Genomic DNA, 57,583 nt, shown 5'->3' on the forward strand with positions numbered 1-57,583 from the left:
GGGCATGAAACGACCACTTCGATGCTGACTTGGTTGTGCCTGGAGTTAGCCCGTCACCCAGAGGTTCTGCAACGCGCCAGGGAAGAACAGCAGCAGCTTGCGGCTAGGGGAGGAGTAAATTTAGAACAATTAGGGCAAATGCCTTATCTAGACCAAATTCTCTGCGAGACTGAACGACTGCATCAGCCCGTCGGGGGTGGTTTTCGCGGTGTCGTCAAACCATTTGAGTTTAATAGCTTTCAAGTTCCATCTGGGTGGCAGGCGGTGTATTCGATTATCGGGACTCATCGACTATCAACGGTTTACCCCGAACCAGAACGTTTCGATCCCGATCGCTTCAGCCCCCAACGGCAAGAACACAAGCAGCGTCCCTTTAGTTTAATTGGTTTCGGTGGTGGGCCACGAATTTGTATTGGGATAGCATTTGCGAAAATGGAGATGAAAATTGTAGCCGCCCACTTACTACGGGGTTATCAGTGGGAACTATTACCAAATCAACGCCTAGATTCAGTAGAGATTCCCACCAGCCACCCAAGAGATAGGCTGCGCGTTCGGTTTCAACCGTTGCAAGTGCTATGTGAAACATAGGTGTGACGCGATCGCACTTGTTCGGGAAAACGATAACATCACAATTGAGGAACCAAAGGCTCTATACGAACAAACGCAGCAAAAAGCGTTTACCTCTGGTGGTGTTATGTCTAATCCAATTCAAACAGCGATCGCTTCTTCTATCAATGAGTGGCTGCAAGCTCACCCCTCCGTCTTGCGGCTACTTCAGATATTCATCTGGGCGACGAATCACCCAATTGTCAGCTTAGTTATTTTATTGTTTGCGATAGCGATCGCAGGGAGCTTAATCAAAGCTGTCGGTCGCTTAATTGAAACAACTAGCTTATCAATATTGAAAGCTCCTTTTAAGCTAATTCAGCTCTTATTTGGAGTTAGTTTTCAATCAATCTCCAAGTTTGGAGGCTTAGCTTTCAAACAGTTAACGGGTGCTAAGAACGCTGAAATCCCAGCTTTACCGGATTCAAATTCTCCACCAACTCAGCAAGATAAACAGCAACGACTGGTAGAGATTGCTTCTAGGCTAGAAGCAATTCAAAAAGAACAAAACGAGCTTTTACAAGAAGTGGCAACTATCCTCGCTTCAGACAAAATTAATATAGAAGTTTGAAAAGTGAAGGGAGGTTAAGTAATTTATGAGCGATTTATAAACAAAATTACCGAATTAGTATGAGTACAACCCTAGTTGAGACCAGATTAATCCCATCTCTATAAATATGTTTTTGATGAAAATTCTCTGAGTCAGCTGAGCCATTATATTGCCAGTAAAGCTCTGAAATGGCAAGATGACTCTGACAACCCAGCAAATTTACCGCCCAAAGAATCTAAAAACAGATTTTAAACCATGCTATAGCGGTTATTACATGGTTGAGGTACGCAAAAATTCCTGATTATTAAGCTTTTCAGTTTTGAGAAGGTACGGTACATGACCGAGAACTGCTATATAAACCGTGTAGAGATGTAGATGTGATGATAAAAGAGAACGCACTTGTCTAAAAATACGAAATTACCAAGATTGATACATAACCATTTTTAACCATATTTTCAAATGAGTATATATGACAGTACCAGAGCGATTTGAGGTTAAACCTAATAGCCAGCAAAATGCTATTCTACTGGCTGTTAGCTGCACAGTATTCTCCATCATAGGCTTGTTTATGATGGGGTCAGGTCAACCTAAAGCTATTTTGGGGGGAGTTTTGGGTGTTGTTTTCTTTGGTGGAGGTGGTATAGTTACTGTTCCTAAACTACTTAAACGCCCAGTTAGTATTGTATTGACTCGTGAGGGGTTACAGCAGATTACCCTCTATGGAAAATCTATACTTTATTGGCGGGATATTGAGAGCGTAGGAATCGCTAGATTAGAGGGAACTAAGTTAGTTGGCTTACGCCTGAAAAACTATGATAACTACATTAATAATATGTCTCCTGAATTAGTAAATTATTGGATGAACAGTCTACCATACTTAAAATTATTAAGCTTTGGAACTTTAGTACTAGAGGTGCCACTGGATGTGCCTAGTTTTGTAAAAATTTGGTCGGTACTTAAAGGTCATCCAAATCCTGTTAATGCGCTTAAAAGTTTTGGGAAAGTTGGTAACTTGGTAGAAGCAATGCTCTGGAGTAGACAAACCTATGGATATGATATTTTGTTAAGTTGGGCTGACCTTGACCGCTCTGCCTCAGAGTTTATTGAATTATTAGAGCAATATCGTAAGGCCTTTACCACATAGAAGTAATCATAGTGTTTAAATACAAAATATTTGAAGAACTGGAGATTGATTAGTAAAGTTTTATGAAGATAGAAGTAGGTATCTTCAGTCTTTTAGGTGCTTTAGTTGGTGCTGGTGCTGCTATAGTTGCATCCTTAATCAACAACAAATTTCAATTGCGTAGAGAAAAAGAAAAGTGGCAGCGAGAGCAGCTACAGGAAATATATAGTAACTGCATTTATAACCTAATGAGGTATATACAAGGTTTTGAAGAAGGTGGTCAGAAAGGAGTTGACTTTGCTGAGTCTTCTAGGTGGCTTTCCCTGTTGTTAATCCACCATCCAAGTAAGGATACTGATAATGAAACTTTCAAAGCTTTTCGCTATAAAGTCATAGAACTTACGAGGAGAGGTGGTAGCCTCATGGGATGGGACAAAGTACAAGCTCTGCGAGACGAAATTATTGAAATGGCAGAAAAAGACTCTAGATTGAACTGAGTATCATTATCATAAAAACGAAGGGCAACTACTCTAAAATAGTTGCCCTTCAAAATTAGCAGGTTTGTAGGGTGGGCACGATTGATCGCGCACACCCTAACCCAACAGAGAATTAGTAGTCGAAGTCGCCGCCCATGCCAGCGCCAGCACCCGCAGGAGCGCCATCTTTCGGCTCAGGCTTGTCAACCACGATACACTCGGTTGTCAGCACCATGCCAGCGATAGAAGCGGCATTTTGCAGAGCGGAACGAGTCACCTTGGCAGGGTCAACGATACCGGCTTCAAACATATCGACGAACTCATTCGTCGCGGCGTTGTAGCCGACGTTGAAGTCCTTCTCTTTGACGCGCTCAGCAATGACAGCGCCATTCTGACCGGCGTTCTCAGCAATCCGCTTCAGAGGAGCAGCCAAAGCACGAGAAACAATCATCGCACCTGTCAACTCTTCATTCTTCAGGTTGGCAGTTGCCCACTCTTCCAACTGAGGAGTCAGGTGAGCTAGGGTTGTGCCACCGCCAGGAACGATCCCTTCTTCCACAGCAGCTTTAGTCGCGTTGATGGCATCTTCCAGACGCAGCTTCTTATCCTTCATTTCGGTTTCGGTCGCAGCGCCCACTTTGACGACAGCGACGCCACCAGCCAGCTTAGCTAGACGCTCTTGCAGCTTCTCGCGGTCATAGGAAGAATCGGTTTCGTCCATTTGACGGCGGATTTGCTCACAACGAGACTTCACAGCAGCTTCGTTGCCTTCGGCGACAATTGTGGTGTTGTCCTTGGTGATGTTGATACGGCGAGCTTTGCCCAGCATTTCTAACCGGGTGCTTTCCAGCTTCAGACCAGCATCTTCGGTGATCAGCTGACCACCAGTGAGAACGGCAATGTCTTCCAGCATTGCTTTGCGGCGATCGCCAAAACCAGGAGCCTTGACAGCAGCCACATTCAGCACACCCCGCAGGCGGTTAACTACCAGGGTTGCCAGAGCTTCTTTCTCGATGTCCTCAGCGATAATGATCAGAGGACGACCAGCACGAGCGACTTGCTCCAGAACGGGCACTAAGTCTTGGACAAGCGTGATTTTCTTGTCGGTCAGCAGGATGAAAGGCTCTTCCAGAACCGCTTCCATCCGCTCCATGTCGGTAGCGAAGTAGGGAGAGATGTAGCCTTTGTCAAAGCGCATCCCTTCGGTGATTTCCAGTTCGGTGGTCATGGACTTCCCTTCTTCCAGGGAGATGACGCCTTCCTTGCCCACCTTATCCATCGCTTCAGCGATCATCCGACCAACTTCTTCGTCGTTACCAGCAGAGATGGTACCAACTTGAGCGATCGCTTTGGAATCTTCTACTTGTTTGGCGTGTTCGGCAATTCTTTCCACCAGGAAGCCAGTGGCTTTGTCAATCCCGCGCTTCAGAGAAATTGCATTTGCACCCGCAGCAACGTTTCTCAAGCCCTCTTTTACAATTGCATGAGCGAGAACGGTTGCAGTCGTAGTGCCATCACCAGCAGCATCATTGGTCTTAGAAGCGGCTTGACGAATTAAGGAGACCCCCGTGTTTTCAACGTGATCTTCTAATTCAATTTCTTTGGCAATGGTGACACCATCATTCACGATTTGTGGTGCGCCGAACTTCTTCTCTAGTACCACGTTGCGGCCTTTAGGGCCGAGAGTGACAGCCACAGCTTCAGCTAGGATGTCCATCCCTTTTTCCAGGGCGCGACGAGCGTTTTCGTTGTAAATAATGCGCTTAGCCATAGTTCCTCAGTTGTTTTGAGTTTTGAGTTTTGAGTTTTGAAGGAGTGTTGAGCGTTGAGTTTTGAGTGTTGAGTTAAGCAGATGTTTTTAACTCGGAACTCTCAACTCAGAACTCATAACTTTATGAAACGACTGCTAAAATGTCCTTCTCTGAGAGCAGAACGTACTCTTCTGTGCCGAGTTTGATGTCTGTGCCAGCGTACTTGGAGTAGAGAACCTTGTCGCCCACAGAGACTTCCAACTCAACACGAGTGCCTTTGTCATCGCGCTTGCCAGGTCCCACAGCGACGACTTCCCCTACTTGAGGCTTTTCTTTGGCATTATCAGGAAGAAGAATTCCACCAGCGGTTTTCTCTTCAGCAGCGCTCACTTTCACAAAAACGCGATCGCCCAGCGGCTTAACAGTGGATACGCTTAGAGATACAGCTGCCATACAAACTTCGCTCCTATTACAGGTTTGACTCAAGACACACGATTCGTTCGTTGAGAATTAGCACTCTCAACCTCTGAGTGCTAATTTAGCCCAACCAGTGTGCGATCGCAACAAAATTCTTTGTACGGGTTCCCGAACTTATCCGGTTGTCGGAAGACTTTAGTAGAAATGCTTAAGACACAAAGATAGCTTTAGTCATTGGGATGGCATAGCGCGATCGCACTCAATCTGCTAAAAAAAATTGGAACCGCTAAAATCTCCTAAAAAACGGATATCTCGCTTCTTCCAAGGAAATCAAATAAATAATGACTGAAAACACAGTGGCTGAATCTAGCCCTGAAATTCCTGAAACTTGTCAATCATCAGACCCAAACGCTCTCGCCGCTTGTGTGCAGACCTTGGGACTGAATCAAATTCAGCGCCATGTCTTCATCTGTGCCGATCCAACCTTACCCCAGTGTTGCTCCAAGGAAACCAGTTTAGAATCTTGGAATTACTTGAAAAAGCGACTTAAAGAGCTAAAACTAGACAAGCCTTCCGACAAAAGCCCTCTTTGCATTTTCCGCACCAAAGCAAACTGTCTGCGAGTTTGCTCCCAAGGCCCAATTCTAGTCGTTTACCCAGATGGTGTTTGGTATCGTGGAGCGACTCCTGAAGTCATTGAGCGGATTATCCAAGAACATCTGATTGGCAACAAAATTGTGCAAGAATACGCTTTCTTAGTTCATCCACTACCAAAACCCTATACAGTAACATAGTAGCTACGTTATATTCTTCCGTGTACCTACTAGATTTTCGTCGTTGTGACCCATGTCAGTGACTATAATTTTCTAAAAAGAGATTATAGGAATTGCCTAGACTTAGTAGGAGTCGGTGCAGCAGGGTGCTGAAAAAAACGTAAACTATACGTACAAAACGGTTAAAATTTTCACAATTCCAGGCTTGGCGAGTGGCACAGCATGAAAGACACCAGTATAAGAGATAACAAACGACTGTTGCTGATTGATGACGACCCCAACCTGATTTTGCTGGTCAAGGACTACCTGGAATTTCGGGGGTACGAAGTCATCACCGCTGAAAATGGTCGGGAAGCACTGGAAGTTCTAGAGCATGATATTCCTGACATGATTATCTGTGATGTCATGATGCCAGAGATGGACGGAATTGCCCTTGTGCAACACGTCAGAGAAGATCCCCGCATCAGCTGGATTCCAGTTCTATTCCTCTCAGCGAAAGGTCAAAGTCAAGACCGAGTCAAGGGTCTCAATACTGGGGCAGATGTCTACATGGTCAAGCCCTTTGAGCCTGAAGAATTGGTGGCGCAAGTGGAATCTTCTCTTAAGCAGGCCACTCGCCTAATTCATCATCCAGCTAGAGGAACCGAAGGAGGGTCGAAACTCCAGGTACCTGACACTGTAGAATTAACCCCGACCGAGCTGAAAGTAGTTCAGTTTGTGGCAAGAGGTATGGCAAATCGAGAAATTGCTGAGCAGATGAACGTCTCTCAGCGCACGATTGAGAGCCACGTATCCAATATGTTAGGTAAAACGAATCTCCATAACCGCACGGAGTTAGCTCGTTGGGCGATTGAGAGTAATATGGCTTAACAAATAAAAAGGCAAAATTAATAATTGAAATTATTAATTTTGCCTTTTTAAATTTTCGTTACCACCCATCTTGTTCGCTGTCAGATTTGCCCCACAGTTCTAGATCCAGTTCATTCAAATAAGTTAAGGCGCTTTGAAGTTGGCGAGTCGATCCTGAGAGTTCTAGGTCAAACCAGCCATCATCTCTAGCGTTGGCTCCTAAAAGGGCAGCAGCAATATTAACTGTGACACCGTGGTGAGAGACTAGTCGTGAGATGATTGGATCTTCCTGATATTCCTTGGGAATGCGGATTCTGACACGCATTTTAGTAGGTCTGTTATCTTCGTGCCCAGTCGTAGATTGAGCTGGTTTAGAGGTATTTACAGGCAAGTCATTTGTACTGTACATAGTCTTCAATTCCTCCTATTCAACATCTTTAATACTGGTTTTACGCTCTAGAATTTCTTTCAAGACCAGGGTCACTAACGCGAGTGCGCCAAGCAGAACGGCGGCTGAGAAAGATGCTTGAGTCTGGTATTGCTTATAAGCTTCCTCCACAAACAACGGCAGGGTTTGAGTTTTGCCCGCAATATTGCCAGATACAACCGAGACGGCACCAAACTCGCCCATGACTCTGGCGTTGGTCAAAATGACGCCGTAGAGGAGACCCCAGCGAATATTCGGCAGAGTGACGCGCCAGAAGATTTGCCAGTCATTCGCACCCAACGTTTTAGCCGCTTCTTCTTGATCCGAACCAGCTTCTTCCAAAACGGGAATCACTTCACGGGCGACAAAAGGCATCGTAATAAATGCGCTCGCCAATATCATTGCAGGCGCGGCAAAAATAATTTTTATGTTTGCTGCCGCTAGCAGCGACCCAAACCAACCATTGCGTCCATAGAGCAGCACGATCATCAGTCCAGCGACGACCGGGGATACGGCAAAGGGGATGTCTAAAAGGCTGATGAGAAAGGTTCGACCCCGAAATCGATGTCGTGCGACCACCCAGGCTGCACAGAGTCCAAACACGACATTCATCGGTACGACAATTAGGGCGATCAAGATAGTCAGCTTTACAGCATGAAGAAAGTTGGGTTCCGTCAGATTGTGTATAAAGGGGCCAATCCCTCCCTTAAATGCTTGCACAAAGACGTTGATGGCTGGAATGAACAGAATTACAGCTAAGTAAGCGATCGCTACCCCAATCAAAACAAATTTTACCCAGCTTTTTTCCTTCTGGATTGAGGAGACTTGAGGCGTTTTTGAATCTGGATTAAAAGACTTCCCTGCTACATTAGAGTTCATACCGTCGTCCCCACGCTTGCAAAAGATTAATTACGATTAGAACTAACAGCGAAATTACTAATAAGACGGTGCCAATCACCGTTGCGCCTGAATAGTCATATTGTTCCAATCGCTGAATAATCAAAACAGAGGCGATTAAGTCCTTAAAAGGTATATTCGCCGCCACAATTACGATCGAGCCATATTCTCCAACAGCACGCGCAAACCCCAACGCTACGCCCGTTAAAATTGCTGGCATTAAAGGTGGCAAAACAACCCGCCAAAAGGTCTGAAATTTAGAGGCTCCCAAAGACCAAGCGGCTTCTTCAATTTCATGCTCCATTTCTTGCAATACAGGCTGCAAGGTTCGCACCACAAATGGCAAGGAGATAAACACCATCGCGATCCCCACTCCCAATCGCGTGAATGCCACCTTAATCCCCAAAGGTGCTAGCAGGGAACCAATCCAACCGTTCTCGCTGTAGACCGTTGCCAGTGTCAAACCCGCGACTGAAGTAGGCAGCGCAAAAGGCAAATCAATGGCTGCATCAATGAACCGTTTGAATGGAAACTCATAGCGAACCAAAACCCAAGCAATCAAAACGCCAAACACCCCATTCAGCAGTGCCGCAATCAAGGCTGTGATGAAGGTGACATCGTAGGTCGCAAGAGCGACGGGACTGGTAGCAATCCTCCAAAAATCAATCGGTTTCTCTGTACTTGCTTTCAACAGAAGGGCGGACACGGGCAGGATGAGCATGAAGGTGAGATACCCCAAAGTAATCCGCCAAGGCCAGGACATACTGGTTATCTGGTGAAATGGGTTTTTCGACACAGAAGTTTGTTGAGGAGGAGCCGATACAGCCATAGGAAAGTATCCAGGATTATAAGGATGATGAAATTTGGTACTTGTTCTTGGTTTTACTGGTGGCTAATTGCTAATGAATCTTAATCTTTTGTTGGTTGATCATGATGCAATTAGCAATTAGCTCCTAGTCAGTCTTTATCTGCCACCAGCTTGAATTTTGTCAAAAATTGTTCCGTCATCAAAAAACTTCTTCTGGATCTCGTCCCAGCCCCCTAAATCTTGAGCGGTGAAGAGAGTTTTAACTGGGGTATACTGCTTCGCGACTTCTTCCCCTACTGTCGGATCAACGGGTCGGAATCCCACCTTGGCAAATTCTCGTTGGGCTTCTGGGGTATACAGAAACTTGACAAACGCTTCTGCAATTTCTCTTGTACCGTGTTTGTCAACGTTTTTGTCCACAACGGCGACAGGGCTATCGATGGAGATATTCGTATCGGGCACGACATAAGGCAGTTTCTGACCGTTTTGTCCAGCCAATATTACTTCGTTTTCATAGTTGATTAAAACATCTCCCTGCCCTTGCTTGAAAAAGACATCGCTGGCTTCGCGGGCGTCTCTCGGTAGCACGGGGACATTCTTGTAAACTTTAGTGACCAATTCTTGGGCTTTAGCATCATCACCGCCCGTTCTGGTCACAGAACCCCATAAACCTAAGAAGTTCCAGCGAGCGCCACCAGAAGTTTTGGGGTTAGCTGTAATGACTTGCACGCCATCTTTGGCTAAGTCTGCCCAGGTTTTAATTCCTTTAGGATTGCCCTCGCGAGTAACCAGTGCTGCAACAGATCTGGTGACAATTGCACCATTCGGTGCTTCTTTCTCCCAACCAGTTTCAATCAACCCGGCTTTCTCAATCTTCTCGGTATCAAGAGCGAGAGCCAGGTTTACAACGTCCGCCTCTAAACCATCGATTACAGCACGGGTTTGGGAGCCAGATCCACCATAGCTTTGGTTGAAGGTAACGTTTTGGTTGCGTTCCTGCTTCCACTTAGCGGTGAACTGGGGAATAATTTTTTCGTACGCGGCGCGAGTCACTGCGTAGGAGACGAGGGTTACTTGTGCATCGCCGGTTTTTGCCGCGGGACTAGCACTACCTGTAGCAGTAGTTGTCGGGGAATTAGAGTTACTGGGGGCGCAAGATGCGATCGCTACGCTTAAACTCATCCCCAACAGGAACATAGACACAAAACCCTTCCGGGAAGTGACCTTCAGCCATCTGGCTGTCTGTTGTTTCCACGGTTGAAGTGCCTTAAGCCGAGTAATTTGCCACAAACGCATGAACGCTCTCCTTTAATCCCCGGTACATCGGTCGGGATACCGTAATTCTGGGTACGAACATAGATTTTACAGCAACTAAGAACGTTTGTGTCTAGTTCCGCGAAATTTCAACCAGAGGTTTGGTTAAGAGGAAGGGGAGGGCGATCGCTGCTCTAGCCCAAATCAGCCGAGTAATTTATGAGACTCGTTTTTCTAAAATCGAATTGGGTATTAATACTGAAAGGACTGGATATTTAATTCAAAAATTGCTATTGTATACATTGGTTGCTGGTGTAGCTCAGGGGTAGAGCAGCTGATTTGTAATCAGCCGGTCGCAAGTTCAAATCTTGTCACCAGCTTTTTTGTGACGTTTGTGCCTTCTAGCTTCCTTGTGACTTTACCCATAACTTTGCCGCAACGGCAGGCTTATGCTTCCATCTAACAGTGGCAATATTATGGTTCCAGCTTTCACTAAAATTACTTCATTGGTGTAGATAGAGCTTGCTTCTCAGTTAGCGATTGACCTGCCCTAAAGCTAGAATTTGGTGGAATAATCTATGGGCTGCCCAAGCTATATAAACGCCTAATGCACCATAAGCAATAACTTTCAAAAAGTAATTTATAGATAATCGCGCGATCGCTACAAGTACACCTATAACAGCGACTTGGGTTTTGGAATCAAGCGGAATCCATCATGCCTTGGCACTTTAGAAAGTCTACGAAAACGGCTGGATGACTCAGGAGATAGAGCAATTAGTTAAAGATAAGCAAGGTCGCCAGTACCAAATGAAAGGCGATTATGACGATGAATCTGGGCTTCTTGTCGTCAAGCTGCAATATCAAAATCAGGAAGTTGGCCGGCTTCAATGCCTCCTAGAATATCCGCCAGGAGAAATGAAAATAGGCGACTTGATTATCTCCGATGATGATGATGTCGTGGAGATTCCAAGGTGGCGGAAAGTATTTAAACTCAAGCCCAGAAACTACCGCAACAAAGGACTCGGCACTCACCTTCTAAAGTTTGCGCTTAATTTCGCTCGCCAGAAGGGGATGAGACGCATCTACGGTTGCTTAACTCATAAAGATATCGCCACCACTCCAGGTCTTATCAACTGGTACAAAAAGCACGGGTTTGAGCTAGAGTCGCCTGCGCCAAAAGACCCTTCTACGACAGCGCATAGAATATCTCAACAGCTTTGAGCGAGTGGGGCGATGGTTCCAGCAAAAGCGAACGGACTTCTTCGGCGCAACGCGATCGCTCTTTTGCATCGAAAATTTCACGGTTTGGCAGAGATCCCGTGCGCCAACAATCACTAGCAGGCCTTGTAGCCTAGCCTATAACCAACTTTTCCCCTTTGCACCGCCAAGCCACCTTGAATTTAAAGAAGGTTAACTTATATGGAAAGAAATAAAATACTAATTGCAACAAAGACTTATCCTTCAATAAGCACCAAATACAAAGAAACTGTTTGTACGGCTGGAATCTTATTGGATGACGACGAAAATCCTAAAAGTTGGATTCGCATTTATCCTATTCGTTTCCGCGAGCTAGAAGTCGATAAAAAATTTCCTAGATGGAGTATTATCAGCGCTCGAATAGAAAAAAATGATAAGGATGCTAGACCTGAAAGTTATAGGATAGATGATGATTCTATAAGTGTCCTTAGAAAAGTCGGGACGGAGAATAATTGGGGAAAAATAAAATCTTTCATTTTCCCTTTTCAGTTTGATTCCATCAATAGTATTAAAAAACAAAATAAAACTCTAGGTTTAATTAAGCCTAAAAATATAAGTAAATATTTTTGCAAGCCAGTAGAACGTGAATGGAGCGATAAGCAGCAAGCCGTGCAGGATCAGCTCGAGTTGCTCGATTTACTAGAACCAAGCAATCCATTGTCAACATTAGAGAAAATTCCTTATAAGTTTGGATATGAATTTACAGATAATGATGACGTTAAACACAAATATACAATCACCGACTGGGAAATCATGCAGTTGTACAGAAATTGTAGAGAACGCTCAAAATTAGCTGATTTATACTCTAAGGAGAATGAAGCATTGGAGAAAGTTAGGCAAAAACTCGAAAGCAGCTTTATGTATGATAAAGAGCTTTATTTTATTGTTGGGAATTTAAAAAGCCATCCCCAGAATTTTATGATTATTGGTTTAGTGTACCCACCTATAGTAAAATATGAACAGCTCAGTTTTTTCTGAATAAAAATGGCTATTATTGCTACAGAAGATGATTCTAAAACTATTTCTAATATGGATAGACTCATCCTGACTTTTGGTTATGGAAATAGAACAAACCACGAAGTTTTTTTAGATTACTTACATGAATTTAATGTCACTTGTGTAATAGACGTTAGATTAAGCCCTCGTGCTTGGAGTCGTCAATGGTACAAAGAGCAGATAGAAAAAATTTGTAGTTATAAAAAAATTAAGTATTTATCAAAAGAATCTCTAGGTAATACATCTGGTAAAAGTAACTGGATTCCTCCTGATTATGATAAAGCGCGTGAAACACTAATAGAAATTTCAAAGCTTGCTGAAGTCGGCACGATTTTACTATTGTGTGCTGAGATGGACTCATCTAAATGTCATAGAGTAGATGTTGCTTGCGAACTACAGAAGCTTGTTGATGTTCCAATTAAACATTTGAAGTAAACTAAAAAAGCACCGCCTCAATTAAAAACCTTCAAGCGTTACATCGAAAATTTCGTAGTGGAACACTCTCTAAAGCGTCAACTCTTACGGAATCAACAAAGAAGTGTTTTAACGCAAATCCTTGGCTCAAGTCTTGGCTCAAAAGTTGAATTCGCAAACAACTCGACCAGTTTGTTTGTCTACGCGATGCTATGGAGTATGTTCTATACTTAGCGTCCTAACCGCCCTGGCTGTTGCTATACTTCCACACTGCCTTGAAACACAAACTGAAAGTTTCTGCTTTCCGTAGTTTTACAATGCGTAGTTTAAACAAGCATTTCAGCAAAACTTCATCAAAACTTCATCTTTTGAGAGAAAAGAGGCTGCTAATTAAAGAATTTGTAAAGATAGACTCTGACCGAAAACCGTAGTGATAGTTCCTCCGTACAGTACACAGTCATTGTCAATCACCGTTAAAACTAAGCATATTTGCGTAGTTTTAGTTACTTGTTGAGCTTGGCTGACAAAACTAGAAAAAATTAGCAGTCGGAGAACTACCCATGAAACTAATTAAGCTTGGTACAGCGATCGCTGCATTAACTGTAGCTACGATGTTCGATCTGCTCGGCGTTGCCAAACCCGCAGAGGCAGCGACCATGAAGCTGATTGGTCTGAACGACGATAACAGCCTGGTTTTCTTTAACCGCAAACTTTCCAAGATTTCTAGCACCGTAAAGATTGCAGGGGTTGATGGGACTGTGCTAGGGATTGACTTTCGACCAGCCGATGGTCTCCTCTACGGTGTCACAGACAAAAACGGTATTTATACGATTGACACCACCACAGGTGCTGCGACTTTGGTAAGTAACCTCAGCGCTCCCTTCTCTGGAGGAGTCACGTCAGGATTTGACTTCAATCCAGTACCTGACCGCCTGCGGCTTGTTGGTAGCAATGACCAAAACCTTCGCATAAACGTGGACACTGGTGCAGTGATTACTGATGGAACCTTAAACTATGCATCTGGCGATCCCAACTTCGGAGCTAACCCCAATATTACCGCTGCGGCCTACACTAATTCGTTTGCTGGGACAACCACAACCGCGCTGTACGGAATTGACTTTGCTCTCGACACATTGGTTCAGCAGAACCCGCCCAATGCTGGCATTCTGAACACGATTGGCTCCCTAGGTGTTGATTTCGGCGAAACTGGAGGATTTGACATTGTAACGACCAAGAAGGGAGGTAGCATTGTCAATAATGCCTTCGCAGCTTCTGGCTCGAACATTTACAGCATCAACTTGGGCACAGGTGCTGCTACGACACTAGGCACTTTCAGTGGCGGCGGCAATATTGTTGGTCTTGCTGCCACTTCCGTCCCGGAGCCTGGTACTGTAGGTTCTTTGATCGGTTTCGGTGCGCTTGCCCTACTAAGTCGCAGCCGTCGTCGCGTCAAGTCGGCTAATTAATTATAGTTTTCAGATTTCATCTTGTGCCCTTGTGCTTTTTGGGCTTTCAGTAAGGTGGGTATTGCCCACCTTACTGAACTTAGAAATCTACAGTTAATGGCGCACGAGGGAAGGGGATCACATCCCGAATATTGCCCATTCCGGTCATAAATTGTACTAAGCGCTCAAACCCTAAACCGAAGCCAGCGTGAGGAACTGTGCCATAGCGCCGTAGATCGAGATACCACCAATAATCTGCTGGATTTAGCCCTTGAGCTTGTATTCTTCGCTCTAGCACGTCTAGGCGTTCTTCCCGCTGCGATCCCCCAATAATTTCGCCAATTTTAGGAGCCAATATATCCATTGCGCGGACGGTTTTTTCATCGTCGCTCAAGCGCATATAGAAGGCTTTGATTTCTGTTGGGTAGTCAGTAAGGATAACAGGTTTTTTGAAGACTTCTTCAGCCAGATAGCGTTCGTGTTCTGACTGCAAATCCAAGCCCCATTTGACGGGATACTCGAATTTTTTATCGGCTTTTTCCAAAAGCGCGATCGCATCCGTGTAAGTCAACCGTTCAAACTCGTTGTTAATGATATTGTCCGCTGTAGCGAGAACGGAGTTATCAATTCGCTGGTTAAAAAACTCCATGTCTTCAGGACACGTCTCCAGCACATACTTGAAAACGTGCTTCAGGAAGGCTTCTGCTAAGTCCATATTGCCTTCTAAATCGCAGAAAGCCATTTCTGGTTCTACCATCCAAAATTCTGCCAAGTGGCGAGAAGTATTGGAATTTTCTGCTCGGAAGGTGGGGCCAAAAGTATAAACATTGCTGAATGCCATCGCCATGACTTCAGCTTCCAGTTGTCCGCTGACGGTGAGATAGGCAGGGCGTCCAAAAAAGTCTTTGCTGTAATCAATCTCCTGGGCGTTTGTGCGGGGGATGTCCTTTAGATTGAGGTTGGTGACGGTAAACATCTCTCCCGCCCCTTCACAGTCGCTAGCGCTGATAATCGGGGTATGAACCCAGAGGAATCCTCGCTCTTGAAAGAACTGGTGGATCGCATAGGAACAGGCATTGCGGACGCGGAAGACGGCACCAAAGGAATTAGTGCGCGATCGCAAATGTCCAATTGTTCGCAAAAACTCAAATGAGTGACGTTTCTTTTGCAACGGATAGGTTTCGGGATCGGCTTCCCCGTACACTTTCACCGTTTCTGCCTTCAGCTCAATCCGCTGTCCTTTTGCCGGAGACTCTACCAGCACACCCGCAACTTCTACAGAAGCACCCGTGTTCAGCTGCTTGATGATGTTTCCATAATCTGACAAATCCGGATTGAGTACAACTTGGAGATTAGCCATTGATGAGCCATCGTTGACTTCAACAAAGGCACATTCTTTCAATTCTCGCTTCGTTCGTACCCAGCCTTTGATCGTCAGCGGCTCATCTGGCTGACCATTTCGCAATATGTCTGCAATCCGTCGAGTCACCATGTTGTTATCTGTTGTTATCTGCTAAGTGAAGGTTTCGATAGTTAAAGGGTTGAAAATTGAGGGTTGAAGCTTTAACTTTCAACTTGCCACCTTTTCAACCTGCTAACCCCTACCCAGCGCAGGACTTCAAGATCCAGCCTACAACAATGCCAAGTCCTGCAAAGCGGACAGCTTGCCAAAAAGGTTCTTTTAAACTGTCCCAAGAAAATAGACGACTTTCTAAGTTAAGTTCTATAGTATCCAGCTCTTCTTTGATGCGCCGCAGCTCGACTTGAAGTTGTCGCTGCTGTGAAAGCTTTTGTTCCTTTTTTATCTCGTCTAATCGTTCCTGTAGTTCTGCTTGCCGTTGCTTGTCTTGCTGCACTTGGGCGTAGCGTTCTTTGAGATCGGCAAGCGAAGTCTCAACTTCCAACAGCGATCGCTCAAATTGCTCTTGATCCCCAAGTGGGGAAGGTGATGGATCTGATCCTTTTGGACGGCGCGGCATACAGTAGAGTAGGGATAAATGCGAGTCTATCTTCAGTATGTCTCAACCGACCCAGCTTTCTAAAACCTCTGACTTGAACGAACTGAGTACCCTGGAACTCGCTCAAGCTCTGGCAGAACGCTTGAGTATTCAACCGAATGATTGGCATCGGCTCAAGTCTAACCGCAAAGTTCGTGCTGGCGAACAAGCCATCGCCGCATTGGTATTTCTCCTGAAAGATCAACCGGAAGAAGCGTTGGTGCGCTTTCAGCAGGCTTCTGGCTGGCTGGACAAGTCTATCTCAGCACCGCCTTGCCCAACTCATGGACACAACCGTTAGAAAAGCAGGGGTTGCCGGAAGCGATTTTTGACTTGCTTGCAGAGTCTGAGTTCCGTTCCCTGGTGGTTCCAGTGGACTTGATCGAAGATTTGGTGGAGGATACACATCCCTCTGCCGCTTTCTGCTTCGTCGTCAGGGAGATGTTGTTCGGGGTCAGAATGGCAATCACAGGGGGGAGAAAAGCCCGTTCCTTCGTCTGAAATTACCCACCAGTATTGTCCTTCTACCATCGAAAAGCGGACGGACACGGTCTTACTGGGATCGAGCTTATTGCCGTGTTTTGCTGCATTGACTAGCGCCTCTTGCAGCCCTAACCGAATTTCTGCTTGCCACCGAGATGGAATCTGAGCTAAGAGAAGATCCAGGACGGGACAAAGGTAGAGGGTAGAAGCGAAGCTTATCGTGCCCCAAGTTCGCCTTACCGGACGCTGTGAGATAGCAATCACTCAAAAAACCTCTAGACTTTCATTCAATAGAATTAACAGTCAGATGCCGAAGGGTATGCGCGTAGCGCTATACAGCTTTGATACGAGTAGTTTTGGACCCATCTTATGCGTACAACATCCTTTACGTACAACATCTCTTGCGTACAATCAGGGGAATCACGTAGATTCGAGATGATGTCCAGGCTTAAGTACACCTATCGCCAAGCATTAATCATTGCGTATTTGTCCGGTACTCTCTTTTTTTAATCGAGGATACCAACTACATTTTTCCGTTAGATTACTTGGCAAATTGCTAGCTTTCTGACGGATACGAATAACTTGCTAACTTCTGACCTCTAGAGGAGTGCTTTCTATCCTAAAAGTTGTAGGATAAACCACTTTCTCTATTGTAACAAAATCTTCTAAAAAAGCCACCCCGAACCTCAGTCAAGTACACTACAGAGGGCCGTCATTGCCGTACAAGAACGGCGGCACATTCAACGTGAGACGTTTGGGGAAAGAAGTCAGCAGGTTGTACGCGGGTTAGCTTATAGCCACCCGATTGACACAATAATTTGAGATCGCGAGCTAGGGTAGCGGGTTTACAACTAACGTAGACAATCCGACTCGGCTGAATTTCTAAAAGGGTTTCTAAGACATCGCGACCGTCCTTCGGACGCCCTAAGCTGACGCATCCCTGCCGCGGGGGATCGAGCAATACAATATCCGGCTTCACCTCCAGCGTGGGCAATAACGTCTCTACCGTTCCCGTATAAAACTTTACATTCGTGATGTTATTCAATTGGGCATTGAGAGTCGCTTGCTCGACTGCTTCTGGCTGCATCTCCAAGCCAATTGCCTGCTTTACCTTCTGCGCCAACGGCAAGGTTAACGTGCCAATGCCGCAGTAGGCATCTACTAGCACCTCATTGCCTTGCAGATCCAGTTCATCAGCGATCGCCTGTAACAGCGCTTCAGCTTGCTCTGTATAAACTTGAAAAAAGGTGTCGGGACGCACTTGGAACTGTAAACCCGCGAATTCCTCAAGCAAGTAAGGTTGTCCGGCGATACAGCGGGTTTCCCTGCCAAAAATTGCATTGGTGCGATCGGGATTGCAGTTCAGCGAGACGCCCACTAGCTGGGGGTACCGAGTTAACCACTCCTGAGCTTGAGCATCGATCCCGGCAAGATTCCAATCTTTGACGACCAAGGTTAGCAATATTTCGCCCGTGCGTCGCCCAATCCGCAGCCCCAAATGACGGATTTTCCCTCGGTGAAGTTTTTCGTCATAAATTCCCCAACCCCGCTCCTGGATGTCTTGCTTGACTTCTGCCAGCAAGGGATTCAGACGCGAGTCTTGAACCGGGCATTGATTCAAATTAATCAGGTGGTGGCTGCCTTTTTGGTAGTAACCTGCTTGTACTTGACCAGTGGATGACCGTTTTACTGGATAGGTGGCTTTGTTGCGATAGCCTAAAGGATCGGCAACTGCCAGGACGGGATCGACCGTTGGCTGGGCGATCCCGCCAATGCGTTCTAGGGCTTGGATCACCTGATTTCTCTTGGCTTCTAGCTGGTGTTGGTAGTCAATATGCTGCCACTGACAGCCCCCGCACTTATCTGCCACAATGCAGGATGGACGGATGCGATCGCTAGATGCTTCCAAAATCTCGTCTAATTTGCCGTGGGCATATTGAGGTTTGACTCGCACTAAGCGCACGCGAACGCGATCGCCCGGAACCGTATCCGGGACAAAAACTACCCGACCTCCCAAACGACCCACTCCGTCACCGCTGTCACTAAGATCGCTGATGATTATTTCCACCAGTTGACCTTGTTGCCAAAGGTCTTCACCCGCCTCGCTAGAACCTGTATTTAGTGATTTTGTTAGTGACATATTATCTCTGTCTCTTTATTTGTGTCCCACGGACTCGTTAAACTACGAATGATATTCTGAATCATCCCGATAATCATGAGTGTAGTTAGCCAAGTTATTCTCAAAGCAGACGACGAACTTCGTTACCCCAGTAGTGGCGAACTCAACAGCATCAAAGACTTTTTGCAAACTGGCGCACAGCGGGTGCGTATCGCCAACACGCTGGCTGAAAATGAGAAAAAAATTGTTCAAGAAGCCAGTAAGCAGCTCTGGCAAAAACGCCCGGACTTCATTGCGCCAGGGGGAAATGCCTACGGGGAGCGGCAACGGGCGCTGTGCCTGCGGGATTACGGCTGGTACTTGCGTCTAATTACCTACGGAGTTCTGTCCGGTGACAAGGAACCGATTGAAAAAATTGGTTTGATTGGCGTGCGGGAAATGTACAATTCCCTCGGCGTTCCTGTCCCAGGCATGGCTGAATCTATCCGTTGCTTGAAAAAAGCCTCCCTCGACTTACTTAGCGAGGACGATGCAATAGCCGCGGCTCCTTATTTCGACTACATTATTCAAGCCATGTCCTGATTCTATCGCTATCAAACAGAACATGCGAGCGCGGGTGAAGAAGAAAGATTCTTCTTCACTTCTTGTCTTTATGCTTGTAGCGACATGCTTGTAACGACAAAAAACCGACAGTCTCTCTATAGAATCTGTCGGCTGGTCGTGTGTTCCCTATTGATGACTCGGCTAGAGTTCAGTCGTCTCTTAGTATGACCACTCAGCCATACAGGGAGAACGATATCAATCATCTTCTTCTGTGATTGCGATCGCACAAGAAGATCGCTTACGAATGCGTAGGACAAAGTTGCAGGCGCAGTAGTATCTTGCGCGATCGCCCAAAAGACAAAAATCTCCCCAGCCTAAAAAAAGCCTAAAAAGGAGACCATAGTTTGCTAGCTCAGTGTAGACTCTTGGTACAAGATTGATACGCCAAAGGGAGCGCAACGAATGGAATGTCTTTCCTGAAAAGATTGCCTAGGGCAACCCTGGCGTTGCTTCTGGGTACTTATTGCGTATACGGCTGGTTGTTTTCCTTTACATATACCTGGGAGATTTTGCTGTTAGAGATAGGAGTAGCCTTGTTGATAGCTTTGGTTTTAACGGCTCCTATCAGGCTCTTAAGAATCTTTTTTGCCCGTTGGATGAATTCCGATACTAGAGCCTTCCTTTCAGTCATAACCGGAGCTTTGGCTGGGGTCTTCATCCTCACCTGGATTAATATTTTTGCCAATATTTTTGTTCTACTCTCAGCAGGTGCCCTAGCTAGACTAGACCTTCAAACTGCTAAATTCAATGCACTGCAAGCTTTTTGGATTCTCGTTGCCGTATCTTGGAGCGGGTTTGGTTTAGGCTTGATACTAAATCGTTTGTTGCTACATCCATCTTTTTAGCCAACGCCTCCATCAGCTTCTGTCTTGCGTTTAGTAGGCACAACACCATAGATTGCAGCCTATTGCGCCTTTAATTTCTCTCAATGGACACTGTAAATACCGTCACACAGGGCGAGTCAATGGGTGCTAGATTTCTGGAAACTAGAGTAAGCGTTTAACTGTCCTCTTGCTCTACAGCAGTCTTGCTGTGGGGCAGTTTTGTTTTTAGCTGCAAGCACAAGAAAAAGAGGCCCGATCGCGCCTCTTCTCGTAAAGTCTTCTTGCGTGGGGTCCCTTAATCTTGCTCCGGTAGCTGAACCTGCACTCCCCCTTCTGGCGTAATAATGACTTTACCACCCAGCACCTCAATGCGACTGATAGCAATCTTGCGCGTGCGATCGTCAACCGCATTTTGTAAAATCATTGTCCAAGCACCCACTTGAGCCGACTTACTATTAGGGTTGCGAGCTAAAAATTGTGCAGTCTGACGAGAAATAGCTGCTACATTCTTGCTTTCTGGATCTTCATAAACACTCGCCCACTCCGCTGCCTTTTCAAAGGATTTCCTAGCAGCTTGGGCATCTCCTAAAAACAATAATTCATCAGTCCCTTTATAACGCCAGACATAATAAGACCTTGGTAGAGCTTTAGGAGAAAGTGAATGTAATCCTTTCTGCATAAGAGCAACAGATTTTTCTGGCATCCCTGCATACATAGAGATGCTGGTAGAAAGAACCAGATATGCTTGTAAAAAACGCGGATCTCGATCCACAATTATTTCAAAGTATTCTGGACTGAGGTTATACCCTGTCTCTTCGCGTGCTGTATCATCACCAAAATAAGACAGAAAACCGAGCATTACCCAGTCCGCAAAAATATTATAAAAACCAAAAGAGGGAGTTTTTTGTAGCAGATTGAGACGTAATCTTTCGGTGTCTACTTCTCTATTGAGATTTTGCTGCGACGTAGTTTTGGCTCCGATACGCAGTCGGTTTAATTGGGATACCTGTAAAACTCCAATTGCTAAAACACACGCCAGAGTTACACAAAACGTAACTATCGAGCGACTTAAGTTTTGATGAAATTTGGAAAGCATTTGTATTCGCCGCCTCTCAAGCAAGATAAAGTCTATGAACGGTCAGCCTCTCAAACACTAGTTGTTTTTGACTCGTGGCTGGGTTACAGTTGATGATGTTGAAGTCGGTGATTGATCGCCTGATGGGTTTTTGCCTCACTCATGCCTTCTAGACTGAACGGTTTTACCCTTGACAATCCTCATTGTTTGTTAAATATTGTTAAGTCCACCTTAAAACACGTAGTTGCCAAGTGAGAAAGTTTGAGCAGAGGTGATTGTTACCATAAAATGATTTAGTAACTACTACATAGCTCCTTTTCTACTTCCAGTCAGTACCCTTCAAGAAGAAGCTGAGAAAGGCCCCTTTAATCTAGCTAGGGTTGAAAGAAGGCTACTTCCTAACAAATCCTGAATAAATCTTGAATTTAGCTTTATTTGAAATAACTTGTCCCTCTTTAGCACCACTAGATACACTAATCGCGAACATTAAAATTATAATTTTCAATTTGTAACCTTAATCCACCAAAACGTAAATTTTTATTATGTCATTTTTTCTTTCCAGCTTAAAAAGCAGCGGTCATTTAGAGCAAGTTCATATGACTGTAGGGATTGTTGGCTCTCGCAAAATAGTAAGGGAAGATGATTATGCAAGTCAAGGTTGGCATATATTTGCGCCTAATCTTACTATTTATGGATTTGATGCTGATGCAGAAAGTTGTGATGCAATGAACTCGGAGATTGAAGCTCGACAAGTCAGTTGGAATGAAAAACATATCCCACAAGTTCTTTGGAATTCAGTTGGGGAGGCTACCCTCTACGTAACTAATTTTACTGGTAGCAGCTCATTATATCCTCCAAACGAATCTTACCTAAAGCGCTTTGCTGGATATCTAGAGTGGCACCAATTAGTTACTACAGTGGAAGTTGACACAATAACTTTAGATGCTTTTTGCGAATCTGAACAAATTGAGGAAATGGATTTTTTACAGGTTGATGTTCAGGGAGCCGATCTCCAGGTTTTAGAAGGAGCCAGTAAAATTATAGAGCGCAGTATACTGGGTATTTTAACTGAGGTCGAATTTATTTCTTTGTATAGGAATCAGCCTCTTTTTAGTGATATAGATACTTATTTAAGAAACAAAGATTTTACACTTTTCGATCTGGCTATCAGCACTGGACGTGGAGTTCGGACGGATTCACCAATTGTATCAGAAACTCACCCCGGTTCTTTGATTTGGGCAGATGCTTTTTACTTTCGTGACTTAATTCGAGAAGACTTGAATACACACTTAAAGACACCTGAGCGAATTTTAAAACTAGCTTGTATTGCTGATATTATGAATTTTGCTGATTATGCTTTAGAACTATTGGAGTATTTGACACTGAATTACGGCGAAGACGGAAAATATAACTTTGCTGACAATATAATAGAGAGTCTAGCTCAAGTTCCAGAGTTAGTAGCACAAGGGCTAGATTCCCTACCTATTGTTGCTAGAATTAGCAAATATACTAGTGGTAAACATCCTTGAAAACATATAAGAAATAGAAACTGGTCTCGTTTTCTTAGCCGAAAAGTAATTTACTAATTTTATGAAGTGTAGAATCTGTGAATCAAACTCTATAAAAATCGCCAATGCTAAAATAATGCAAAAGTATGACATTGATTATTTTCAATGTTCAAATTGCAGTTTTGTTCAAACGGAGGAACCTTATTGGCTTGAAGAAGCATACTCTGAAGCTATAGCTAGTAGTGATGTTGGGCTATTATTCAGAAACATCAACTTGTCCAAAGTATCAAGTAATATAATTGTTAACCATTTTAACCATGAGGATAAATTTCTAGATTATGGAGGCGGATATGGTGTATTTGTTCGGTTAATGAGAGACTTAGGAATTGATTTTTATTGGTATGATAAATTTTGCCAGAATATATTTTCTCAAGGCTTTGAAGCTGAAAATCAAGAAAACAATTGCTATGAATTAGTCACAGCATTTGAAGTATTTGAGCATTTGGTAGAGCCAATTGCTGAAATAGAGCAGATATTGAAATTTTCTAGAAATATTTTATTTAGCACTGAATTGTTACCAGCAAGTAATCCTAAGCCTAACGAATGGTGGTACTATTCGCTTGACGAAGGTCAGCATATTTCCCTATACACGGGTAAAGCACTGTCTATAGTTGCTGAAAATTTCGGTTTAAATTTATATTCAGATGGCTCATCCTTGCATCTCCTAACAGAAAAAACCTTGAGCCAAAATTGGCTTACTAGCTTGTATGGTGATGAGCAACAGAATTTTCAAAAAAAATCACTACTTCAAAGAGATTATTTAAAAGCTATTGGTAAGCTGGATGATGATAATAATAATAAGGAGGTTAAAACTACTGAGGAAGATAATAATGCTGTTTTTGTAGCAGGGACAAAAGAAGTAAAAATTGCTATTGATGGGGTATTTTTCCAACTGTATAAAACTGGGATAGCTCGCGTCTGGAAATCGTTGCTTGAAGAATGGACAAAAAATGGTTTTGCCCAATATATTGTAGTTATTGACAGAGCTGGAACTGCTCCTAAAATTCCTGGTGTTCTATATCGCCCTGTACCAGCTTATGACTACAGCACAACGGATGCTGACCGGGCAATGTTGCAGCAAGTATGTGATGAGGAGGGTGCTGACTTATTTATTTCAACATACTACACAACCCCATTGTCAACACCCTCTGTCTTTATGGCGTATGACATGATTCCAGAAGTCATGGAATGGGATTTTAACAATCCTATGTGGCAAGAAAAGCATTATGCCATCCAACAGGCTTCTGCTTATATAGCTATTTCAGAAAATACAGCCCGTGACTTGGTAAAGTTTTTCCCGCATATTGCTAGGGAATCGGTAACTGTAGCTCATTGTGGAGTTACAATAAATTTTTCACCAGCAAGCATTCCAGAAGTTAATAATTTAAGAACAAAGTACGGCATCTCCAAACCATACTTTATTTTGGTCGGTATAGGCGGTTATAAAAATACAATTTTATTCTTAAAGGCTTTTGCTCAACTTCATAGTAGACAAGGCTTTGATATTGTTTGTACGGGTAGTGGAGCTTTACTGGGCGACCAGTTTAGAACCTATACTTCAGGTAGCGTTGTCCATATGCTACAACTGAGTGATGAAGAGTTGAGAGTAGCTTATTCCGGTGCTGTTGCACTGGTTTATCCGTCTAAATATGAAGGGTTCGGGCTACCTATTGTGGAAGCAATGGCTTGTGGTTGTCCAGTCATTACTTGTCCCAATGCGTCTATTCCTGAAGTTGCAGGGGAAGCGGCATTATACGTAAATGACGAGGATATTAATGGGCTAACAAATGCCCTTTGTGAAGTTCAAAAACCGGAAGTACGCCGCTCATTAATATCAGCGGGAATGGAACAAGCGAAAAAATTTTCTTGGGAAACAATGGCCAGAACAATTAGTTCTGGCTTAATTGAAGCTACTCTCTTGCTTTTAAAGCTGAAAGACATCAATTTAATTGTTTTTCCAGATTGGTCTCAACCAGAAGAATCTCTAAGCATAGACTTAGAAACAGTTATAAAGGCGATCGTAACTCACCCACAAAAAAGTCAGATGGCGTTACTTGTAGAAACTGCCAATATTTCTGAGGAGGAAGCCAATCTTATTTTATCCAGTGTAGCGATGAATCTTATTATGCAAGAAGATTTAGATGTGACTGAGGAACCAGAAATTTCCCTGACTGGGAAATTAGGAGAAATACACTGGAAAGCTCTGTTGCCTCGAATTTATGCTCGAATTGTTATGCAAAACGAAAATCAACAGGCGATCGCAGTAGTGAAAGCAGAAAACATTCCAACCTGCAATCTTAACAGCTTCAGCCAGAAGCGAATTGTTCAGCTCGAAACGGGCGGATGGAACCTTCAGTAGACACCGGTCTGCTTTGTTGGCTCTTCAGGCTATCCACCAGCTTCAACATATTTTTGCCACATCTGCTCATATGCCTTCTCCATCTCACGAGTAAACTGTTTGGCATTCCACAGGGGGGATGTCTGCCTTGATTGCCGCAGTTTCCAAGCGATTTGTTGCCGCAAAGCGGGGTCTTTACCCAAGCGAACACCCCACTCGACATATTCATCATCAGTCCACGCAATACCTTCTGTTACACCCACATTCGTCATCATTGTGTAGCTGTTGCGAGCCGCAAATTGCTGACCAACTCGCGTCACCAAGGGAATACCCATCCAGAGTGTTTCTAGGGTCGTGGTGGCTCCATTGTAGGGATAAGTATCCAGTACAACATCAGCAATCTCCAGATTAGCTCGGTGAGTTGCTTCTAATGCCACCTCTGGTAGAAATCGCAGGCGATCGCAATTCACCCCCTCTTCTTCTGCAATCTGGTTAAAAAAGTTTTTAATTGACTCTTGATCAGCCAGACCTTTAATCAAGAAGTAGCTATTGGGTACTTCCTTGAGAATCTTCATTTGCAGTTGTGCCGTATCGCGATGACGCTTGTATCCGCCTTGAGCCGTGAGATACACCACCGCATCGCTGGGAATATTAAGCATATCCCGACGCAAAGTCGGTACGCCCACTTCAAAACCATCTACTGCTATATATGTCTGTGGCAATCGCCAGATTTTCTCAGTGTAGTAATCCTGAGCCGAGTCTGGTAAAACGTAGGGATCAGCAATAAAGTAATCAATAGCTGGTAAACCTGAAGCATCCCAGCCCAGCCACGTGACTTGAACTGGTGCAGGCTTTAATGCCATGACTTCACAGCTGATATCTAACGTGATGCTATCAAGATCCACTAAGATATCTATTTCATCTTGATAAATTTGCTCAGCAATCTCTAGACCATCCATCTCTAATTTGTGAGCATGGGAAACCTGTTCAACGTACCATTCTTGTAAATAGTCGTTTATCTGTCTATAGTTAACAAAATAGGCATTAATTTCAAAGCGATCGCGATCGTGATGCTCAAAGGGCCATCTTGCCAGCCAACCAACCGAGTGCCTTCCTAAGCAATGAGATAAGTAGCCAATTTTGAGAGGTTTGGTAGTTGTACCGCTTCCCCCACTTGATAAGCGTTGTTGACGATATTGCTCTGCTTGCTCTTTTGCATAATGTTGAACATTGGACTGAAAAATATGAGAAACTTGATTTTGAATAAAACGATTATTTTTTAAGTCATCTCTGTAATACGGCAAAAAAAATGTGGGTGTAGATAGACGAAGGGTGGTGATTTGATCGAGCAACATCGGTGGTTCTTCTATCAGCGCCAACAACAACGATTCCTGCTGATGGAAGACAGAAAGAGCTTCTTGCCAATATCCTCCTGCACCCATCAGCCCTTGCAAAATCAGCTGAATGGCAAAAATTTTATCTGGCAACGTTTGCATTAATGAATAACATAACTTAGCTGTTTTTATACACTCCTCATATTGACCAGCCTTCTTATAAAATGCAGCCAGATGCCTTAAAACTTCTTGATCTTCGCCATCTAAACGTAAACATAATTCTGCCAATCGTGCTGCCAGTCCAGGTTGCTTTGTAGAGTAAGCGATTTTGATAGATGCAGGTAGTATTACACTCATGAAAGCTTGAGACTCATGAATATAAGGAAGACTAGCTTCCGCGAAGTTCAGTAGTGACGGTTCCAGTGGCGCGTAATCTAAGGTATTTTGCAATACTTGTAGCAATAAATCAGGGTTAACTTCTATTCCTTGACCTGACTTGAGTACATCAAGGAGTCCTAGGGAAGTTAAGTCTTCTCCAGTAAACCTCTTCATTTGAATAGAAAGTTGAATAATCTGCAATAGATTATTTACATCACCGGGACTTATTTCCTCTATATGGTGTCGGAGCGCCCAAGCCACTGAGTAGTCGGCAAGAGCCTCTCGCCGTTCTGCTTCTGATTGCAGAACTTGTATCAGTTCCTTTGTCCACAGTTCGACTTGTTCCGGCTCACCTTCTGCCATTGCTAGCATCCAGGTCATTTGGGCTTCTGCTTCCTGTTCCTGCAACAGTAACAGCATACCCAAATACCAGTAATGTAACTTGATGTCCGGTTCTATCTCAATTGCCTGTTCGTATAGGCTCGCGGCTTTAGTATATTTTCCTTGAATTAAATACTGACAGGCTTGCTGCTGCCAGTTAGCTAGATTAATCAAAGGGCCTTCAGTAGTCATAGGAAATAATCTTTTGTGTTATTCAAGGATTCAAATCATTCTTTCAAGCGTAGGTAGCTTACAAAACAAAGTGGGTAGAACGCTCTACCCACTTTAGCCAAATGTTTAACTTGGCTCTATTAAAACTACTACAACAAGAATTTCTTTTCTACTTAACCTAGAATTTACCTAAGTTGTCATAACCACCATTGGCAGCGGGACAGGTTGGTTGAGCGCCAGCAGCGACAGGACCGACGATATCACCAGGAGCAGCAGTAGGGCCACCTTGGATAGCAGCCTTTTTGCCTTCACACAATATTGCCAGTGTGGTTGCCTCACCTGTACCTTGTGTGGTTCCTACAACTACGCCACCTACATACGCTTTGATTGGGGCACCCGCTCCCGCTACCTGGGAGCCTTGGTTGGTCACCGCTTTGGCTCCAAGACCACCACCTTTGATTCGGTATACATAATTTGTGGTCTGAGTAGCGATGCCAAGACCTAAGTTAGCAAAATCTGTTGGCTGTTCACCAACAAAGGCATTTTTCTCCAGGTAGTAGGCTTGCTGAGACCGATTCATAGAACCAACATAGCTCTTAGCTTCTGACTGCTTAGCTTTGTTAGCTTGGTTTAGGAAGGAAGGGAGAGCAATGGCAGCCAAAATGCCGATGATGATAATAACAACGAGTAGTTCAATCAGCGTGAAACCTTCGTCCTGTCTTTTTTGGTTCAGGTGTTGCAGGAACTTAGCTTTTAGTTCAGTCTTCATGAGGGGTCTCTCCTTGGGGTGCGGGATGCTTAACTTCTATCTGTTGGATTTAACTTACCCACTTCCGTTCGCTTTCATATCACCCTCGCCAAAAAAATTTTAGGGATACATCCGAGTGTCCTCAAAACCGGCACTCCAACAGCACGTAACCAAGGCTCTCTAGCCGAGTCAGTAGATGTTTGACTATCTCAAAAGCCTCTCCCTCATCCGTAGGCTCTAAGGTAACAGGATGAACAGGTCTGACTTGCTTCCAGCGTTCCACCAGAGACATCATCGACTGAGACTCGTTCAACAAAGGTAGCAGGCATACAGCACTTGAGCTGTCTATATTGACAAATCCCTCATGAATGGGGAGATGCCGACTAATTTCAAACATTCTTAGCTCTGAAATGCAGGCTACAAGGTCTTCTTTAAACTTCGGGGTTTTCAACTGAGGATGCAGATGTACTCGCGCTTCTTGCCAGTCAGCGGTCGTCCACTCAGAAATCGGTACAACAGGCTTGGCTTGGTTTAAATGACCGCACCAGAGGTCAAGCAAACGATGGACAGGATGTAGAAGTTCAAACAAATGCAGTTGCTCTTCCATAGAAGTTTCTGGTAGAGCTAATGCCAAAAATGCAGGCAAATCGTCTGGATTTTTAAACAGACCCATTAAATCCCATTGTCGCCACTGCACCATACTGATGAACTCTAAATCCGCAGCTTTTAAAGCCGAGAACATTTCAGGAATCGTAGAACCTTTATCACCCAAAAGTAAGTGATTTGCTAGAATCAGCTCGTCTTGTGTTTCATAGTTAGGATGCCAGGTCTGCGACTTGAGAAGAACTTGATCTTTTAATGCCCCCATAGCTTCCCGAACAAATCCGATCTCCATCTCTTGTGGGTTTTCATCCATAAAACCCATCATTTTAAAAACTTCTTGAGCGCGAAAAAAGATGCTCCGCTGTAGTGAACTATGGAGGTTGGTACGGATGATTCCATCTGGTTTCAAAACTGCCTTCATTGCCTGCAATCCTACGACTGGGTCAGGTAGAAGATAAAGGACTTCATCATTGTTAATGTAGTCAAAGTCTATGCCTAAAGTAGGTAAATCCTCGAGCAATAGAGTATAAAATTCTGCATTCTCAAAGCCGTGGTGTTGCAAGCGTTGCCGCGATAGTTTTACAGACTCTTCTGATAAGTCAATCCCAACAATTTTTGCGCCTGGATTAGCTTCTGCCAAAATTAAGGATTTGTAGCCACTGCCGCATCCGGCATCTAAAATTACTTTTCCTTTAGTCTCTATAAATCTTTGGTTTCTTTTGTAGTAAGATGTTGCCAAATTGTGAATATAAAGTACACTGGCATTATCTTTCGGGGATTCATCTAGTGGATTTCTAGGATAAGGAGAAGTATCAAATTGCTGGCGAATTCTTTCTAATAATTCTGATGCTTGGTCGCTCATGGAAATATGGCCTGATGTTGAGTTTTTGTAAATCTGGTAAGTGGAGCAAAATCAAGTTTATGCCTGCACTCCCCTTCGAGTGTTCCCATTTTGGCGGAAAAGTATAACAGTCAGCGAAAGTTTCTTGCACTCATCGTCTCACCAGAAAGTTATACTATATTAAACGTAGTCGTTATGAGTTTGTATAAACTTTATGACCAACCCAACTGTAGAGAACTTGGTGATAATAGGTTCTGGCCCGGCGGGGTATACGGCTGCTATCTATGCGGCGCGTGCGAACCTGAAACCCTTTGTGTTTGAAGGCTTTCAGGCTGGGGGGCTACCTGGCGGGCAGCTGATGACAACGACGGAAGTGGAGAACTTTCCGGGGTTTCCAGAAAGGATTACAGGACCGGAGTTGATGGATCGGATGAAGGCGCAGGCTGAGAGATGGGGGGCTGAGTTAGTCACCGAGGATGTGATATCGGTTGATTTGAGTCAGCGTCCTTTTACTGTCCGCTCTGAAGAACGGGAAGTTAGAACTCATAGTATTGTAATTGCTACTGGGGCGACGGCGAAAAGGTTAGGGCTGCCCAGCGAGCATGAATTTTGGAGTCGCGGGATCTCGGCTTGTGCGATTTGTGATGGTGCGACGCCTATCTTCCACGGTGCGGAACTGGCTGTGGTTGGTGGGGGTGACTCGGCGGCTGAGGAATCAGTTTACTTGACTAAATATGGCGATCGCGTTCACATGCTGATTCGCGGCGACAAGATGCGGGCAAGTAAAGCAATGCAGGATCGGGTGCTGAATAACCCTAGGATTACGCTTCACTGGAATTCTCAGCCTGTGGATGTTGTCGGTGAAGATGGTCGGATGACCGGGATTAAGCTCAAACATACTCAAACGGGTGAAGAGAGTGTTCTCCCTGTTAAAGGATTGTTCTACGCGGTTGGTCATCAGCCCAACACCTCCCTATTTAAGGGGCAGATGGAATTGGATGAAGTTGGTTACATCGTGACGAAGCCTGGTTCAGTGGAGACGAGTGTAGAAGGTGTCTTTGCTGCGGGGGATGTCCAGGATCGTGAATATCGTCAGGCGATTACTGCGGCGGGTACTGGGTGTATGGCAGCCATGTTGGCGGAACGATGGCTATCTGTTAATGGTTTGCTCCAGGAGTATCGTCAGCAGATACATACGTCTGAAGAGCCAGATACACCGGCAGATGAGCCTGGTGATAAGATAGCTGAGCTGAATCCAGAAGCGGCGTTTAACCCGCAGGCGACGAGGCATGAGGGTAGCTATGCGTTGCGGAAGCTATTTCATGATAGCGATCGCCTGCTGATGGTCAAATATGTCTCGCCCAATTGCGGGCCTTGCCATACGCTAAAGCCGATCTTAAATAAGGTGGTGGATGAGTTCGATGGCAAAATCCACTTTGTAGAAATTGACATTGCGGAAGATAGAGACATTGCCGAGAATGCTGGTGTTACCGGAACGCCTACAGTGCAGTTCTTCAAAAACAAAGAATTAGTGGGTGAGATGAAGGGCGTTAAGCAAAAGAGCCAGTTCCGCCAAATGATTGAGCAATATGTCTAGCAAGGGTTTTAGGAATCAGGCGCATAGAATTCGCAGCTATACCAACAAAACCCGCTAGACAAGGGTTTAAAATGAAGTCCGCGTAGCATCCGGACTTCGCTTTCTGTTCCCTTCTTCTGAAGAGGGGTTGGCGTAGCCGCGATTTATCATCGCCAGGATATATTGATGACCCCGACAAAACTTCCCTTACCTCGACTTTTACGTTTATCTGGGCGTCCCAGTCTCTCCATGCAGATGATGCGGGTGGGAATTGTTATCACCTTGATGTTCGTGCTAATAGCTTTTCTCACTCCCGCATTTCAGGCTTGGGGATGGGTGCAAAATCCCTTGGAGTCCTTAGCTAATCCGATTCATGAGCCGCCCTCGTGGCGTCATTGGTTTGGTACCAGTCGCCAAGGGTACGATGTTTTCTCGCGCACCCTATTTGGGAGCCAAGCGGCGCTGCAAGTGGTTATCTTGGCAACCGTGTTGAGCCTTGTCATCGGGGTGCCGTTGGGTTTAGTCAGCGGTTATTTGGGTGGTAGGTTGGATCGGGTGCTGCTATTTTTGATGGATACAATTTATACGTTACCGGGGCTGTTGCTGTCGGTGACGCTGGCGTTTGTGGTGGGACGAGGGGTCTTAAATGCCGCGATCGCCCTCAGCATTTCCTACATTCCCCAATATTATCGAGTCGTCCGCAACCATACGGTTAGTGTTAAAACAGAACTGTTCATCGAAGCCGCTCAAGCAATGGGGGCAGACACTTGGAGGGTTCTCTCTCGCTACCTGTTTCTTAATGTGATTCAGAGCGTGCCTGTATTATTCACTCTGAATGCTGCCGATGCAATTTTGATTTTGGGCAGTTTGGGTTTTCTAGGGTTAGGGCTTGCCGATCAGGTTCCTGAATGGGGCTACGATCTCCGTCAGGCGCTGGATGCTCTGCCTACTGGCATTTGGTGGACAGCGCTTTTCCCAGGCTTAGCGATGACGCTGATGGTGGTAGGGTTGTCTCTGGTGGGAGAAGGATTAAGCGAGTTTGTGAATCCCCGGTTGCGGAGAGAAAATTGGAACCAAAAATCCCCTGAATAGAGTCAAATATTTTATCGGTAATGGGTAATCGAATTTATACAATGACCCATTACCAACGATCCATTACCAATAAGCACTGCTGCTGAGATATGAAAGACAATATTTCTTTAATTGCTGCCGCTACAGGTGGTTTTATGTTATCTATTGCGATCGCTGGGATACTTAGGGCGGCACCTGTCACAGGTTTGAAGGTGCAAGCCAGTCCCAACACGGCCCAAGTATCGGATTTGCAGCTTAAACCTGTTTATCCCGATGAAACTGTTAGTTATACCCTGAATGAAAGGTTTTCTGTAAAAAATTCAATGCGCGTTCTTCCACAAATTAAGGGGGCGTTGAATAGTTTTCACACTTTGACGGAAAAAAGTAAATCTGCTTTGGGAGAAAAAGCTATCTCTGAGGTAGGGAATACTGATTGGGAAGTTCAAAACTTGGGCTTTACTAACTGGGTTGCTTCCGTTGAAGGGACAATTAAAAAGCAAGATTATCAGATGAAAAAGCTGGAGTTTGAATTAGCGAAAAAGCAGTATGAAGACAAAGAAATTGTAAAAGCAGTATTAGACCAGAAAGCGGTAAGTTATCAGCAGGCTAAGCAAGAATTTCAAAAGTTCTGGAATTCCTTTAAAATTTCAGACTGATATTAAGGGTCGTGGATTAAATAACTGACAAACTTCACCTTCTGTAGGGGCATTGCATTGGATTGCCCCTACAGAAGGAATTGGGACTTTATAAATCAGCGCTAAAGGTTGGGAAAAGTGACAAATGGCATGAATATAGATAAGTGGTATTAGTTTTTGGAAATTAGAAGAGCGGTTGTGGTGAATCGGGAAATAATTGGCATTGATTTGGGGGGAACGACGATTAAGCTGGGGAGGTTCCGCGAGGATGGGACTTGCTTGGAGTCGTTGAGTGTGGCGACACCGCAACCGGCAACACCGACAGCGGTTTTAGATGCGATGATAGAAGCGATCGCGCAGCTCGATCCAGCAAGACACGCGATCGCGCTCGGTATCGGTACCCCTGGTCCCGCCGATGCATCCGGTCGAATTGCTAGAGTCGCGATTAACCTGGCAGGCTGGCATGATGTACCCCTCGCAGATTGGTTAGAAGCCAAAACAGGTTTACCCACAGTTCTCGCCAATGATGCTAACTGTGCTGGGATGGGAGAAGCTTGGTTAGGAGCTGGACGCCATTACCGGAATTTGATTCTGCTAACACTCGGTACAGGTGTGGGGGGTGCGATTATCCTCGATGGGAACCTGTTTGTGGGTCATCAAGGTGCCGCCGCTGAGCTAGGATTAATTACCTTAAATCCAGAGGGTCCGCCCTGTAATAGCGGCAATCAAGGCTCTTTAGAGCAATATGCCTCAGTAGCCGCCATTCGCCGCCGCACAGGGTTAGAACCAGAGGAACTGGGCAAGCTGGCAAGCACAGGCGATCGCCAAGCATTAGAATTTTGGCAAAGCTACGGACGCGATCTCGGTGTTGGATTATCAAGTCTTATCTATGTTTTAACGCCGGAAGCGATTGTCATTGGCGGCGGCGTTAGTGCAAGTGCAGAATTTTTCTTTCCGGCTGCACAAGCAGAAATTGAGCGGCGGGTGCTGAAGAGTTCCCGTGAGGGTTTGCACCTAATAAAAGCTGAGTTAGGCAACCAAGCTGGAATGGTTGGGGCGGCAAAATTGGCTTGGCAAATTTTGAAGACTGAAAGTTGAGGGTTGAGGGCTGGGGACTGAGGGTTGAGGATTGAGGAGTGTTAGTCTCAGCACTTGTCGTTCTCCCTACTGGTTAAAATGAGTGCCCGGTTTTCTGTTTGATATATTCCAAAATTTTCTGATAGCAATCCGGGTCATTCTGCTTGTTGATAATGATGGGAATAGCACTATTCGGCAACCAGAACGTGAGCCTACCGTTAGAAGAATAGGAAAAGCTACTGATACGGTTGAGATCGACTACATATTCATTCCGTTCATAACTAACTTTGATCCAAGATGCTGCCAGTGAATGGAAGCTAACTTGTTGAATATAGTCCATTACTTGCTGATAACCATCCGGGTTACTTTGACGGTTGATAATAATTGGGATGGCACTATCAGGCAACCAAAAAGTTACCTTACCGTTCGGGGTGCAAGCGAAGGCACTGATGCGGTCAAGATCGATTACATATTCATTTCGCTCATAACTCACTTTAATCCAATACGCCACATGACCTCCTCACATTAAGGTGAGTTCTGGCACTGACAACGCTCCCCCGCGCAAGTGGTTGGTGGAAAGCAGGACGTGAAGCGATCGCTTTCCGTCCTGCTGGAATTGCCAGCAACTGTTAAGATACCTCAGCTGCTTGGAGCGTCGCATCTTCTTGGGTAGGCTGTGAGGAGTCAGAACGAGCAAGTCCGGGGTCAAGCTGGGCTAGTGCCGCTTGAATCAATCCCTGGAACATCGGGTGGGGATTACTGGGTCGAGAGCTAAATTCCGGGTGGAATTGGGTGGCAATAAAGAAAGGATGGTTAGGTAGTTCAATAATTTCCACTAATCGCCCATCCGGCGAGGTACCGCTGATCGCATAGCCGGTTTCTAAAAACAGGTTGCGATAAGCATTATTAAACTCATACCGATGCCGATGCCGTTCGTAAACCACTTCTTCTTGATAGAGCCGGAAGGCTAGAGTATTGGGCGCTAAACGACAAGCATATAGCCCCAAGCGCATCGTGCCGCCCAAATCCACCACATCTTGCTGTTCCGGCAACAGGTTGATCACCGGATTCGATCCATTCGGGGCAAATTCAGCACTATTGGCATCTTCTAATCCTGCGACGTGTCGCGCCCATTCAATCACCGAACATTGCATTCCCAGACACAAACCGAGGAAGGGGATCTGGTTTTTACGGGCGTATTCAATCGCCGCAATTTTGCCATCAACACCCCGAACGCCGAAACCTCCAGGTACTACAATGCCGTTCACACCAGCCAGGTAAGTTTCGGCGCTGCCCGATTCGATGCTTTCCGAGCTAACCCAACGGAGGTTAAGGTCACAATTCATTGCGATCGCTGCATGGCGCAAAGCTTCCAACACTGAGAGATAGGCATCTGTTAACCTTACATATTTACCAACGATGGCAATCTCTATCCGGTGAGTTGGATGATATAGGCGATCTACTAAGATTTTCCACTGGCTCAAGTTGGGTTGGCGTTGCTCTAGTTGCAACAATTCTAGGGTTTGCTGTGCTAGTCCTTCCCGTTCTAAAATCAGCGGCACTTCGTAGATACTTTTGGCATCTTGGGCTGTAATCACGCACTCGACGGGAACATCGCAGAACTCTGAGATTTTTTCTTTGAGTCCTGGGTGTAGAGGGCGATCGCATCTACAAACTAAAATATCCGGTTGAATCCCGATCGACCGCAATTCCTTCACCGAATGCTGCGTCGGCTTGGTTTTCATCTCCCCTGCTGAGGGAATCCACGGCATCAGGGTTACGTGCATATACAGCACGTTATGACGCCCCACATCTTTGCGGAACTGACGAATTGCTTCCAAAAATGGCAGGGATTCAATATCGCCCACCGTGCCGCCAATTTCCGTAATCACCACATCCGGGTTAGTATTTTTGGCAACTCGCTGGATGCGATCTTTGATTTCATTCGTAATATGGGGAATTACCTGGACGGTGCCCCCCATATAATCGCCACGACGCTCTTTATTGAGTACCGCTTGGTAAATCGAGCCAGTTGTGACGCTATTGAGCCGAGACATGGACGTATCGGTGAAGCGTTCGTAGTGCCCCAAGTCCAAATCCGTCTCGGCACCATCTGCCGTTACGAACACTTCTCCGTGCTGAAAAGGACTCATCGTCCCCGGATCGACGTTAATATACGGATCTAATTTCAGGATAGAAACCGAATAGTCACGCGACTTCAGCAAGCGTCCTAAACTTGCTGCTACAATTCCCTTGCCGATACTGGAAACCACGCCGCCGGTGACAAAGACAAACTTAGTCATAAAATGCTTAAAAGAAGAGCCATGTCGGCAACCCACCCCGTTAATTGTGCCACAGTCTTAACGAGTTGTTCGTTGCTTGTTGTTTGCAGTCTGCGATCGGTGATCGCTGGTTTGTAAAACCTTGGCAGAGTGGCTTTGTTGGCTGCCTTATCACCTATCCTATAGGAACGATAACAAGGCTAACAGTTGCTTTGCGATCGCTTATAGACCTTCAAACCCCTCAAAGGACTGACGACGGACAATTCCCACGCTTGGGCGATCGCGCTTTTGGTACGGTTTAACCCCTGAGTGACACTATTTTTGGCTTTGACTGAGTACCTCCCGACTTCGCTGCTAGCATCTGGTATTAGAACTTTGCCTTTACCGGAAGTTAGACGAAATCGATAGCTTCGTTCCTTTCAATGCCATCAATCCCACTCGTTTTCCTGCCAATTAGATTCTAAACTATTGATACCTGGTAATGCTTCGACCTCTGTAAATTGCTTGATAATTAAAATACTATTAACTGGATAATCGGTGGGCTAAGACACTAGAGATGGCTAAAGTTTACGATGAATTAAATCAGAATCTCCGAGACTTTATTCAGGAGCAGAAAATCTTCTTTACCGCGACTGCACCGAAAGAAGGTCGGATTAATTTGTCGCCTAAAGGAGTAGATACTTTCCGCTGTATTGATAATAATACAGTGGCTTACCTTGATTTAACTGGGAGTGGCAACGAGACCTCCGCTCATTTACATGAACCAGGAAATGGGCGGATGACAATCATGTTTTGCAGCTTTTCTGAAAAGCCTTTGATTCTTCGTTTATACGGTCAGGGAAAAGTAATTTTTCCAAGACATGAAGCCTGGGACAAATTTTATTCCTTGTTTACGCCAATTTTAGGAGAACGTCAGATCGTGGTACTTGAGATAAAATCAGTACAAACTTCATGCGGATATGGCGTGCCCATTTATGAACTGAAAGAAGAAAGAAAAACTATCAGAGAATGGGGTGAAAAAAAAGGGAAACAAGGAATCTTTGACTATTGGTGCGAAAAGAATCAAAAGAGTATCGATGGACTCCCCACAAAACTTTTACAAGATTAAAGAAACTTTTTTACTAATTTTATCCTCTAATTGATGTAAGGAACTTAGGATTTAACATGAGAAACATCCTGGGATTGGCTGTATTAGGGGTGGTTATGGCAGCACCAGTATCGGCAAAACAATCTCTTTACGTTTCCTATCCTCCTGCTAGCCATAAAACCACAGCTGACCGAATTTTCTTAATTGGCACAGCTCCACCGCCAGGAAAAGTGTTGGTGAATGGGAAAGCGATCGCGCGGAGCAAACAGGGGCATTTTGCTCCCAGTTTTCCGTTAAAGCCGGGAGAGAACCTCTTTACGGTGAGCTATCAAGGTCAAGCCGTCAAACTTAAAGTTACGCGGGCTGCCGCCCACCCTGAGCCACCAAAGGGGTTGGCATTTGCCAAAGATTCCCTGACTCCATCGCAGGATCTCGCCAGACTGCCGGGTGAGTTGCTGTGTTTCGGCGCAGTTGCTCCTGCTGACGCCAATGTTTCCGTCAATTTGGCGAATCAAACGATTCCGCTAACTAACCAGCAGCAGGTTGTACAGCTACCAGCGAATTCCGCTGCCTTAACTGCACAAAATCAACCTTATGCTGTCGCTGGGGCAGGACACTACCTGGGTTGTGCAGCAGCGGCGGCGGCGGCTGATTTGGGTCGTCCCCAGTTCAAAGTAGAAAAAAATGGGCAGATTGTGAGTCAGGAGGGACCGGCGAAGATTCAGATTCTCTCTCCAGCACAGCTAGAGGTGGCTGAGGTGATTGTTGATGCCGGGGTCGCCCGAACCGGGCCAAGTACAGATTATTCTCGCCTGACACCGCTGCCGAAAACTACGCGAGCTACAATTACAGGTCGAGACGGGGAATGGGTGCGCTTGGACTATGGCGGCTGGATTAACAGTAAAGAAGTTCAAATTGTCAAAGGTTCGGTGCCACCGCGATCGCTGATTCGCAGTATTCGCGCTCGGAAGATTCCCGGTGCCACAGAAGTCATTTTTCCCTTACAAGTGCCGGTACCGCTCGTTGTGCAGCAGGGCGATCGCACGCTGACATTAACGCTGTATAACACGACGGCGCAAACGGACATCATTCGCCTCGACCCCGATCCCGTCATTTCTCGCCTGGATTGGCAACAGGTCGCCCCAGAAACCGTTCAATATACGTTTAATCTCAAATCCGCCCAGCAATGGGGTTATACGGTGAGATATGAAGGCACGAGCCTGATTTTATCTCTGCGCCATCCCCCTCGTCTCACCTCTGGCCCCTCCCCTCTCCGTTCTCAGTCTTCCAACAAGCCTTTATCTGGAATCAAAATTGTTCTCGATCCCGGACATGGCGGTGAAGACAGTGGCGCAGGAGGGCCAACCGGCTATCCCGAAAAAGAGGTGACGCTCACCATGTCAAAGCTGATCGCCACTCAGCTGATTGCACGGGGTGCCACAGTGTACCTGACGCGGGAAGTTGATAAGGCGGTGTCGCTGCCAGAACGGGTGGCAATTATTGACGCAGTGAAACCGGCAATTTCGCTTTCAATTCACTACAATTCCCTCCCCGATGAAGGAGATGCCCAGAATACGCAGGGTTTTGGGACTTTTTGGTATCATCCCCAAGCCCACAGCTTAGCGATGTTTCTGCATAACTACATCGTGACTCAGGCGGGGCGTCCTTCCTACGGCGTTTTTTGGGATAACTTAGCCCTCGCGCGTCCTGCCTCTGCACCCTCTGTATTGCTGGAATTAGGTTTTATGAGCAATCCGGAAGAATTTGAATGGGTGGTCAATCCGCAAGCGCAGCAGAAGATGGCGGCAGCGATCGCAGAAGGCGTCACCCAATGGTTCAAAGTCGCTCGGTAAATACTCTTGTCGGCAGTAGGCTGGGTATGGGCATTCCATTTGCCATAATTTGGGCAATGAATTCCCATCCCAGCAATACTAATTAAGTGCCTAATCGGAAGTCTTCGCTTCTGCGGCTTGTCTGACTTGCTCAATTGTCAAACTTAAAGCCTCTGCGACCTGTTCCACAGTCAACCCTAATGTCAATAATCGAGACACTGCTTCTAATTTTGCTTCCAGTTTACCCTCCTCGACGGCGTCTTGATAAACTCTAGTTTGCTTTAACTCACTGAATCCAAACATTGCTTCCATCTCCTGGCGAGTCATTTGTGGAAACTTATACAAAACTATTGTCTCAATCAACTCTATAACTTGTCGCCTGATGGCTTCATCAGCAATTTCTTGACTAGCTTTATTCAGTAGCTGCCTTGCCAACTCGGTGGCTTTCTTTTTAGTTTCTACGACTAATTTCACCACTCCCACGCCAAGAGATCGATCTGCCGCTTCTCCTAATTCATCCAAATATATCCGCTTAACTCGCGGACTGGTCAGTAATTCTCGATACTGCGCTTGTACGCCAGGATCTAGGCTTCTGTTTTTAAAGATTACTGCTCCGCGCCAATCATTCGGTCGCTCATATTGAGAGAGGTATAAAAATATTTCGCCAAAAAAGCGCTGATAGAACCTTGGATCGCGTTGAAATTGGACTTCTACAAAATAAATGGGTTGGTCGGCAGAATCGTCAGAGGGTAGAAATAAACCATCGATACGAAAAGCAGTTTGTTTAACTTCAACTGAAGTGAATTGATAGGTGTTACCCGTTGAAGCAGGTTGACCAATCAATTCAAAGAAGATGCTGGGAAAAGCTTGGAATAGTTGATAGAAAATGCTGTCTGTTTTCACGCTTTCAGAGCCACTATTGGAAAAAAAAATAGGGCGGGCACTGCCCACCCTATCGTGTTTACACAATAATTAAGCTGATTGAGCAATGTGATAAGGACTGGTTAACTTATCCAGCTGTTGCACTAACAGACTGAGGAATAACCCGACATCGGTGACGACACCGACGGATTCAACAGAACCGCGATCGCTCAATTTGGTGACAACGGCTGGGTTAATATCTACGCAGACCATCTTCACCCCGGCTGGGGTCATATTTCCCACCCCAATTGAGTGCAGCATGGAAGAGAGCATCAAAATCATGTCTGCACCTTGCAGCAGTTGAGAATACTCTTGCTGAGCTTTAATTAAGTCCATCTGAGTATCTGGCAAGGGGCCATCATCGCGGATGGAACCGGCAAGGCAGAAGGGAACGCCATTGCGGACGCACTCATACATGACACCGCTGTTGATCGCACCATTCTCAACAGCTTTGGCAATACTGCCATAACGGCGAATCGTGTTAATTACTTTCAGGTGATGGCGGTGTCCCCCCCGAACGGCGACGCCGCGTTTCATATCCACACCCAGAGAGGTTCCCAACATAGACTGCTCGATGTCGTGGACAGCGATCGCATTTCCTCCTAGCAATGCCTGCACATAACCTTGCCGAATCAGATGCGTCAGGTGTTCGCCACCGCCAGTATGAATCACTACTGGCCCTGCTGTTACCACAACTTTACCGCCAGCATCGCGGATTTTGCGAAGTTCCCAGGCAACTTGTTCCACCACCAATTCCACGCGGCGTTCGCTGGAAACCCCGGCAGACATAAAGCTGAATTCTTGGGTGTTGCGCTGTTCGCGGGATTCCGTCTTCCGCACCGTGCGGATACCGACGACATCAACGACCACCTGTTCGCCAAGTTCTAAATCCCGCAGCAGTTTACACCGTGCTACCCGTCCGTTGGGAGTTTGGGTAATGGCGATCGCGCCATCCATGCGCTGATCTTGCACCCGCACCCACTCCCCATTGATTCTGACTTCTGTGGGATAAATGGTGGACACATAGAAATCATCTGGCGCTACCCCAGCTTGGATGACATCTTCCAGCTTGGCATCGCGCTCATCTTGGGGCAAATTCACCGCTCCCAAATCGATAAGCTGCGACAAAATCGCTTCCATCACATCGTGGGAAGGAGCCGACACTTTCACCTCCGCAGAGGAGGTACTTTGCCGTTGCTCTCCCAGGCTGAAGTTGAGAACCTGGAAGCTGCCCCCATTTTCTACGACTAAATCTAAAGCACGGTTGATTAAGCCGGAGTCCAGTAAATGCCCTTCTAGGCGAATTGTGCGACTTTCCACCGAGACATTGGCATGGACTTCTTCTCGGACGGGTTCTGTCACCCGTAGCGTCAGGCACTTGGCAGCACCACCGGCTTTCAAAAATTCCGTCAGCGGCGTTTCGATGACTTGGAATCCAACATCGGAAAGGCGTTTTTTGAGCGCCTCACTCGCCTTATTCATCACTACAACGTGGTCAATATTCACCGCGTTGCAGGCGAAATTCACTGCATCTGCTTCCTCGATGGCAATCCGCTTCTCCGGCGCAACTCGCATTTCAATCAAGCGGTTGGTGTAAGAATCAAATGCGGGGGGATAGTAGAGCAAATAGCCGCCACTCAGGGGACAGAAGCAGGTATCCAGGTGATAGAACCGCTCATCCATCAATCGCAGGGATAGCACTTCGATGTCGAGCCACTTTGCCAGCAAAGGATGAGAATCGAGTTCCGAACGGAAACCGTATCCCGCCCACAACCAACGCCCCTCTCGATCCAGCAGCGCATCGCCCGCGCCTTCAAACGGCAAGTCTTTAGGCAGTTCATGCACCTTATAGCCTTTTTCCTCGAACCATTGCTTGAAATAAGGCTCCTCACCCTGCCGTTCTTTGTGGAAGAAGCGGCTCAGGACAACGGTATCTCCCAGAACCAAGCCAGCATTGGCTGTAAACACCATGTCAGGCACACCGCGCTGGGGTGCAACCAAATCGACAATGGCGTGGTCTTTGAGGACGTAATGAAGCTTTTGCCATTGCTCGACGGCGCGATCGCGCGAGGATTTGTGAATATTGCCCTCCATCCAGGGATTAATCACATAATCCACGTCGTAATGGTCGGGAGCGCACATGAGGAAGCGGATCGAGGAGGTCATAAAAGAATCTCAAGTGAAATAGACAAGGGCAAACTCTTATTGGATACAGACTTTCTACGATCCAATTCTGTAGGACTTGTTACGAAATCTTTACCTCTTATTCGTAACAGCGAAAGTCAGCTCTAGAGGCTAATGTCTATTTTATTCCTTTACAACCAAAGAGACTTGACAAAAAGCGATTTATGGGAAATTTTTAACAGTTTCAGTGCAAATCGCTCCTATGTTTGATTAGCACTCTGTCGATATTGCAACAAGGTTGGAGGCCAAGTAGCCTGGGCTAATAAGGGCTGTAAATTTTTAGCAACGCGGGAAGCTAAAAGCTGGTGTCCGGCGGCATTTGGATGAATGATATCTTCCTGGCGATTTTTTGGATTATCGACAATTCCAGTTAAAACCTGCGGAATTAAATAAGCCTTTGTATCTTTAGCAACACGTTGATAAAGTTCGTCATATTCATCTTCTATGTAGCCGAGATTGATTCCTAGCAGGACAACAATTGCTTTTTGTTGTTGAATCGAAGTTACGATTTGCCGCAGATTCTGTTCTGTCTCAGTTTTGGGAATTTTTCGCAGAAAATCATTTCCGCCTAATTCAACAATTACCAGCCAAGGTTCTGCCGCGATCGCATCTTTTTGTAAACGACTCAACCCCATTGCGGTTGTATCGCCGCTAACACCGCGATTCAGTATTGGCAAACCGAGTTGACGACTCAACACGCTGGGAAAAGCTTCTGTCTTTTCCACGCCATATCCAGAGGCAATGCTATCGCCTAAAACGATAACTTGCTTACCAACACCGGCTTTGAGATTTTTGACATCATCGAAATTGTTGCCGCAACTGGTAACAACCAGCAGGGAAGCAAACAGCAAACTAAAAAACCACACCCATCGGCGTTTTTTCATACAGTTTTCCAATTCAACTCAACGATATTGCAGATGGTTGGCGGTAGGGGCGAAGATGAAAGCGCGATCGCTTATGCCACTTAACCGAAAATTATTAATGCGAATGCTTCGCCCCGCGCTTCGTCTACTGACCACTTTTTTCGGCGCGGTGGGCATCGATAATCAAATAAACGCCTTGCGCCAACATCATAAGGATGACTAATGGCAAGGATGTTCCCGACATAACTGAAATAATGCCCCCGATATCAATTAATCCTGCTTGGATAACAAATGATACAGCGCTGGCTTTCTTAAGATTAACTGAGTCTGAGGACAGGATAAGAACAAGTAAGAGTAAAGCTTGAAGTTCTGGGTTTTCAACTATAAGTAAATATTTGAACAGGTTGGTCGTCATTTGTGGAATTGGTGAACCGTATAATTCCACGAAAGCGAATTGACGAGAGAAACCGCCGAACTCTTAGGGACAGAGATTAAGTGACCCTTTCTGACCCTCATCAAACCGTGAAGCCGCCTAAGCTATTAATATCCGCAACTGCCCTTATCCGTTGACTATGGCTGAAATCCGCAATCGCAATACTGTTCGGGTAAACGAAACTGGAAAGCAAAAACTCATAGAAGGTAAGGCTGCTAAACGCAATTATGAGGGCAAGCTTTGGACGTATTTGGACATTGCTGAAGCCTCTGGAGTGGGTGAAAAGACGGTTAAGCGGTTTTTTGCAGGACAATCTGTTGATTTGGATAATGCGATCGCGATCGCTAAATCCCTAAATTTAGAACTAGCAGAGTTAATCGATCCGAAAGAGTCGAATCCTCCAGATGCAAAGCCAGAAACCCCGATTGACTGGCGCGATATCTGCCACACAATGCTGGAGGAACAGCTGAGGCGTTACCAATTCCGGCGACAGGCGACGGGTACGGGGTTGGGGCATGAGGTGGGTATTTATGTGCCACTGGGTTTGGTGAAACCGAGAACTCAGCCTCGACGGAGTGAGGAGTTTTGCCCATCTCCAGATGAGGGGAGTTCACAATATCAGCTGAATGAGAAGGAAATTGAGAAGCGGTTTGAGGCGAATGCGTTTCTCCGACAGGTAATTGAGGCGGGGGAAGGCAAGACAATTGCCATTATTGGGGAACCGGGGGCGGGGAAAAGTACGTGGTTAGAGCAAATTGCCCGTCATCTCAAAGATTCAGAAAATGTTTCCCGGTTGCCAATTTGTATTCAGTTGGGGAGTCTGGATGGGAAAACCTTGGAAGAGTATTTACTCCAGGTTTGGCTGAAGGAGGCGCTGTCTCTTCAAGGAATGGTGGTATCAGCCCAGATGCAAACTGAGTTGATGCAGTTGTTTAATTCTCATCAGGTGTGGTTGCTGTTGGATGGGGTGGATGAAATACGGGCGGATACATCCACGGGGGCAAATTCGCCTCTACAAGGAATTGCCAATCAGCTGAGGGGTTGGGTGGCGCAGGCGCAAACCCTGTTAACCTGTCGGCTGAATGTTTGGCAGGCGAACGATCGGGTAGTGCCGAATTGTGATGTTTATCGCACCCTGGATTTTGAAGAGCCGCAGGTGGGGGAGTTTATTGGGGAGTGGTTTGCTAGGGCGGGGAAACCCCAGTTAGGGAAGCAGTTACGAGAGAAGTTGGGCGAGTCGGGGCGGGAACGGATTCGAGATTTGATTAGAAATCCTTTGCGGTTGGCGCTGTTGTGTCAAACCTGGGCGGTAAAGCAAGGGGAGTTGCCGAAGACGAAGGCGACGCTTTACCAGCGATTTCGAGAGGATTTTTATGAGTGGAAAAAAAACGAGTTTCCCATCAGCTGGCAGCAACGGCAGGAGTTGAATGCAGCGTTAGGAAAGTTGGCAGTTGCGGCGATTGAGAATCAGACACAGCTGAGGGAGTCCCTAGCATATCAGGTGATGGGGGAATCTCTTTTTGAGTTAGCGCGGCAAATTGGTTGGCTGAATCTGGTATACCGAGATGGGGAAACCGATGAACCTGTCTATGCGTTCTATCATCTGACGTTTCAGGAATATTTTGCAGCGCTGGCAATTGAGGATTGGCACTTTTTCTTGACTCATGACAATGACAATCCTCAACCGTTACCGGGCAACGTTTACCGAATTTTTGAGCCGCAGTGGAAAGAGGTGATTTTGCTATGGCTGGGGCGAGAGAATGTGGAAAAGGAGCAGAAAGAGGAGTTTATTCAGGCATTGGTAGAGTTTGATGATGGATATGGAAGATTTTATAAGTTTCGAGCCTATTTTCTAGCCTCAGATGGGGTTGCTGAGTTTCAGGATTGTATCAAGGTAGATGAAATAGTAGCGCAAATCGTTAAATGGGGCTTTGGTTATTTCAACACTGACAAACAAGAAGGGCGGACATATCTCAAACCGATTGCAGAGGCAGCGAGAGCATCCCTGTTACAAACTAACTGTAGCCTTGTCATTAATAAACTCATTGACTTATTAGAAATTACAGAAGATGAGTCTATCCGTAGGATGGCTGTCGAGAGTTTGAGGAAAATTGGCACGGGAAACGAAGCGGCAATTGCTGGGTTACTCCGGGTTCTGGAAACTACAGAAGATGAGGATAACCGTTGGATAGCTGCCACGACTTTGGGGAAAATTGATCCGGGAAACGAAGCGGCAATTGCTGGGTTAGTCCGGATTGTGGAAACTACTGAATATCCGTATACCCGTTGGATAGCTGCCGAGAGTTTGGAGAAAATTGACCCAGGAAACGAAGTGGCAATTGCAATTGTTGGGTTACTCCGGATTCTGGAAACTACAACAAATGAGCATATCCGTAGAAGGGCTGCCGAGAGTTTCGGGGAAATTGACCCGGAAAACGAAGTGGCAATTGCTGGGTTACTCCGGATTCTGGAAACTACAACAAATGAGTCTACCCGTAGGAGGGCTGCCGAGAGTTTGGGGAAAATTGGCACGGGAAACGAAGTGGCAATTGCTGGGTTAGTCCGGATTCTGGAAACTACAACAAATGAGTCTACCCGTAGGAGGGCTGCCGAGAGTTTGGAGAAAATTGGCACGGGAAAAGAAGTGGCAATTGCTGGGTTACTCCGGATTCTGGAAACTACTGAATATCCGTATACCCGTAGGAGGGCTGCCGAGAGTTTGGGGAAAATTGGCACGGGAAACGAAGTGGCAATTGCTGGGTTACTCCGCCTTTTGGAAACTACACAAGATGAGTCTACCCGTAGGATGGCTGCCGAGAGTTTGGAGAAAATTGGCACGGGAAACGAAGTGGCAATTGCTGGGTTAGTCCGCCTTCTGGAAACTACACAAGATGAGTCTACCCGTAGAAGGGCTGCCGAGAGTTTGGAGAAAATTGGCACGGGAAACGAAGTGGCAATTGCTGGGTTAGTCCGCCTTCTGGAAACTACACAAGATGAGTCTACCCGTAGAAGGGCTGCCGAGAGTTTGGAGAAAATTGGCACGGGAAACGAAGTGGCAATTGCTGGGTTAGTCCGCCTTCTGGAAACTACACAAGATGAGTCTACCCGTAGAAGGGCTGCCGAGAGTTTGGGGGAAATATTACAAAACCGCCAGATGCCCTCAGCTGTCTCAGCTTTGCAGCAGTGTCTAACAGATGAAGTTTATGAAAGCAATTTTGACCTCTTCGAGAAGTGTTACAAAATTATCTGGCAGTGCGCCCAAACTCTGCCTTACCCAGTCTTTTATCAAGCTTGGCATCATCCACCTGTCACTCCTCCTCCAGAAGTTGCAGAAACTACCGAATTTGGTTTCACTCCCTTCTCCCAATGCCATAACTTAGCAGTATTACTCGAACTTCTTCACGCCGCCATCAACAACGATCCTCATCTGAGGGACAAAGTACAACTCATTTGCATCGACGGCAGCAAATTCGAGAACCCAGATAACCCCGCCTCGGAAATTTACGCCGAGATGGTAATGCAAGGCTGTCCCGAACGTCAGAATGGGGAACCGGAAACGATGCAAGCTCTCAAAGTTTATTGTCAGCTAAAATGCCAGGGAGTCTTCCTAATTTTTTACGAAGATATAAGCGACGAACCGCCCCAAGGCTTCAGTCAAACTTTCCTCACATCTCTAAGCAAATTTCATAATGCGAGGAAAATTTGTGTAGTGAGCAAACAGCGTTGTAATCTCCAAACATTCTCTCCCAGTCAGCCGAATTTAGTTGCCGATATTGTGCGTTGGATGAGAGGGAAGATGATGGAAGAATAAAGCGCGCTTCCTTCTCCTCAATCCGCTATTAAAGTTCCTCTTTATATCAATTCATTCAGGCTGCTTGTGGTGAGTTGCCAAACCTGCGATAAAAGCTCCCATAACCATTCCCGCCCACAAACCGCTGCTGCTGCCTTGCATATAAGCTCCCGGCATCATCCAAGCTTGACACGCTGTCTTGAATGCTGCGAATTCTAAGGTATTTTTTGTGACATTTTCGCAGCGTTGGTTATCAGCCAGTAACTTAATTTGTACCCCCATATAAGCACCGAAACAACCCGATGCTAACGCCATAAAAGTACAAATTAACATACGTTTTTTATTCATAGCTAATAGCTAATGACTAATTATTTGTAATGGTTAATGATATCAAATCCAGTTTATTCCCCACAATTTCCCAGCTTCCCACCCCGCCAAAGCCTGCGGCTCCGGCTCCCCTCCTCGCTTGCGGGGAGGGGCTAGGGGTGGGGTTCTTTTATAGACAATGAAACAGATTTGATATGACTAATTGCTCCTTGTTCAAAAGCTGATTTTCCATTGTTCAATCAACTATGAACCATGAGCAATTAGCCATTAGCTATCAACCATCAACCCGTATTCCGCATTCCAGCGGCAATGCCGTTAATCGTTAACAGCGCCCCGCGTAGCAATTCGCCTTTACTGTAACGAGAATGGACGACACCAGAGGCTGCTTGCTTGCCATGTTGACGCAGGCGTTTTAGCAGAGAGACTTGCAAGAAGCCCAGAGGGACGATCGTGCCGTTGCGTAACTGCACAGACCTTTGCAGGACTGGATCGCCATCCAACAGCCGTTTGTGACCCGCAATCGTCAGAACTAAATCGCAAGTGAGGTGAAACTCGCTCTTGATTTGCTCAAATAAGGCTTCAAAGCGATCGCGATCTTCCGGGTGGGATAACTCTCGCACGTAGTGGTGAGCAATCTGCAAATCGACTTTCGACAAGGTCATTTCTGCTTTAGAAATCGCCATCTTGAAGAAAGGCCACTTAAAGTAGAAATAACGCAGCAGCTTCAGATTTTCTTCGGGTTCTTCGTTCAAAAACTCTTGCAATGCGGTTCCGACGCCGTACCAACTCGGCAGCAGGAAGCGCGTTTGCGTCCAGCTAAAGACCCAAGGAATTGCCCGCAGACTCGCTAAATCCTTTTTACCGCCGCGACGAGCCGGACGAGAGCTGATTTGCAATTGGCTGATTTCTTCGATAGGCGTCACCTGGTGGAAGAAATCGACTAAATCCGGTTGTTCATAAATCAAGGCGCGATAGTGGGCACGCGATCGCGTCGCCAACTCTTCCATGATTTCGTTCCACGGCTCAATATCATCAAATCCGGTTCGCAGCAAGCTTGCCTGAATCACAGCGGTTGTCACCGCTTCCAGGTTGTACAGAGCTAATTCTGGCAACGAGTATTTAGAAGCCAGCACTTCCCCTTGTTCGGTAATTTTGATCCGCCCATTGATACTATGACCGGGTTGAGCCAGGATCGCTTCGTAGGCAGGACCGCCACCGCGACCGACCGAACCGCCGCGCCCGTGGAAAATCCGTAAAGCGATGCCGTACTGTTCGGCAATTTTTTGTAGCACTTTCTGAGCTTTATGGATTTCCCAGTTACTGCTCAAGAAGCCGGAATCCTTGTTGCTGTCTGAGTAGCCCAGCATCACCTCTTGCAGGTTATAGGTTGGAGATTCCAAGTTGGCAGGTGGGTTTGAATCCTCAACCTTTAACGCTTGCGAATCTTTAACGTTTTCGTAGCCTCCCGCAAGACAAGCGCGATACAAAGGCAGTTCAAACAAATCTTGCATGACTGCGGGTGCCCGCTTCAGGTCTTCCACCGTTTCAAACAGCGGCACCACCATGATGCTGCTCTTTCCTGTAGAGGGGTCATACAGACCTGCTTCTTTTGCCAGCAGCAGCACTTCCAGAACGTCGCTGGCTTCCCGGTTCATGCTAATGATGTAGGTTTGGCAGATTTGAGAACCAAACTCTAGTTGGAGCTGCCGCAGCATTCGGAAGGTTTCAACGGTTTCGCAAATTTTTTCAGAAAATGGCAATTCTGCTGGGATTAGCGGGCGCTTGGTTTGCAGTTCCGTTGCCAGCCATAGCGCTCGCTCGGCTTCCGATAGCTCATTGTATGCTTTGGGCAGAATTTGCAGGTATTGGGTGATTTCGTTGAAGGTGTCGGAATGGCGAGTGCTTTCCTGGCGAATATCTAAATGCGCCAAGTTGAAGCCATAGATTTCCACCTGACAAATTAAATTTTCCAGATCTCGGCATGATAAACCCGTCTCAATCAGGTTCCGGTGAATCAGCCGCAGTTCTGCTAGAAATTCTTCTCCAGAGCGGTAAACGACGTGAGACTGGCTATCTGAGATTTGCCGATGCAAGTTTTCGCCATCCGAAAGTCGCCGGTTGCGATCGCTGGTATTTTGCAGACGCTGCTGAATGTATGCCAGCTTGAGGCGGTAAGGCTCTTGTCGGTATCGAATTGCCAGATGCTCGTAGACTTCTGGCATTTGCGACCGATCCTGCTCTAACGAGTCCAGCAAATCTGGCAAGACATCGCTCCAGTGCAACGACAAGCTGAGCTGATTCGTCAGTTGCCGCAACGATTGGATATACTTCTCCAGCACTAAACCGCGCTGATAGCAAGCGGTTTGCCAAGTGACTTTCGGGGTGACTGAGGGGTTTCCATCCCGATCTGCCCCCACCCAAGAACCAAACTGGCAGAAGTTGTTTACAGGAGGAGTGAGTCCCGGAAAAGAAGCTTTTAAGGCGCGTTTTAGGCGTTGATGAAGCTGAGGAATCGTATCAAACAACACTTCCTGGAAGTAGTGGAGGGTGTAATCCACTTCATCCAACACGGTTGGTTTAAATTGATGCAGTTCGTCGGTGCGCCACCAGAGGCGAATTTCTTCGGTTAATTGTTCGATGCAAGCCTCTGCTTCCCAAGAAGTCGTCAAACCTAAGGCTCTAAATTCTTCTTCCGCCTGGTCTAGCTGTTGCAGAATTTTAGCAATCCGCTGCTGTTTGCCGCGAATCGTATGGCGAACAATTTCCGTCGGGTGAGCGGTAAAAACTAGCCGCACGTCCAGATTGTCAATCAACCGCTGGATTTGCTGCGGAGGCACATTCATCTGGCGTAAATGGGGAAACAACCCGTGGAATGTCCCGGCATTTCGTTTAGCTGTGCCATCGTGGTGCCAGCTCTTTTCAAGCAAATCCGCGCCCGGTCCGCCGTTTTGGTTTTCTTCCTCCATGTCCTCTGGCGACAACACAATGGCGGAGTCCCCATCTCCTTGCAGGCTAGGAAGTTTACGCGGTGCTGCCTCACCAGCAGGAGCATTGTATGTAGCACGTCGGGAAAGCTGCTGATCGCGCTGTTCGTAGTGCTGCTCGACGATGTTAATGAGCTGGAAGTAGAGAGCAAAGGCGCGTGAGGCTCGAATCGCTGCATTGAGATCAAGCTTTTCGATCAGCTGAGGTACTGACTCAGGCAATTCTGTTGCCTGTCCTTCTGGCGAACACCTCGATCGAAGTTGATTAAGCAGATCGACCAGTTCCTGACCGCATTCCTGCTGGAGAACAGACTCCCATAAGTCCTCCACCACTTTGAGGCGATGACGTAAAAATAAAGCAGAAGTAGATGTTACCGTCAATTGCTGATCCGTCGATTGCAGTAGGGAACTCATAGAGTCTATTCTCTCTAAAGAAGAATAATCACCTAATTTTAGGGTTTCTAGTCCCAGCAAGTGGTTTACAGCGAACACCAACTGGGTTTTTCCAGAAAAAGGGAGGGGTTGCGAACTGACTCTTTCAGCGCTAGGCTAACGCCTCGCTTCGGATGAGCGCGATCGCGTCCTAGTTTGTCGGCGAGCGTATTTTTATCTACTTTCCGCTACTCTTCCTCATATTCCCCTTCCTGTGATGTGTTTCCTGGGGTGGGTACGTGGAGAACCGGCAAGCGATCGCCCCGAAATACTTCCTCACTATTTTGTCCAATGGCGCATAGGAATTCGCTGACTGCTTTGATGCCTAAAACTCCGAGTAGCATCGGCACCGTGGCTAAACTCAACCAAATTTCGGGCGTTGCAGACGTTGCATTTTCGGCGGTTGACGGTTGCTTTTTGTTAGGAAGAGTTTGCATGGGAGAAGGTCTAGATGAAAACTAATTTCTTTTTAGACAAACAAATAAAAGAGGTCAGAATTTAAACAGCACAAGGGGCACTTATCCTTCTAGTTTATGCATCTGAATAATACAGCGATAGCCTCCTAGGGCATAGTAGGAAGGGAACACGCTCCTCAGCGCTACTGTCCTAAGCACGGGGCGTTCGGCAAATAGCTATGGCACAAGGGCAATAATTCGGTACCACCAATGGCAGTCTTGTGTAAGACTACTGAGAATCTAGAAGCAATTGTACAAAGCTTGGGGACGTTCGGAGCGGTTAACGCTTGCTGAAGTATTAAGTATGAAGTATTAAGTATGAAGTATGAAGTGTGAAGTATATCCTGAAATTTTGGTGTTCAACCAATTTTTCATCCTTTGTGACAACCTTTAAGCGCGACTTCCAATCGCAGGGTGCGCCCTCCGGGCTACAGCGTTCATGCTTCATCGTCTTTTCATCTGTTGCAAGTCCAGGGTACTTTCTTTGTGATGTTGGATGCCGATCCGATCGCCTATTTAGAGGGTCAATCCTCCCTCGCCCAGTGGGTTTCCCGCGCTATCGGTCTTCCGGAAGTGCGCCTACGATTTCGCTTACGAGGGAATAACCTGCATATTCTTTGTGAAGGCTCCGAATGTCCGCCTGCTGGACCCGTTGTGAGCCGATTTGTCGAGGCACTGAAGGGGAAGGAAGGAGGAGCTGGGTTCCCCCCGCAAGACGCTCCCATTGACCAGGTGATTCTCTATGGTCGGAAACTGGGCATCCAGCGCCCAGACTGGATCAAGCAAATTCACCTAGAGCGGCTGGAACTGCATCAGGCGTCAGATGCCGCAGGCGTAGCTGCTGCGACGCCAACGGATGGGCAGGAAATGACTGCCGAGCGAGGAGTAACTAGCGATGCTGACGGGCTGAGAGTCTCCAACCGCAGCCTCGCTCGCTCCGGTCAACCAGAAGCGATCGCGCGTTATCTGAGCGAAACGCTCAGCCCAATGGGAGTCGGAGTCAAGGTCGTGATTCAGACGCTTGGGAGGGAGCCAGGAAGCCGGGGAGCTGGACAAAATCAAGAATTGTCCCCGGCTTCACCAGCGGTTGCCCGTCGTCTGTGGGTACTTTGCGATTCTAACTACAGCACCGATGAGTCGCTGATGGCGGAGCCGGTGGCGGCTCAGTTGCGAAATTTGAAGCTGGAAGGGTTTCGGGATGCTGTGATTTGCAGCCAGGTCCGAGGAGAAGCGGCTCCCGATTGGCGGTTGCAAGTGGATCTGACCCCTCCAGAAGAAATGCTCAAGGATTGGGCGCGTTGGGGAGATATCCAAGCGATCGCCCGCTTGCTCAATCAAGTGTTAAACGCGCAGGAGATGCAAATCTCCGCAGTTCTGAAAGATTCAACGCTGCATTTATTTTGTAGCCAGAAGCTCTTCAAGCAGCTAAAAGCAGCGGGCGACACCGCATCTGCCACGAGCGATGCGGCTGAGATTGCGATCGCTGCACCCGATCGAAAAACCGCAACGAGTGCGATCGCTCCCGTTTTAGAGTCTCTGACAACGCAAGGCATTCACGCTGCCACCATTTACGGCGTTGAGACTCACGGTGTAACACCAGTCCCGGAACAAGAAACGCCAATCTGGATTGAATGGCTGAATTTACCTGCGTCCAGAGATCCCGCTTTAGCAGAATCTACTTTGGAATTGGCGCAACGGGGCGATCTGAACGCAATTCAGTTTTTATTGCAACGCTTACTCAATCCCGACCTAGACGAGCGATTAACAACGGGTGGCATTCGTTTATCTCTGCGCCGCAAACAAGATTTGTTGCACATCATGAGCGAGGCACTCTCTAGTCCGCAGCAATCTGCCGTCGGGCCACCTGTTGCCAAGTTTCTGCGCGGGTTGGCGATTCCTGGCATTAAAGGGGTGCGAATTTATGGGCGTCGCGCCGGTCACTCCACCCCCTTGTGGCAGATGGGCGTTGATTTCACCCCTCGCAAACGACTGGTACCGGAAGCAACCCCAGAATTTGCTGCCAGCGATGTTTATCTAGGAGATATCCTCTCTGGCAGTAACGAACCCGTTCTGCGTTCTGATGTCACTAAGGAAGACCTCAAAGCAGCCGCTAGCGCTGTCTCTTTCAAAGTGACTCGAACCATCCAGCAATGGCTCTGCGCTTCCCAATTGTTTATTCCCACAGTGGAGATTAAAGACCTGGCACCCGTCGCCTCAGGCAAACTTAGCACTTCCACCTACACTTATTACCAAGGTTTCGTCGTGGCTTTGGTCTGGGGGATGCTGGGATTCTTGCTCACGGTGCAAACGGATTGGTTTCTGTCTGCGATCCTGAAGTCAAAACCACCCATTAATCAAGCGTCAGCGGTCAGCGGCAAATCAACCCTTGACCCACGAGAACCGATCGAGGATACGTCAGTTCCCTTGCCCCAGATGTCTTTGCAAAAATCTCGTGGTTCAGAGGCTCCTGTATTCAATTCCGAAGGATTCACTCGCCAAGGAGATATCACCGTAAGGAACGAGGGTGAAAAGTCCCAGCGGAATGCCGCATCAGCAGCAATTTTGGCAGCCGCCCGAAGTTCTAATCCCTCTTTTAATAACCGCCTGTTAGACGAAAAAGTGGCTCTCTACCAACAGATGCTGTTACAAAGACGGGGAGTGCCCCCGGATGTTTGGATTGTGGGCAGTTCTAGGGCAATGCGGGGGGTCGATCCTCAAGCGCTGGAAGAAGCACTGGCAGCGCAGGGATATCCGGGTGTTCAGGTGTTTAACTTTGGCATCAACGGGGCGACGGCTCAAGTAGTAGATTTGATGGTTCGCCAAGTTTTGACACCAGAGCAACTGCCAAAACTGATTATTTGGGCGGATGGTGCCAGAGCGTTTAATAGCGGGCGGATAGATGCCACCTATAATGCGATCGCTAACTCGCAAGGCTACCAACATCTGCTTGCCGGTACTTTCCCCAAGCAGAATTCAACCCCAGGAAGTCCCAGCCGAACGACGGCGGCACCACCGGCAAAAACTCCGGCGACGGCGGATAAAGGAGCCAGCGGTTCCTTAACGCAAAGCTATCAAATGGTTAATAATTGGCTCAATGAGACGCTAGGAACATTCTCAGCGACTTATCCCCAGCGCGACCAAATGAAAACGCGGTTGCGGGATCTGTATGTTGTTTGGGCAAAACCAGCGAAAACAACTTCTGAGGGAGCTACCGATACTCCCCAAGCATTGACAGCCAGCCAATTTGCCATCGATTTTGATGGCTTCCTTCCCCTCACCGTTCGTTACAATCCTGCCACCTACTACAAGCAATATGCCAGAGTCAGCGGCGACTATGACAGCGATTACTACGCTTTCAAGATGGAAGGCAAGCAAACCCAAGCACTAGAATCGCTGCTGCAATTTACCCAAGCGCGTCAAATTCCGATTGTTTTTATAAACCTGCCTTTGACCCAGGATTACTTAGATCCAGTACGCATAGAATATGAGCAAGAATTTCAGCGGTATATGCGATCGCAAGCAATCCAAAAAGGGCTGATTTTCCGAGACTTAAATCAGCTTTATCCTACTCAACACGATTATTTTTCCGACCCCAGCCACCTCAACCGCTACGGTGCTTATGAAGTTTCTAACCAGCTAGCCGAAGATCCCATGATTCCCTGGCCTGCTAAATAGGACTGAGTTAAGAGGACTGAGGACTGAGTGAACCAGGAGTGGAATGAGTGCCCAATACCCAAGCTGAATTTATCCCGTTCTTTTACTTAGTTCAATTCTTCTTGTTTACCCTTAGTTTCCTGCTAAATAGGATTGAATCATGTTAGCGCGGCACGAAGTGCGGACTGAGGGCTGAGTGAGTCAGGAGTGGAATGATTACCGAATACCTAAGATGAATCTCTCTCATTCTTTTACTCAGTTCAATCCTTGTTGTTTACCCTTATTTTCCTGCTAAATAGGACTGAGTCATATTAACGAAGCGGCACGAAGTGCGGACTGAGGACTGAGTCAATCAGGAGTAAAATGAGTGCCCAATATCCAAGATAAACTTCTCTCATTCTTTGACTCAGTTCAATTCTTCTTATTTACCCTCAGTCCTCAGCCTTCAGCCCTCAGTCCTCAGCCCTCAGCCCTCAGTCCTTACTCCTCAGTCTTCAAAAATGACTTTTATCTCTCTTATCTACGGAGTTTTTCTGCTCAGCGTTTTGGGAATTTACTGGTCGTTCCAAAAACAGTCTTTGCAGATGTGGACGTTGCTTGTTGTCAGTCTGGTTTTCTATACCTCACTGCAAGCGCCAACTTTGGTGAATGAGCATTGGCTGCAAATTTTAGCTTCGCCGCAAGTCGCCTATATTCCTTTGCTGATTGCTATTACTTTGATGAACTTCAGCTTAGGTAAGGCAATTGGAGAAAATACAGCATTAGGGATGTACGCGACCGATCCCCATGAAGATTGGCAATTCGATCAAGCGTTTTGGAATCGTCAGCGACTAAAGTTTTTATGGTTGGGGATTGTTCTGAATGTCTTGTTGTTGGTGAGTTTCAAGTATGTACCTTTTTTCTTAAATTCGGTGGCGGGCTTCTATGAACAATTCACCGGAACATCGCTACCCGTTGCCGAAAATAGCGCCAGTTGGGTCAGCACTCACTTAATTGCGCCTTTAGGTTTGAGTTTCTTTTCTTTTGAGTGCATTGCTTATTTAATTGATGTGTATCGTGGTGCCCCAGCGACGGAGCGATTTCTTGATTTTGCAGCTTATAAGTTATTTTTTCCCAAGCTAATTGCAGGGCCAATTACTCGTTACCATCAATTCTCAACTCAGCTCAAAACGCTGCAATTTCCAACACTTAATCAGATTACAGAAGGACTGTGGCTGATTGCCTGCGGTGCAGTTAAAAAAGCGCTTTTGGCAGATCGGCTAGGAATTTTTGTCGATTTGTGTTTTGGTAACTTAGAGCGAGCTAGCAGCGGCGATTTGTGGTTAGCGATCGCTGCCTACGGACTGCAACTCTATCTGGATTTTAGTGGGTACGTAGATATCGCCCGTGGTAGTGCCATCCTCTTAGGCTTCAATCTCCCGGAGAATTTTAATTTTCCTTACTTCAGTACCAGCATTGCTGATTTTTGGCGGCGCTGGCATATCACGCTAGGCGATTGGCTGCGAAACTACCTCTATTTTCCTTTGGGGGGTTCGCGCCAAGGGCTGCGCCGTACCTGCCTGAATTTGCTAATTATCATGTTAATTGCTGGCATTTGGCATGGAGCAGCTTGGGGCTATGTCGTCTGGGGTGCCTATCACGGTCTTGCTTTAGTGGCTCACCGCCTCACAGAGGCCTATTCCCGCCAGTCTGAGAAAGCTAGAAATTGGTGGAAAAGCCCTCCGGGTGTACTGGTTGCGTGGTTGCTAACCCAGTTTATGGTGTTCACATCCTGGATTTTCTTCCGCCTACCGAATCTGAAACAATCCAGTTGGGTGATTCAGCACCTCTGGGGTCAGTCTGCTGATGCCCAGTTTGCCGAAAAAGTCTACGGGGAGGCGCTGGGTGTGAATGCATCTCAGTTAGGTTTACTGCTTTGGCTGCTAGCAGCGTCGATGATCCTCGTCTATGCCGTCCATCGGGGTCTCAAGTTACAGCTTAATTGGCCTCTGAAGCTGCTGCTGGTGCCATTGTGTTTCTACATTGTCTGGATATTTGCGCCCCAAGGTGGTCTTCCCTACATTTACTTTGATTTTTAGGGCATTACATTAAGCGATCGCCCACTACTCCTGGCTGACACGTCTCGCTTGCGCTCGCTAACCCTACCGCATTCTCAGCCACTCATAAGTAAATGAAATGACAGTGATTCGGATTTATGAACAAAAAAAGACTGGACAAATACGAATAAATGTAAATATTATTAAATACAAGGCGAGACAAACTTCGCCTCATTCATACCGAACCTAGAAAATCCAAAGCACTCATAAAAACATGACCACAACCTTACAAAGACGCGAAAGCGCCAACGTATGGCAACGGTTCTGCGATTGGGTCACATCAACCGACAACCGCCTGTATGTAGGCTGGTTCGGCGTCCTGATGATCCCAACCCTACTGTCTGCCACCATCTGCTTCATCATCGCCTTCATCGCCGC

The 57,583-nt window shown here is 46.4% G+C and carries 48 protein-coding genes, 1 tRNA gene and 1 pseudogene (1 of these 50 only partly in view); 27 read left to right on the plus strand and 23 right to left on the minus strand.

Features of this window, described 5'->3' with window-relative positions:
- The 4 genes from NC994_RS05060 to NC994_RS05075 form a co-directional block, all read left to right on the plus strand.
- Positions 1–588, plus strand: partial view of a cytochrome P450 gene (locus tag NC994_RS05060; RefSeq protein ID WP_190439843.1) — the end only. The gene continues 744 nt to the left of window position 1, outside the view; 588 of the gene's 1,332 nt are visible here — the last part of the coding sequence; the start codon falls outside the window, past its left edge; the stop codon is at positions 586–588.
- Positions 578–1,177 carry a hypothetical protein gene (locus NC994_RS05065; protein ID WP_190439845.1) on the plus strand — a complete coding sequence of 200 codons (600 nt, stop codon included), beginning with the start codon at positions 578–580 and terminating at the stop codon, positions 1,175–1,177. Before NC994_RS05060 ends, NC994_RS05065 begins: the two co-directional genes overlap by 11 nt.
- 448 nt (positions 1,178–1,625) lie before the next feature.
- Positions 1,626–2,300, plus strand: coding sequence for an STM3941 family protein (locus tag NC994_RS05070; RefSeq protein WP_190439848.1), 675 nt, complete (start codon positions 1,626–1,628; stop codon positions 2,298–2,300).
- A gap of 62 nt (positions 2,301–2,362) precedes the next feature.
- Entirely contained in the window at positions 2,363–2,776 is a 414-nt protein-coding gene (locus NC994_RS05075) for a hypothetical protein (RefSeq protein ID WP_190439850.1), read from the plus strand.
- 112 nt (positions 2,777–2,888) lie between these two features.
- Here the strand turns inward: NC994_RS05075 and groL are convergent, their stop codons facing one another.
- Together groL and groES are read right to left on the minus strand one after the other, a co-directional pair.
- Positions 2,889–4,526: a chaperonin GroEL gene (groL, locus tag NC994_RS05080; RefSeq protein WP_190412812.1), complete on the minus strand. Its 1,638-nt coding sequence runs from the start codon at positions 4,524–4,526 to the stop codon at positions 2,889–2,891.
- 121 nt (positions 4,527–4,647) lie between these two features.
- Positions 4,648–4,959 (minus strand): co-chaperone GroES, encoded by a 312-nt coding sequence (gene groES, locus NC994_RS05085; protein WP_190412813.1) that lies wholly within the window; start codon positions 4,957–4,959, stop codon positions 4,648–4,650.
- A gap of 305 nt (positions 4,960–5,264) precedes the next feature.
- On the opposite strand from groES, the gene NC994_RS05090 reads away from it, so the two are divergent.
- Positions 5,265–5,717, plus strand: coding sequence for a ferredoxin (locus tag NC994_RS05090; protein WP_190412814.1), 453 nt, complete (start codon positions 5,265–5,267; stop codon positions 5,715–5,717).
- Between the two features lie 201 nt (positions 5,718–5,918).
- Complete coding sequence (locus NC994_RS05095) at positions 5,919–6,566, plus strand: response regulator transcription factor (protein WP_190412815.1); 648 nt, start codon at positions 5,919–5,921, stop codon at positions 6,564–6,566.
- Positions 6,567–6,624: 58 nt separating this feature from the next.
- On the opposite strand, the gene NC994_RS05100 is transcribed toward NC994_RS05095, so the two are convergent.
- From NC994_RS05100 to NC994_RS05115, 4 genes are all read right to left on the minus strand, one after another.
- A complete protein-coding gene (locus NC994_RS05100; protein ID WP_347275919.1) occupies positions 6,625–6,870 on the minus strand; it encodes an NIL domain-containing protein in 246 nt (81 codons plus the stop codon).
- A 99-nt stretch (positions 6,871–6,969) separates the two neighbouring features.
- Positions 6,970–7,851, minus strand: coding sequence for a sulfate ABC transporter permease subunit CysW (gene cysW / locus NC994_RS05105; RefSeq protein WP_190439852.1), 882 nt, complete (start codon positions 7,849–7,851; stop codon positions 6,970–6,972).
- Complete coding sequence (gene cysT / locus NC994_RS05110; RefSeq protein ID WP_190427910.1) at positions 7,841–8,698, minus strand: sulfate ABC transporter permease subunit CysT; 858 nt, start codon at positions 8,696–8,698, stop codon at positions 7,841–7,843. Before cysT ends, cysW begins: the two co-directional genes overlap by 11 nt.
- Before the next feature lie 135 nt (positions 8,699–8,833).
- Positions 8,834–9,973 (minus strand): sulfate ABC transporter substrate-binding protein, encoded by a 1,140-nt coding sequence (locus tag NC994_RS05115; RefSeq protein WP_190439855.1) that lies wholly within the window; start codon positions 9,971–9,973, stop codon positions 8,834–8,836.
- Positions 9,974–10,239: 266 nt separating this feature from the next.
- Here NC994_RS05115 and NC994_RS05120 point away from each other — a divergent pair.
- The 5 genes from NC994_RS05120 (at position 10,240) to NC994_RS05140 (ending at position 14,064) form a co-directional block, all read left to right on the plus strand.
- A tRNA-Thr gene (locus NC994_RS05120) sits at positions 10,240–10,311 on the plus strand.
- Positions 10,312–10,684: 373 nt separating this feature from the next.
- Positions 10,685–11,152 (plus strand): GNAT family N-acetyltransferase, encoded by a 468-nt coding sequence (locus NC994_RS05125; protein WP_190439858.1) that lies wholly within the window; start codon positions 10,685–10,687, stop codon positions 11,150–11,152.
- 198 nt (positions 11,153–11,350) lie between these two features.
- Positions 11,351–12,166 (plus strand): hypothetical protein, encoded by an 816-nt coding sequence (locus NC994_RS05130; RefSeq protein WP_190412821.1) that lies wholly within the window; start codon positions 11,351–11,353, stop codon positions 12,164–12,166.
- A gap of 6 nt (positions 12,167–12,172) precedes the next feature.
- Positions 12,173–12,619, plus strand: coding sequence for a DUF488 domain-containing protein (locus NC994_RS05135; protein ID WP_190412822.1), 447 nt, complete (start codon positions 12,173–12,175; stop codon positions 12,617–12,619).
- A gap of 539 nt (positions 12,620–13,158) precedes the next feature.
- On the plus strand, positions 13,159–14,064 hold the full coding sequence (locus tag NC994_RS05140) for a DUF4394 domain-containing protein (protein ID WP_190439861.1): 906 nt from the start codon (positions 13,159–13,161) through the stop codon (positions 14,062–14,064).
- 79 nt (positions 14,065–14,143) lie between these two features.
- Here the strand turns inward: NC994_RS05140 and asnS are convergent, their stop codons facing one another.
- Both asnS and NC994_RS05150 read right to left on the minus strand, forming a co-directional pair.
- Complete coding sequence (gene asnS, locus NC994_RS05145) at positions 14,144–15,535, minus strand: asparagine--tRNA ligase (RefSeq protein WP_190439863.1); 1,392 nt, start codon at positions 15,533–15,535, stop codon at positions 14,144–14,146.
- 109 nt (positions 15,536–15,644) lie between these two features.
- Complete coding sequence (locus NC994_RS05150; protein ID WP_190439867.1) at positions 15,645–16,022, minus strand: DUF2203 domain-containing protein; 378 nt, start codon at positions 16,020–16,022, stop codon at positions 15,645–15,647.
- Positions 16,023–16,059: 37 nt separating this feature from the next.
- Here NC994_RS05150 and NC994_RS05155 point away from each other — a divergent pair, with 37 nt between their 5' ends.
- Positions 16,060–16,341, plus strand: coding sequence for a DUF6439 family protein (locus NC994_RS05155; protein WP_190427741.1), 282 nt, complete (start codon positions 16,060–16,062; stop codon positions 16,339–16,341).
- On the opposite strand, the gene NC994_RS05160 is transcribed toward NC994_RS05155, so the two are convergent.
- Together NC994_RS05160 and rlmD are read right to left on the minus strand one after the other, a co-directional pair.
- Positions 16,338–16,787 carry an ATP-binding protein gene (locus NC994_RS05160; protein WP_190412826.1) on the minus strand — a complete coding sequence of 150 codons (450 nt, stop codon included), beginning with the start codon at positions 16,785–16,787 and terminating at the stop codon, positions 16,338–16,340. The two genes, NC994_RS05155 and NC994_RS05160, sit on opposite strands and share 4 nt — an antisense overlap.
- A 448-nt stretch (positions 16,788–17,235) precedes the next feature.
- The gene (rlmD, locus tag NC994_RS05165) at positions 17,236–18,663 is read right to left on the minus strand and encodes a 23S rRNA (uracil(1939)-C(5))-methyltransferase RlmD (RefSeq protein ID WP_190439869.1); all 1,428 of its coding nucleotides are present in this window, start codon (positions 18,661–18,663) and stop codon (positions 17,236–17,238) included.
- A gap of 75 nt (positions 18,664–18,738) precedes the next feature.
- Here rlmD and apcD point away from each other — a divergent pair, with 75 nt between their 5' ends.
- On the plus strand, positions 18,739–19,224 hold the full coding sequence (gene apcD, locus NC994_RS05170) for an allophycocyanin subunit alpha-B (RefSeq protein ID WP_190429046.1): 486 nt from the start codon (positions 18,739–18,741) through the stop codon (positions 19,222–19,224).
- A 428-nt stretch (positions 19,225–19,652) separates the two neighbouring features.
- A complete protein-coding gene (locus tag NC994_RS05175) occupies positions 19,653–20,090 on the plus strand; it encodes a hypothetical protein (RefSeq protein WP_190429045.1) in 438 nt (145 codons plus the stop codon).
- A 274-nt stretch (positions 20,091–20,364) separates the two neighbouring features.
- Here the strand turns inward: NC994_RS05175 and NC994_RS05180 are convergent, their stop codons facing one another.
- Complete coding sequence (locus NC994_RS05180; RefSeq protein ID WP_190439871.1) at positions 20,365–21,165, minus strand: hypothetical protein; 801 nt, start codon at positions 21,163–21,165, stop codon at positions 20,365–20,367.
- 521 nt (positions 21,166–21,686) lie between these two features.
- Between NC994_RS05180 and NC994_RS05185 the strand changes: the two genes are divergently transcribed.
- The gene (locus tag NC994_RS05185; protein ID WP_190439874.1) at positions 21,687–22,673 is read left to right on the plus strand and encodes an FkbM family methyltransferase; all 987 of its coding nucleotides are present in this window, start codon (positions 21,687–21,689) and stop codon (positions 22,671–22,673) included.
- Between the two features lie 115 nt (positions 22,674–22,788).
- Positions 22,789–25,071 (plus strand): methyltransferase domain-containing protein, encoded by a 2,283-nt coding sequence (locus NC994_RS05190; protein ID WP_242030427.1) that lies wholly within the window; start codon positions 22,789–22,791, stop codon positions 25,069–25,071.
- Between the two features lie 29 nt (positions 25,072–25,100).
- Here NC994_RS05190 and NC994_RS05195 read toward each other — a convergent pair whose 3' ends face one another.
- The 3 genes from NC994_RS05195 to NC994_RS05205 form a co-directional block, all read right to left on the minus strand.
- The gene (locus NC994_RS05195) at positions 25,101–27,335 is read right to left on the minus strand and encodes an O-linked N-acetylglucosamine transferase, SPINDLY family protein (RefSeq protein ID WP_190439878.1); all 2,235 of its coding nucleotides are present in this window, start codon (positions 27,333–27,335) and stop codon (positions 25,101–25,103) included.
- A gap of 157 nt (positions 27,336–27,492) precedes the next feature.
- The gene (locus NC994_RS05200; protein WP_190439879.1) at positions 27,493–28,083 is read right to left on the minus strand and encodes a type IV pilin-like G/H family protein; all 591 of its coding nucleotides are present in this window, start codon (positions 28,081–28,083) and stop codon (positions 27,493–27,495) included.
- Positions 28,084–28,204: 121 nt separating this feature from the next.
- Positions 28,205–29,527, minus strand: a complete 1,323-nt coding sequence (locus NC994_RS05205) for a methyltransferase domain-containing protein (RefSeq protein ID WP_190439881.1) — start codon at positions 29,525–29,527, stop codon at positions 28,205–28,207.
- 193 nt (positions 29,528–29,720) lie between these two features.
- Here NC994_RS05205 and trxB point away from each other — a divergent pair, with 193 nt between their 5' ends.
- The 4 genes from trxB to NC994_RS05225 all read left to right on the plus strand — a co-directional run bounded on the left by trxB (position 29,721) and on the right by NC994_RS05225 (position 33,886).
- The gene (trxB, locus tag NC994_RS05210) at positions 29,721–31,103 is read left to right on the plus strand and encodes a thioredoxin-disulfide reductase (RefSeq protein WP_190439884.1); all 1,383 of its coding nucleotides are present in this window, start codon (positions 29,721–29,723) and stop codon (positions 31,101–31,103) included.
- Between the two features lie 165 nt (positions 31,104–31,268).
- Positions 31,269–32,174: an ABC transporter permease gene (locus tag NC994_RS05215; protein ID WP_190426687.1), complete on the plus strand. Its 906-nt coding sequence runs from the start codon at positions 31,269–31,271 to the stop codon at positions 32,172–32,174.
- A 191-nt stretch (positions 32,175–32,365) separates the two neighbouring features.
- Positions 32,366–32,809, plus strand: a complete 444-nt coding sequence (locus NC994_RS05220; protein WP_339380350.1) for a hypothetical protein — start codon at positions 32,366–32,368, stop codon at positions 32,807–32,809.
- A 156-nt stretch (positions 32,810–32,965) separates the two neighbouring features.
- Positions 32,966–33,886, plus strand: a complete 921-nt coding sequence (locus tag NC994_RS05225; protein WP_199299769.1) for an ROK family protein — start codon at positions 32,966–32,968, stop codon at positions 33,884–33,886.
- A 73-nt stretch (positions 33,887–33,959) separates the two neighbouring features.
- On the opposite strand, the gene NC994_RS05230 is transcribed toward NC994_RS05225, so the two are convergent.
- Entirely contained in the window at positions 33,960–34,376 is a 417-nt protein-coding gene (locus tag NC994_RS05230) for a hypothetical protein (RefSeq protein WP_190412837.1), read from the minus strand.
- Between the two features lie 118 nt (positions 34,377–34,494).
- Entirely contained in the window at positions 34,495–36,168 is a 1,674-nt protein-coding gene (locus NC994_RS05235) for a CTP synthase (protein WP_190412838.1), read from the minus strand.
- An 83-nt stretch (positions 36,169–36,251) separates the two neighbouring features.
- Here NC994_RS05235 and NC994_RS05240 point away from each other — a divergent pair, with 83 nt between their 5' ends.
- The 3 genes from NC994_RS05240 to NC994_RS05250 all read left to right on the plus strand — a co-directional run bounded on the left by NC994_RS05240 (position 36,252) and on the right by NC994_RS05250 (position 39,087).
- Positions 36,252–36,449, plus strand: a complete 198-nt coding sequence (locus NC994_RS05240; RefSeq protein WP_190439888.1) for a hypothetical protein — start codon at positions 36,252–36,254, stop codon at positions 36,447–36,449.
- 254 nt (positions 36,450–36,703) lie between these two features.
- Positions 36,704–37,255, plus strand: a complete 552-nt coding sequence (locus tag NC994_RS05245; protein WP_190426697.1) for a pyridoxamine 5'-phosphate oxidase family protein — start codon at positions 36,704–36,706, stop codon at positions 37,253–37,255.
- Between the two features lie 56 nt (positions 37,256–37,311).
- A complete protein-coding gene (locus NC994_RS05250) occupies positions 37,312–39,087 on the plus strand; it encodes an N-acetylmuramoyl-L-alanine amidase (protein WP_190439890.1) in 1,776 nt (591 codons plus the stop codon).
- A gap of 90 nt (positions 39,088–39,177) precedes the next feature.
- Here the strand turns inward: NC994_RS05250 and NC994_RS05255 are convergent, their stop codons facing one another.
- The 4 genes from NC994_RS05255 to NC994_RS05270 form a co-directional block, all read right to left on the minus strand.
- Positions 39,178–39,969, minus strand: a complete 792-nt coding sequence (locus tag NC994_RS05255) for an Rpn family recombination-promoting nuclease/putative transposase (RefSeq protein ID WP_190439892.1) — start codon at positions 39,967–39,969, stop codon at positions 39,178–39,180.
- Between the two features lie 69 nt (positions 39,970–40,038).
- On the minus strand, positions 40,039–42,153 hold the full coding sequence (locus NC994_RS05260; protein ID WP_190439894.1) for a TIGR00300 family protein: 2,115 nt from the start codon (positions 42,151–42,153) through the stop codon (positions 40,039–40,041).
- A 218-nt stretch (positions 42,154–42,371) separates the two neighbouring features.
- Entirely contained in the window at positions 42,372–43,055 is a 684-nt protein-coding gene (locus NC994_RS05265) for a GDSL-type esterase/lipase family protein (protein ID WP_190439896.1), read from the minus strand.
- A gap of 124 nt (positions 43,056–43,179) precedes the next feature.
- On the minus strand, positions 43,180–43,449 hold the full coding sequence (locus NC994_RS05270; protein WP_190439899.1) for a hypothetical protein: 270 nt from the start codon (positions 43,447–43,449) through the stop codon (positions 43,180–43,182).
- A 157-nt stretch (positions 43,450–43,606) separates the two neighbouring features.
- On the opposite strand from NC994_RS05270, the gene NC994_RS05275 reads away from it, so the two are divergent.
- Positions 43,607–47,278, plus strand: coding sequence for a HEAT repeat domain-containing protein (locus NC994_RS05275; RefSeq protein WP_190439902.1), 3,672 nt, complete (start codon positions 43,607–43,609; stop codon positions 47,276–47,278).
- Between the two features lie 51 nt (positions 47,279–47,329).
- Here NC994_RS05275 and NC994_RS05280 read toward each other — a convergent pair whose 3' ends face one another.
- The 3 genes from NC994_RS05280 to NC994_RS05290 form a co-directional block, all read right to left on the minus strand.
- On the minus strand, positions 47,330–47,605 hold the full coding sequence (locus tag NC994_RS05280; protein ID WP_190439905.1) for a hypothetical protein: 276 nt from the start codon (positions 47,603–47,605) through the stop codon (positions 47,330–47,332).
- Positions 47,606–47,865: 260 nt separating this feature from the next.
- Entirely contained in the window at positions 47,866–50,982 is a 3,117-nt protein-coding gene (ppc, locus tag NC994_RS05285) for a phosphoenolpyruvate carboxylase (RefSeq protein WP_190439907.1), read from the minus strand.
- Positions 50,983–51,188: 206 nt separating this feature from the next.
- Positions 51,189–51,437 carry a hypothetical protein gene (locus tag NC994_RS05290; RefSeq protein WP_190439935.1) on the minus strand — a complete coding sequence of 83 codons (249 nt, stop codon included), beginning with the start codon at positions 51,435–51,437 and terminating at the stop codon, positions 51,189–51,191.
- Between the two features lie 432 nt (positions 51,438–51,869).
- On the opposite strand from NC994_RS05290, the gene NC994_RS05295 reads away from it, so the two are divergent.
- The 3 genes and pseudogenes from NC994_RS05295 to NC994_RS05305 form a co-directional block, all read left to right on the plus strand.
- Entirely contained in the window at positions 51,870–55,130 is a 3,261-nt protein-coding gene (locus tag NC994_RS05295) for a DUF1574 domain-containing protein (RefSeq protein WP_347276954.1), read from the plus strand.
- Positions 55,131–55,609: 479 nt separating this feature from the next.
- Positions 55,610–57,187 carry an MBOAT family protein gene (locus NC994_RS05300; protein WP_190439933.1) on the plus strand — a complete coding sequence of 526 codons (1,578 nt, stop codon included), beginning with the start codon at positions 55,610–55,612 and terminating at the stop codon, positions 57,185–57,187.
- A gap of 232 nt (positions 57,188–57,419) precedes the next feature.
- Positions 57,420–57,583, plus strand: a pseudogene (locus NC994_RS05305) (photosystem II q(b) protein); the annotation flags it as partial.

Origin of the sequence: Trichocoleus sp. AS-A1, assembly GCF_039962015.1 — a bacterium.
GTDB lineage: Bacteria > Cyanobacteriota > Cyanobacteriia > Cyanobacteriales > FACHB-T130 > FACHB-T130.

Bases quoted from the DNA above. Each gene is read 5' to 3' on its own strand.
- NC994_RS05070 (WP_190439848.1), top strand. From the start codon at position 1,626: ATGACAGTACCAGAGCGATTTGAGGTTAAACCTAATAGCCAGCAAAAT.
- NC994_RS05075 (WP_190439850.1), top strand. From the start codon at position 2,363: ATGAAGATAGAAGTAGGTATCTTCAGTCTTTTAGGTGCTTTAGTTGGT.
- groL (WP_190412812.1), bottom strand. From the start codon at position 4,526: ATGGCTAAGCGCATTATTTACAACGAAAACGCTCGTCGCGCCCTGGAA.
- groES (WP_190412813.1), bottom strand. From the start codon at position 4,959: ATGGCAGCTGTATCTCTAAGCGTATCCACTGTTAAGCCGCTGGGCGAT.
- NC994_RS05090 (WP_190412814.1), top strand. From the start codon at position 5,265: ATGACTGAAAACACAGTGGCTGAATCTAGCCCTGAAATTCCTGAAACT.
- NC994_RS05095 (WP_190412815.1), top strand. From the start codon at position 5,919: ATGAAAGACACCAGTATAAGAGATAACAAACGACTGTTGCTGATTGAT.
- NC994_RS05100 (WP_347275919.1), bottom strand. From the start codon at position 6,870: ATGCGTGTCAGAATCCGCATTCCCAAGGAATATCAGGAAGATCCAATC.
- cysW (WP_190439852.1), bottom strand. From the start codon at position 7,851: ATGAACTCTAATGTAGCAGGGAAGTCTTTTAATCCAGATTCAAAAACG.
- cysT (WP_190427910.1), bottom strand. From the start codon at position 8,698: ATGGCTGTATCGGCTCCTCCTCAACAAACTTCTGTGTCGAAAAACCCA.
- NC994_RS05115 (WP_190439855.1), bottom strand. From the start codon at position 9,973: ATGCGTTTGTGGCAAATTACTCGGCTTAAGGCACTTCAACCGTGGAAA.
- NC994_RS05125 (WP_190439858.1), top strand. From the start codon at position 10,685: ATGACTCAGGAGATAGAGCAATTAGTTAAAGATAAGCAAGGTCGCCAG.
- NC994_RS05130 (WP_190412821.1), top strand. From the start codon at position 11,351: ATGGAAAGAAATAAAATACTAATTGCAACAAAGACTTATCCTTCAATA.
- NC994_RS05135 (WP_190412822.1), top strand. From the start codon at position 12,173: ATGGCTATTATTGCTACAGAAGATGATTCTAAAACTATTTCTAATATG.
- NC994_RS05140 (WP_190439861.1), top strand. From the start codon at position 13,159: ATGAAACTAATTAAGCTTGGTACAGCGATCGCTGCATTAACTGTAGCT.
- asnS (WP_190439863.1), bottom strand. From the start codon at position 15,535: ATGGTGACTCGACGGATTGCAGACATATTGCGAAATGGTCAGCCAGAT.
- NC994_RS05150 (WP_190439867.1), bottom strand. From the start codon at position 16,022: ATGCCGCGCCGTCCAAAAGGATCAGATCCATCACCTTCCCCACTTGGG.
- NC994_RS05155 (WP_190427741.1), top strand. From the start codon at position 16,060: ATGTCTCAACCGACCCAGCTTTCTAAAACCTCTGACTTGAACGAACTG.
- rlmD (WP_190439869.1), bottom strand. From the start codon at position 18,663: ATGTCACTAACAAAATCACTAAATACAGGTTCTAGCGAGGCGGGTGAA.
- apcD (WP_190429046.1), top strand. From the start codon at position 18,739: ATGAGTGTAGTTAGCCAAGTTATTCTCAAAGCAGACGACGAACTTCGT.
- NC994_RS05175 (WP_190429045.1), top strand. From the start codon at position 19,653: ATGTCTTTCCTGAAAAGATTGCCTAGGGCAACCCTGGCGTTGCTTCTG.
- NC994_RS05180 (WP_190439871.1), bottom strand. From the start codon at position 21,165: ATGCTTTCCAAATTTCATCAAAACTTAAGTCGCTCGATAGTTACGTTT.
- NC994_RS05185 (WP_190439874.1), top strand. From the start codon at position 21,687: ATGTCATTTTTTCTTTCCAGCTTAAAAAGCAGCGGTCATTTAGAGCAA.
- NC994_RS05190 (WP_242030427.1), top strand. From the start codon at position 22,789: ATGCAAAAGTATGACATTGATTATTTTCAATGTTCAAATTGCAGTTTT.
- NC994_RS05195 (WP_190439878.1), bottom strand. From the start codon at position 27,335: ATGACTACTGAAGGCCCTTTGATTAATCTAGCTAACTGGCAGCAGCAA.
- NC994_RS05200 (WP_190439879.1), bottom strand. From the start codon at position 28,083: ATGAAGACTGAACTAAAAGCTAAGTTCCTGCAACACCTGAACCAAAAA.
- NC994_RS05205 (WP_190439881.1), bottom strand. From the start codon at position 29,527: ATGAGCGACCAAGCATCAGAATTATTAGAAAGAATTCGCCAGCAATTT.
- trxB (WP_190439884.1), top strand. From the start codon at position 29,721: ATGACCAACCCAACTGTAGAGAACTTGGTGATAATAGGTTCTGGCCCG.
- NC994_RS05215 (WP_190426687.1), top strand. From the start codon at position 31,269: ATGACCCCGACAAAACTTCCCTTACCTCGACTTTTACGTTTATCTGGG.
- NC994_RS05235 (WP_190412838.1), bottom strand. From the start codon at position 36,168: ATGACTAAGTTTGTCTTTGTCACCGGCGGCGTGGTTTCCAGTATCGGC.
- NC994_RS05245 (WP_190426697.1), top strand. From the start codon at position 36,704: ATGGCTAAAGTTTACGATGAATTAAATCAGAATCTCCGAGACTTTATT.
- NC994_RS05250 (WP_190439890.1), top strand. From the start codon at position 37,312: ATGAGAAACATCCTGGGATTGGCTGTATTAGGGGTGGTTATGGCAGCA.
- NC994_RS05260 (WP_190439894.1), bottom strand. From the start codon at position 42,153: ATGACCTCCTCGATCCGCTTCCTCATGTGCGCTCCCGACCATTACGAC.
- NC994_RS05265 (WP_190439896.1), bottom strand. From the start codon at position 43,055: ATGAAAAAACGCCGATGGGTGTGGTTTTTTAGTTTGCTGTTTGCTTCC.
- NC994_RS05270 (WP_190439899.1), bottom strand. From the start codon at position 43,449: ATGACGACCAACCTGTTCAAATATTTACTTATAGTTGAAAACCCAGAA.
- NC994_RS05275 (WP_190439902.1), top strand. From the start codon at position 43,607: ATGGCTGAAATCCGCAATCGCAATACTGTTCGGGTAAACGAAACTGGA.
- NC994_RS05280 (WP_190439905.1), bottom strand. From the start codon at position 47,605: ATGAATAAAAAACGTATGTTAATTTGTACTTTTATGGCGTTAGCATCG.
- ppc (WP_190439907.1), bottom strand. From the start codon at position 50,982: ATGAGTTCCCTACTGCAATCGACGGATCAGCAATTGACGGTAACATCT.
- NC994_RS05290 (WP_190439935.1), bottom strand. From the start codon at position 51,437: ATGCAAACTCTTCCTAACAAAAAGCAACCGTCAACCGCCGAAAATGCA.
- NC994_RS05300 (WP_190439933.1), top strand. From the start codon at position 55,610: ATGACTTTTATCTCTCTTATCTACGGAGTTTTTCTGCTCAGCGTTTTG.